This window comes from Burkholderia sp. SRS-25, from assembly GCF_004343765.1.
Taxonomy (GTDB): Bacteria; Pseudomonadota; Gammaproteobacteria; order Burkholderiales; family Burkholderiaceae; genus Burkholderia; species Burkholderia contaminans.
In genome coordinates, this window is sequence record NZ_PTXM01000006.1 from 166,371 (window position 1) to 221,324 (window position 54,954).

The 54,954-nt window shown below is 67.0% G+C and carries 52 protein-coding genes, 2 tRNA genes and 1 pseudogene (2 of these 55 running past the window's edge); 26 read left to right on the plus strand and 29 right to left on the minus strand.

What is annotated here, in order from left to right:
• Positions 1-426 carry the 3' portion of a class I SAM-dependent methyltransferase gene (locus C5O79_RS09270; protein WP_122474236.1) on the plus strand. Its footprint begins 327 nt before the window's first position, so 426 of the gene's 753 nt are visible here — the last part of the coding sequence; its start codon lies beyond the left edge, outside the window; it ends in the stop codon at positions 424-426.
• Positions 427-544: 118 nt separating this feature from the next.
• Here the strand turns inward: C5O79_RS09270 and ppc are convergent, their stop codons facing one another.
• A complete protein-coding gene (gene ppc, locus C5O79_RS09275) occupies positions 545-3,571 on the minus strand; it encodes a phosphoenolpyruvate carboxylase (protein ID WP_122474235.1) in 3,027 nt (1,008 codons plus the stop codon).
• A 207-nt stretch (positions 3,572-3,778) separates the two neighbouring features.
• On the opposite strand from ppc, the gene hemC reads away from it, so the two are divergent.
• Genes hemC through C5O79_RS09295 form a run of 3 tightly spaced genes read left to right on the plus strand, consistent with a single transcriptional unit; the run spans position 3,779 to position 7,943 of the window.
• A complete protein-coding gene (gene hemC / locus C5O79_RS09285) occupies positions 3,779-4,783 on the plus strand; it encodes a hydroxymethylbilane synthase (RefSeq protein WP_122474234.1) in 1,005 nt (334 codons plus the stop codon).
• Positions 4,783-6,753: a fused uroporphyrinogen-III synthase HemD/membrane protein HemX gene (gene hemDX, locus C5O79_RS09290; protein WP_122474233.1), complete on the plus strand. Its 1,971-nt coding sequence runs from the start codon at positions 4,783-4,785 to the stop codon at positions 6,751-6,753. Before hemC ends, hemDX begins: the two co-directional genes overlap by 1 nt.
• 2 nt (positions 6,754-6,755) lie before the next feature.
• Positions 6,756-7,943 (plus strand): heme biosynthesis protein HemY, encoded by a 1,188-nt coding sequence (locus C5O79_RS09295; RefSeq protein ID WP_046544651.1) that lies wholly within the window; start codon positions 6,756-6,758, stop codon positions 7,941-7,943.
• Between the two features lie 110 nt (positions 7,944-8,053).
• Here C5O79_RS09295 and C5O79_RS09300 read toward each other — a convergent pair whose 3' ends face one another.
• The 3 genes from C5O79_RS09300 to C5O79_RS09310 all read right to left on the minus strand — a co-directional run bounded on the left by C5O79_RS09300 (position 8,054) and on the right by C5O79_RS09310 (position 11,825).
• The gene (locus C5O79_RS09300) at positions 8,054-9,358 is read right to left on the minus strand and encodes an MFS transporter (RefSeq protein WP_046544652.1); all 1,305 of its coding nucleotides are present in this window, start codon (positions 9,356-9,358) and stop codon (positions 8,054-8,056) included.
• A gap of 176 nt (positions 9,359-9,534) precedes the next feature.
• Positions 9,535-10,293, minus strand: coding sequence for an SDR family oxidoreductase (locus C5O79_RS09305; protein WP_039368558.1), 759 nt, complete (start codon positions 10,291-10,293; stop codon positions 9,535-9,537).
• A gap of 92 nt (positions 10,294-10,385) precedes the next feature.
• Positions 10,386-11,825: an aldehyde dehydrogenase family protein gene (locus C5O79_RS09310; RefSeq protein ID WP_046544653.1), complete on the minus strand. Its 1,440-nt coding sequence runs from the start codon at positions 11,823-11,825 to the stop codon at positions 10,386-10,388.
• A gap of 323 nt (positions 11,826-12,148) precedes the next feature.
• Between C5O79_RS09310 and ppa the strand changes: the two genes are divergently transcribed.
• On the plus strand, positions 12,149-12,676 hold the full coding sequence (gene ppa / locus C5O79_RS09320) for an inorganic diphosphatase (RefSeq protein ID WP_011352863.1): 528 nt from the start codon (positions 12,149-12,151) through the stop codon (positions 12,674-12,676).
• Positions 12,677-12,730: 54 nt separating this feature from the next.
• Here the strand turns inward: ppa and C5O79_RS09325 are convergent, their stop codons facing one another.
• The 3 genes from C5O79_RS09325 to C5O79_RS09335 form a co-directional block, all read right to left on the minus strand.
• Complete coding sequence (locus C5O79_RS09325; RefSeq protein ID WP_122474232.1) at positions 12,731-13,540, minus strand: GIY-YIG nuclease family protein; 810 nt, start codon at positions 13,538-13,540, stop codon at positions 12,731-12,733.
• A 49-nt stretch (positions 13,541-13,589) separates the two neighbouring features.
• Complete coding sequence (locus tag C5O79_RS09330; protein ID WP_122474231.1) at positions 13,590-14,624, minus strand: AraC family transcriptional regulator; 1,035 nt, start codon at positions 14,622-14,624, stop codon at positions 13,590-13,592.
• 302 nt (positions 14,625-14,926) lie between these two features.
• A complete protein-coding gene (locus tag C5O79_RS09335) occupies positions 14,927-16,105 on the minus strand; it encodes a GNAT family N-acetyltransferase (RefSeq protein WP_046544656.1) in 1,179 nt (392 codons plus the stop codon).
• Positions 16,106-16,215: 110 nt separating this feature from the next.
• Here C5O79_RS09335 and C5O79_RS09340 point away from each other — a divergent pair, with 110 nt between their 5' ends.
• A complete protein-coding gene (locus C5O79_RS09340; protein WP_046546259.1) occupies positions 16,216-17,922 on the plus strand; it encodes an NAD+ synthase in 1,707 nt (568 codons plus the stop codon).
• A gap of 83 nt (positions 17,923-18,005) precedes the next feature.
• The gene (locus C5O79_RS09345; RefSeq protein ID WP_006398637.1) at positions 18,006-18,344 is read left to right on the plus strand and encodes a P-II family nitrogen regulator; all 339 of its coding nucleotides are present in this window, start codon (positions 18,006-18,008) and stop codon (positions 18,342-18,344) included.
• 143 nt (positions 18,345-18,487) lie between these two features.
• Here C5O79_RS09345 and C5O79_RS09350 read toward each other — a convergent pair whose 3' ends face one another.
• Positions 18,488-19,573, minus strand: a complete 1,086-nt coding sequence (locus tag C5O79_RS09350) for a porin (protein WP_046544657.1) — start codon at positions 19,571-19,573, stop codon at positions 18,488-18,490.
• Positions 19,574-20,136: 563 nt separating this feature from the next.
• Entirely contained in the window at positions 20,137-21,063 is a 927-nt protein-coding gene (locus C5O79_RS09355; RefSeq protein ID WP_046546260.1) for a LysR family transcriptional regulator, read from the minus strand.
• 134 nt (positions 21,064-21,197) lie between these two features.
• Here C5O79_RS09355 and C5O79_RS09360 point away from each other — a divergent pair, with 134 nt between their 5' ends.
• Entirely contained in the window at positions 21,198-21,695 is a 498-nt protein-coding gene (locus tag C5O79_RS09360) for a GNAT family N-acetyltransferase (RefSeq protein ID WP_046544658.1), read from the plus strand.
• 54 nt (positions 21,696-21,749) lie between these two features.
• Here C5O79_RS09360 and C5O79_RS09365 read toward each other — a convergent pair whose 3' ends face one another.
• From C5O79_RS09365 to C5O79_RS09380, 4 genes are all read right to left on the minus strand, one after another.
• Positions 21,750-22,529 (minus strand): ABC transporter ATP-binding protein, encoded by a 780-nt coding sequence (locus C5O79_RS09365; protein WP_039368539.1) that lies wholly within the window; start codon positions 22,527-22,529, stop codon positions 21,750-21,752.
• Positions 22,530-22,547: 18 nt separating this feature from the next.
• The gene (locus C5O79_RS09370; RefSeq protein ID WP_046544659.1) at positions 22,548-23,261 is read right to left on the minus strand and encodes an ABC transporter permease; all 714 of its coding nucleotides are present in this window, start codon (positions 23,259-23,261) and stop codon (positions 22,548-22,550) included.
• Positions 23,258-23,947 carry a histidine ABC transporter permease HisQ gene (hisQ, locus tag C5O79_RS09375; protein ID WP_021158491.1) on the minus strand — a complete coding sequence of 230 codons (690 nt, stop codon included), beginning with the start codon at positions 23,945-23,947 and terminating at the stop codon, positions 23,258-23,260. Before hisQ ends, C5O79_RS09370 begins: the two co-directional genes overlap by 4 nt.
• A gap of 230 nt (positions 23,948-24,177) precedes the next feature.
• Complete coding sequence (locus C5O79_RS09380) at positions 24,178-24,960, minus strand: ABC transporter substrate-binding protein (RefSeq protein ID WP_047852500.1); 783 nt, start codon at positions 24,958-24,960, stop codon at positions 24,178-24,180.
• Between the two features lie 369 nt (positions 24,961-25,329).
• Between C5O79_RS09380 and C5O79_RS09385 the strand changes: the two genes are divergently transcribed.
• Positions 25,330-26,025 carry a pirin family protein gene (locus tag C5O79_RS09385; protein WP_047852499.1) on the plus strand — a complete coding sequence of 232 codons (696 nt, stop codon included), beginning with the start codon at positions 25,330-25,332 and terminating at the stop codon, positions 26,023-26,025.
• 70 nt (positions 26,026-26,095) lie between these two features.
• Here the strand turns inward: C5O79_RS09385 and C5O79_RS09390 are convergent, their stop codons facing one another.
• Positions 26,096-26,647 carry a periplasmic heavy metal sensor gene (locus tag C5O79_RS09390; protein ID WP_122474230.1) on the minus strand — a complete coding sequence of 184 codons (552 nt, stop codon included), beginning with the start codon at positions 26,645-26,647 and terminating at the stop codon, positions 26,096-26,098.
• A 224-nt stretch (positions 26,648-26,871) separates the two neighbouring features.
• Here C5O79_RS09390 and C5O79_RS09395 point away from each other — a divergent pair, with 224 nt between their 5' ends.
• Positions 26,872-27,597, plus strand: a complete 726-nt coding sequence (locus tag C5O79_RS09395; RefSeq protein ID WP_009693256.1) for a response regulator — start codon at positions 26,872-26,874, stop codon at positions 27,595-27,597.
• Positions 27,581-28,897, plus strand: a complete 1,317-nt coding sequence (locus C5O79_RS09400; protein ID WP_046544662.1) for an ATP-binding protein — start codon at positions 27,581-27,583, stop codon at positions 28,895-28,897. The genes C5O79_RS09395 and C5O79_RS09400 overlap by 17 nt, the downstream gene beginning before the upstream one ends.
• A gap of 42 nt (positions 28,898-28,939) precedes the next feature.
• Here C5O79_RS09400 and C5O79_RS09405 read toward each other — a convergent pair whose 3' ends face one another.
• A complete protein-coding gene (locus C5O79_RS09405) occupies positions 28,940-29,206 on the minus strand; it encodes a hypothetical protein (protein WP_011545926.1) in 267 nt (88 codons plus the stop codon).
• A gap of 508 nt (positions 29,207-29,714) precedes the next feature.
• Between C5O79_RS09405 and C5O79_RS09410 the strand changes: the two genes are divergently transcribed.
• Positions 29,715-31,472: an ABC transporter permease subunit gene (locus tag C5O79_RS09410; RefSeq protein WP_046544664.1), complete on the plus strand. Its 1,758-nt coding sequence runs from the start codon at positions 29,715-29,717 to the stop codon at positions 31,470-31,472.
• Between the two features lie 22 nt (positions 31,473-31,494).
• The gene (locus C5O79_RS09415; RefSeq protein ID WP_011352844.1) at positions 31,495-32,832 is read left to right on the plus strand and encodes a nitrate/sulfonate/bicarbonate ABC transporter ATP-binding protein; all 1,338 of its coding nucleotides are present in this window, start codon (positions 31,495-31,497) and stop codon (positions 32,830-32,832) included.
• 68 nt (positions 32,833-32,900) lie between these two features.
• Here the strand turns inward: C5O79_RS09415 and C5O79_RS09420 are convergent, their stop codons facing one another.
• Both C5O79_RS09420 and C5O79_RS09425 read right to left on the minus strand, forming a co-directional pair.
• Complete coding sequence (locus C5O79_RS09420) at positions 32,901-33,395, minus strand: hypothetical protein (protein WP_046544665.1); 495 nt, start codon at positions 33,393-33,395, stop codon at positions 32,901-32,903.
• On the minus strand, positions 33,392-33,943 hold the full coding sequence (locus C5O79_RS09425; protein WP_122474228.1) for a hypothetical protein: 552 nt from the start codon (positions 33,941-33,943) through the stop codon (positions 33,392-33,394). Before C5O79_RS09425 ends, C5O79_RS09420 begins: the two co-directional genes overlap by 4 nt.
• A 288-nt stretch (positions 33,944-34,231) precedes the next feature.
• Here C5O79_RS09425 and C5O79_RS09430 point away from each other — a divergent pair, with 288 nt between their 5' ends.
• The 3 genes from C5O79_RS09430 to C5O79_RS09440 all read left to right on the plus strand — a co-directional run bounded on the left by C5O79_RS09430 (position 34,232) and on the right by C5O79_RS09440 (position 36,575).
• Complete coding sequence (locus C5O79_RS09430; protein WP_046544666.1) at positions 34,232-34,441, plus strand: hypothetical protein; 210 nt, start codon at positions 34,232-34,234, stop codon at positions 34,439-34,441.
• A gap of 138 nt (positions 34,442-34,579) precedes the next feature.
• Positions 34,580-36,001 carry an alpha,alpha-trehalose-phosphate synthase (UDP-forming) gene (gene otsA / locus C5O79_RS09435; protein ID WP_122474227.1) on the plus strand — a complete coding sequence of 474 codons (1,422 nt, stop codon included), beginning with the start codon at positions 34,580-34,582 and terminating at the stop codon, positions 35,999-36,001.
• A complete protein-coding gene (locus tag C5O79_RS09440; RefSeq protein WP_046546262.1) occupies positions 35,994-36,575 on the plus strand; it encodes an AAA family ATPase in 582 nt (193 codons plus the stop codon). The genes otsA and C5O79_RS09440 overlap by 8 nt, the downstream gene beginning before the upstream one ends.
• 31 nt (positions 36,576-36,606) lie before the next feature.
• Here the strand turns inward: C5O79_RS09440 and C5O79_RS09445 are convergent, their stop codons facing one another.
• Positions 36,607-37,974 (minus strand): MFS transporter, encoded by a 1,368-nt coding sequence (locus C5O79_RS09445; protein WP_046544668.1) that lies wholly within the window; start codon positions 37,972-37,974, stop codon positions 36,607-36,609.
• A gap of 159 nt (positions 37,975-38,133) precedes the next feature.
• Positions 38,134-38,514 carry a DUF5594 family protein gene (locus tag C5O79_RS09450; protein ID WP_039368496.1) on the minus strand — a complete coding sequence of 127 codons (381 nt, stop codon included), beginning with the start codon at positions 38,512-38,514 and terminating at the stop codon, positions 38,134-38,136.
• 156 nt (positions 38,515-38,670) lie between these two features.
• Between C5O79_RS09450 and C5O79_RS09455 the strand changes: the two genes are divergently transcribed.
• Positions 38,671-39,033: a hypothetical protein gene (locus C5O79_RS09455; RefSeq protein WP_131931341.1), complete on the plus strand. Its 363-nt coding sequence runs from the start codon at positions 38,671-38,673 to the stop codon at positions 39,031-39,033.
• A 180-nt stretch (positions 39,034-39,213) separates the two neighbouring features.
• Here C5O79_RS09455 and C5O79_RS09460 read toward each other — a convergent pair whose 3' ends face one another.
• Positions 39,214-39,522, minus strand: coding sequence for a hypothetical protein (locus C5O79_RS09460; protein ID WP_046544669.1), 309 nt, complete (start codon positions 39,520-39,522; stop codon positions 39,214-39,216).
• A gap of 143 nt (positions 39,523-39,665) precedes the next feature.
• Here C5O79_RS09460 and eco point away from each other — a divergent pair, with 143 nt between their 5' ends.
• Positions 39,666-40,166: a serine protease inhibitor ecotin gene (gene eco, locus C5O79_RS09465; RefSeq protein ID WP_131931343.1), complete on the plus strand. Its 501-nt coding sequence runs from the start codon at positions 39,666-39,668 to the stop codon at positions 40,164-40,166.
• Positions 40,167-40,202: 36 nt separating this feature from the next.
• Here the strand turns inward: eco and C5O79_RS09470 are convergent, their stop codons facing one another.
• Complete coding sequence (locus C5O79_RS09470; protein ID WP_131931345.1) at positions 40,203-40,826, minus strand: TetR/AcrR family transcriptional regulator; 624 nt, start codon at positions 40,824-40,826, stop codon at positions 40,203-40,205.
• Positions 40,827-40,941: 115 nt separating this feature from the next.
• Here C5O79_RS09470 and C5O79_RS09475 point away from each other — a divergent pair, with 115 nt between their 5' ends.
• Positions 40,942-41,682 carry an SDR family NAD(P)-dependent oxidoreductase gene (locus C5O79_RS09475; protein WP_131931346.1) on the plus strand — a complete coding sequence of 247 codons (741 nt, stop codon included), beginning with the start codon at positions 40,942-40,944 and terminating at the stop codon, positions 41,680-41,682.
• Between the two features lie 54 nt (positions 41,683-41,736).
• Here the strand turns inward: C5O79_RS09475 and C5O79_RS09480 are convergent, their stop codons facing one another.
• Both C5O79_RS09480 and C5O79_RS09485 read right to left on the minus strand, forming a co-directional pair.
• A complete protein-coding gene (locus tag C5O79_RS09480; protein WP_082138521.1) occupies positions 41,737-42,030 on the minus strand; it encodes a hypothetical protein in 294 nt (97 codons plus the stop codon).
• Between the two features lie 251 nt (positions 42,031-42,281).
• Positions 42,282-42,358 (minus strand) — tRNA-Met (locus C5O79_RS09485).
• A gap of 240 nt (positions 42,359-42,598) precedes the next feature.
• Here C5O79_RS09485 and C5O79_RS09490 point away from each other — a divergent pair.
• Positions 42,599-42,934, plus strand: a complete 336-nt coding sequence (locus tag C5O79_RS09490) for a hypothetical protein (protein WP_163008979.1) — start codon at positions 42,599-42,601, stop codon at positions 42,932-42,934.
• Positions 42,935-43,077: 143 nt separating this feature from the next.
• Here C5O79_RS09490 and C5O79_RS38920 read toward each other — a convergent pair.
• The 3 genes and pseudogenes from C5O79_RS38920 to C5O79_RS09505 all read right to left on the minus strand — a co-directional run.
• A pseudogene (locus tag C5O79_RS38920) lies at positions 43,078-43,236 on the minus strand (Arm DNA-binding domain-containing protein); the annotation flags it as partial.
• A 133-nt stretch (positions 43,237-43,369) separates the two neighbouring features.
• Positions 43,370-43,444, minus strand: a tRNA-Arg gene (locus tag C5O79_RS09500).
• 159 nt (positions 43,445-43,603) lie between these two features.
• Entirely contained in the window at positions 43,604-43,786 is a 183-nt protein-coding gene (locus C5O79_RS09505; RefSeq protein ID WP_006398668.1) for a rubredoxin, read from the minus strand.
• A 199-nt stretch (positions 43,787-43,985) separates the two neighbouring features.
• Here C5O79_RS09505 and C5O79_RS09510 point away from each other — a divergent pair, with 199 nt between their 5' ends.
• The 5 genes from C5O79_RS09510 (at position 43,986) to C5O79_RS09535 (ending at position 51,969) form a co-directional block, all read left to right on the plus strand.
• A complete protein-coding gene (locus tag C5O79_RS09510) occupies positions 43,986-44,390 on the plus strand; it encodes a DUF4399 domain-containing protein (RefSeq protein ID WP_047852442.1) in 405 nt (134 codons plus the stop codon).
• Positions 44,391-44,702: 312 nt separating this feature from the next.
• Positions 44,703-46,652, plus strand: coding sequence for an ATP-binding cassette domain-containing protein (locus C5O79_RS09520; RefSeq protein ID WP_122474223.1), 1,950 nt, complete (start codon positions 44,703-44,705; stop codon positions 46,650-46,652).
• Between the two features lie 234 nt (positions 46,653-46,886).
• Positions 46,887-48,869, plus strand: coding sequence for a DNA topoisomerase IV subunit B (locus C5O79_RS09525; protein WP_046544680.1), 1,983 nt, complete (start codon positions 46,887-46,889; stop codon positions 48,867-48,869).
• A gap of 69 nt (positions 48,870-48,938) precedes the next feature.
• Positions 48,939-51,260: a DNA topoisomerase IV subunit A gene (gene parC, locus C5O79_RS09530; RefSeq protein WP_046544681.1), complete on the plus strand. Its 2,322-nt coding sequence runs from the start codon at positions 48,939-48,941 to the stop codon at positions 51,258-51,260.
• A 250-nt stretch (positions 51,261-51,510) separates the two neighbouring features.
• Positions 51,511-51,969, plus strand: a complete 459-nt coding sequence (locus tag C5O79_RS09535; RefSeq protein WP_039370342.1) for a CopD family protein — start codon at positions 51,511-51,513, stop codon at positions 51,967-51,969.
• 53 nt (positions 51,970-52,022) lie between these two features.
• Here the strand turns inward: C5O79_RS09535 and C5O79_RS09540 are convergent, their stop codons facing one another.
• Positions 52,023-52,907 carry a LysR family transcriptional regulator gene (locus C5O79_RS09540; RefSeq protein ID WP_122474222.1) on the minus strand — a complete coding sequence of 295 codons (885 nt, stop codon included), beginning with the start codon at positions 52,905-52,907 and terminating at the stop codon, positions 52,023-52,025.
• Positions 52,908-53,020: 113 nt separating this feature from the next.
• On the opposite strand from C5O79_RS09540, the gene C5O79_RS09545 reads away from it, so the two are divergent.
• Positions 53,021-53,467: a multidrug/biocide efflux PACE transporter gene (locus C5O79_RS09545; RefSeq protein WP_046546266.1), complete on the plus strand. Its 447-nt coding sequence runs from the start codon at positions 53,021-53,023 to the stop codon at positions 53,465-53,467.
• Positions 53,468-53,524: 57 nt separating this feature from the next.
• On the opposite strand, the gene C5O79_RS09550 is transcribed toward C5O79_RS09545, so the two are convergent.
• Positions 53,525-54,733 carry a chromate transporter gene (locus tag C5O79_RS09550; protein WP_047852439.1) on the minus strand — a complete coding sequence of 403 codons (1,209 nt, stop codon included), beginning with the start codon at positions 54,731-54,733 and terminating at the stop codon, positions 53,525-53,527.
• 202 nt (positions 54,734-54,935) lie between these two features.
• Positions 54,936-54,954, minus strand: partial view of an EAL domain-containing protein gene (locus tag C5O79_RS09555; RefSeq protein ID WP_046544684.1) — the 3' portion only. 2,321 nt of this gene lie beyond the right edge of the window; only the last 19 of its 2,340 coding nucleotides appear in the window; the start codon falls outside the window, past its right edge; its stop codon occupies positions 54,936-54,938.

Genomic DNA, 54,954 nt, shown 5'->3' on the forward strand with positions numbered 1-54,954 from the left:
TGGGTCGTGAGCCGGATGAGCGCGCACCACTGGCACGACATGCGCGCGGCGCTCGCCGAGGTGCGCCGCGTGCTGAAACCGGGCGGCCGCGTGTTGATGATCGATATCGCCGGCAACGACCATCCGCTTCTCGATACGTACCTGCAGGCCGCGGAAGTGCTGCGCGACGCGTCGCACGTGCGCGACTACCGGGCGGACGAATGGCTCGCGATGTTCCGCGAAGCCGGCTTCGACGCGCATGTGCACAGCCGCTGGCGGCTGCCGATCGATTTCGATACGTGGGTCGCGCGCATCCGCACGCCGGCCGACAGCGTCACCGGCGTCCGCGCGCTGTGGACACATGCGCCGGACGAGGTGCGCGGCTACTACGCGGTGCAGCCGGACGGTTCGTTCGAACACGACGCGTTGCTGATCGACGCGCACTGAGCGTGAGGTGCACCGGCACGGTTTCGCCGGCGCATGAAAAAAGCCGCGATACGCACCATCGCGTGTCGCGGCTTCTACGATGGCAGTCGGCGCGGAATCACACCGCGCCGCACGCGGATCAGCCCGTGTTGCGCAGGCCGGCCGCGATCCCGTTGATCGTCAGGTGAATCCCGCGGCGCAGCCGCGCGTTCGTGTCGCCCGCGCGGTGGCGCTTGATCAGCTCGACCTGCAGGTGGTTCAACGGATCGAGATACGGGAAGCGGTTCTTGATCGAGCGCGCGAGCAGCGGGTTGGTCGCGAGGCGGCCTTCGTGCCCGGTGATTTCCGCCAGCGCCTGCGACGTGCGCTCCCATTCCGCGACGATCCGCTCGAACACGTGCTTGCGCAGCTTGCGGTCGGAAACCAGCTGCGCGTAGCGCGACGCCACCGCGAGGTCGGTCTTCGCGAGCACCATGTCCATGTTCGACAGCAGGTTCGAGAAGAACGGCCAGGTCTTGTTCATCTTCTTCAGCAGCGCGACGCGCTTCGTGCGTTCGGCGTCGTCCTGCGCGCCGTCGAGATACGCACTCACTGCGCTGCCGAAGCCGTACCAGCCCGTCAGCAGCAGCCGGCACTGGCCCCACGAGAAGCCCCACGGAATCGCGCGCAGGTCCTCGATCTTGCGCTGCTTCGGATCCTGCAGCTTGCGCGAGGCCGGGCGGCTGCCGATGTTCAGCTCGGCGATCTCGGTGATCGGCGTCGACGAGAAGAAGTAGTCGGTGAAGCCCGGCGTTTCATAGACGAGCGCGCGGTACGCGGCCATCGCCGAGTCGGACAGCGTCTGCATCGCGGCCTCGAACGCGGGCAGTTGCGCGGGCGCGTTGTTCTGCGGCAGGAGCGTTGCTTCGAGCGTTGCGGCGACGACCGTCTCGAGGTTCCGGCGGCCGATCTCCGGGTTCGCGAACTTGCTCGCGATCACCTCGCCCTGTTCGGTCAGGCGGATCTGGCCGTTCACGGTGCCCGGCGGCTGCGACAGAATTGCCTGGTAGGTCGGGCCGCCGCCGCGGCCGACCGTGCCGCCGCGGCCGTGGAACAGGCGCAGCGTGATCTTGCGGTCGCGGAACAGGTCGACGAGCGCGAGTTCCGCGCGATACAGCTCCCAGTTCGACGTGAGGAAGCCGCCGTCCTTGTTGCTGTCCGAGTAGCCGAGCATCACTTCCTGCTCGGCGCCCTGGTGCGCGATCAGCGCGTCGATGCCCGGCAGTGCGAAGTACTCGCGCATGATGCGCGCGGCGTCGCGCAGGTCGGGAATCGTCTCGAACAGCGGGATCACCATCAGGCTGTTCTTCGCATCGCCGCCCGGGACGCCGATTGCGCCTTCGAGCAGGCCCGTCTCTTTCTGAAGCAGCAGCACCTCGACGAGGTCGCTGACGGTTTCCGTATGCGAAATGATGTAGTTGCGTACCGCACGTGCGCCGAATTGCGCGCGGACTTCGCGCGCCTTCTCGAACACGCCGAGCTCGCTCTGTGCGAGCGCCGAGTATTCGAAATACGGCGAGCGCAGCGGACGCGGGTCGGCCAGGGCGGCGAGCAGCACGCGCAGCTTGTCTTCCTCGGCGAGCGCCGCGTAGTCGGCCTCGACGCCTGCGCGGGCGAACAGTTCGGCAACCACGGCTTCGTGGATGTCGGAGCTCTGGCGCAGGTCGATGCTCGCGAGATGGAAGCCGAACACTTCGGCCGCGCGTACCAGAGGCGCGAGGCGCGGCGCGGCGAGCGACGTGCCGTGGTGTTCGTCAAGCGACGCGGTCAGCACCTTCAGGTCGGCGACGAACGCTTCGGAATCCGCGTACGGGACCGCGCGCACGGGCGGCGCGCCGCGGCCTGCGCTGCGCACCGGCACCGTGCCTTCGCCGAGACGCACGCGCGCGCTTGCGGCGAGGCGCGTGTAGATGCCGATCAGCGCGCGGCGATACGGCTCGTCGACGCGGTGCGGCGACTGGTCGGGCGAGGCTGCCGCGAGCGCCTTCACGGCGTCGTTTGCACCGACGAGCAGGTTCGACACCGACAGCTCGGCGCCGAGCTTGTGCACCTGTTCCAGGTAGTGCTCGAGGATCACCGCGGCCTGGCGGTTGATCGCTTCGTCGAGCGTCGGCGCGGTCACGTTCGGGTTGCCGTCGCGGTCGCCGCCGATCCAGCTGCCCATCTGGAAGAACGCGGGTACGCGCGCGGACAGGCCGTGCTCGGCGAGCGCGGCCTCGATGTCGCCGTACAGCGCGGGCAGTTCGTCGAGGAACGTCGCGCGGTAGTACGACAGCGCGTTCTCGATCTCGTCGCCGACCGTCAGGCGCGAGTCGCGCAGCATGCGGGTCTGCCACAGCGCGGTGACGCGCGCGCGCAGCATCGATTCGTTGTGCTGGCGCTCGCGGCTCGTCAGTTCCTGGTCGCGTTCGGCGAGCAGGCGCGCGATGTCGTGCTGGGCGTCGAGAATGCTCTTGCGCTGCACTTCGGTCGGGTGCGCGGTCAGCACCGGCACGATCAGCGCATCGTCGAAGAAGCGCTGCAGCAGGCGCTTCGACGCGTTGCCGGTCGTCTTCAACTGTTCGAGCGCGTACGCGACCGTGCCGGGCTGCGACGCCGAGCCGGCCAGCGCGTGGATGCGGCGGCGGCGGTTGTGGTGGCGGTCTTCCGCGATGTTCGCGAGGTGCGAGAAATAGCTGAACGCGCGCACGACGCTCACCGTCTGCTCCGGCGTCAGCTTGCGCAGCTTCTTCTCGAGTGTCTGCGCGGCTTCGCTGTCGTCCTCGCGGCGGAACTTGACCGCGGTCTGGCGAATCGTCTCGACGACGTCGAACACGGTGTCGCCTTCCTGCTCGCGCACCACGTCGCCGAGCAGGCGGCCGAGGAAGCGGATGTCGTCGAACAGCGGGCCGTCCTTGTCCTCGCGCGTGCGCGTGCCGGACTTCGGCGCGCCGGGCGTGCGGGCCGCGGTGCGGGCAGCCGGGCCGGCGGCTTTCGTCGTGCGTTTTGTCTGACGTATCGGGTCTTTCGGTTTCGTTGCCGTTTTCGCACGGCCGTTCGCGGCGGTGGCGACGATGTCCGTCGAGGCGTCGGGGGAGGACAGGGCAGCATTGCGGCGCGCCGTACGCGCCGATCCGGAAGACTTCACGATGGGTTTCCTTGGGAAAGCTCGAGTCAAAAGGAACTGCGGAAACTGCGAAACTGCGGTCAAGCAACCAGCTACGTGCGGCACATCCGCGCATCGGCGCCGCGACCCGCTCGGCGGCAGGCCGGGCGCAGGCTACGGGCCCGGGCGGGCAGGGGCGTGCGTGCTACCATTGTTCGATCCTCAATCCCGTCCTTCGATGTTCCAGCAATGAATTCCGAGACCCCTGCGGCCGGGCCGCAACAGGCACAGTCGCCCGCGACGTTGACGATTGCTTCGCGCGAGAGCCGCCTGGCGCTGTGGCAAGCCGAACATGTGCGTGATGCGCTGCGCAAATTATATCCAGCTTGTGACGTGAAAATCCTCGGGATGACGACGCGCGGCGACCAGATTCTCGACCGTACGCTGTCGAAGGTCGGCGGCAAGGGCCTGTTCGTGAAGGAGCTGGAGGCCGCGCTGGCCGACGGCCGTGCCGATCTCGCCGTGCATTCGCTGAAGGACGTGCCGATGGCGCTGCCCGACGGCTTCTCGCTCGCCGCGATCATGGAGCGCGAAGATCCTCGCGATGCATTCGTGTCGAACGACTACGCGTCGCTCGACGCGCTGCCGGCCGGCGCCGTGGTCGGCACGTCGAGCCTGCGCCGCGAGGCGATGCTGCGCTCGCGCTACCCGCACCTCGAAGTGCTGCCGCTGCGCGGCAATCTCGACACGCGCCTGTCGAAGCTCGATCGCGGCGACTACGCGGCGATCATCCTCGCGGCCGCCGGCCTGAAGCGCCTCGGCCTCGAAGCGCGGATCCGCGCGCTGCTCGACGTCGAGGCGAGCCCGCCCGCCGCGGGCCAGGGCGCGCTCGGCATCGAGATCGCATCGCACCGCAACGACGTCGCCGCATGGCTCGCGCCGCTGCACGACCCGCAGACCGCGCTCGCGGTCGAGGCCGAGCGGATGGTATCGCGTGCGCTCGGCGGCAGCTGCGAGGTGCCGCTCGCCGCGCACGCGGTGTGGCGCGCAGGCGAGCTGTACCTGACGGGCCGCGTGTCGACGACCGACGGCAAGCGCGTGCTGACGGCCGAGGAGTGCGGGGCCGTCGTGACCGTCGCCGATGCGCTCGCGCTCGGCCGCGCGGTGTCCGACGAGCTCGAGGCACAAGGCGCACTCGACATCGTCCAGGCGTTGCTCGCGGGCTCGTCGGCCGCCGGCAAGGGCGACGCCTGATGGCGGGCGGCGCGCGCACGTTCACCGCTGTCCTGACGCGCCCGGACGGCCAGTCCGGCGCGCTTGCGTCGCAACTGGCCGAGGCCGGCTGCGACGTACTTGAATTCCCGTTGATCGACATCGCACCGGTCGACGATCCGGCGCCGCTCGACGCGGCATTCGCGACGCTCGCCGACTACGCTCTGGTGATTTTCGTGTCGCCGAACGCGATCGACCGCGCGCTCGCACAGTACGGCGCGATCTGGCCGAACGCGCTGCCGGTCGGCGTGGTCGGGCCCGGCAGCGTCGCGGCGCTCGAGCGTCACGGCATCGCGGCGCCCGCGCATCGCGTGATCGCGCCGCAGGCGCCGGCCGACGGTGGCGTACCTCATTACGATTCGGAAAGCCTGTTCGCCTGTATCGAGGCCGAGTTCGGCGGCGCGCAGGCTCTGACGGGCAAGCGCGTGCTGATCGTGCGCGGCGACGGCGGGCGCGAATGGCTCGCCGAGCGATTGCGCGAGGCCGGCGCGGATGTCTCGCTCGTCGCCGCGTACCGGCGCGTCGTGCCCGAGCCGCGCGTCGGCGCGTGGGAGCGCGTGCATGCGCTGCTCCACGGCGAACCGCATGCGTGGCTCGTCACGAGTTCGGAGGGCGTGCGCAACCTGCACGAACTCGCGCGGGGGCATCTGAACGATGCCGAGATCGACGCACTGAAGCATGCGCGGCTCGTGACACCGCATCCGCGGATCGAGCAGACCGCGCGTTCATTGGGTTTTGATAGGATTACGCTGACCGGCGCGGGCGATGAGCGCATCGTCCGCGCGTTTCGAACGATGGCCGACGAGGCCGTCCAACCGGCGACAGCCGCACCGGTGACTAAACGCATGACAGATACCAACGATTCCAAAAGCGTCGCTTCCCAGCCGGCCGCTGCATCCGCACCGCCGTCCCGCCCCGCCTACATGGGCGCCGAACCGCCCGCGCGCCGCGGCGGCAGCGCGGTGCTGTGGTTCGTCGTCGTCGTGCTCGGCTGCGCGGCGGGTGTCGGCGGCTACGCGCTGAACCGCAAGATCGACCGGCTCGACGGCTCGTTCGTCGCGCGCCAGAAGGCACTCGACGCGCAAGCGGCTGAAACGCGCATGAAGACCGAGCAGGCGCTCGCCAGCACGCACCAGGTCGACACGCAGCTCGCGCAGCTCGACGGCAAGCTCGCCGACGCGCAGAGCGCACAGCAGGCGCTGCAGCAGCAATACCAGGACCTGTCGCGCAACCGCGATGCGTGGATGCTCGAGGAAGTCGACCAGATGCTGTCGAGCGCGAGCCAGCAGCTTCAACTGACCGGCAACACGCAGCTCGCGCTGATCGCGCTGCAGAATGCCGACGCGCGTCTCGCGACGTCGCAGAGCGCGCAGGCGGTCACGGTGCGCAAGGCGCTCGCGCTGGACATCGAGAAGCTGAAGGCCGCACCGGCGGCCGATCTCACGGGCCTCGCGATCAAGCTCGACGATGCGATCGCGAAGATCGACGCGCTCCCGCTGTCCGGCGAGGCGATCGTCCCGCACGAGGCGCCGAAGGCCGCGCCGGCCGACGCCGCATCGTCGGCCGTGGCCGGCGAGCCGCGCTGGAAGGTGTGGTGGCACGACTTCTCGGCCGGCCTCGGCCAGCAGTTGAAGGGGCTCGTGCAGGTACGCCGCATCGACAACGCGGACGCGATGCTCGCGTCGCCCGACCAGGGCTACTTCGTGCGCGAGAACGTGAAGCTGCGCTTGCTGACTGCCCGCCTGTCGCTGCTCGCGCGCAACGACAGCGCAATGAAGGCCGATCTGCACGCTGCGCAGGCGTCGCTCGGGAAGTATTTCGACCAGGCCTCGAAGGACACGCAGACCGTCGAGGATCTGCTCAAGCAGGTTGACGGTGCATCGCTGACGGTTGCGGTGCCGAACCTGAACACGAGCCTGAACGCCGTTCAGCAGTTCAAGAGCCGGGGGTAACGATGACGCTTCGAGGAATCGTCTGGCTCGCGGTCCTGTTCGCGATCGCCGCAGCGCTCGCCACTGTCGGCCGTTTCGACGCGGGGCAGGTACTGCTCGTCTATCCGCCGTACCGGATCGACGTGTCGCTGAACCTGTTCGTGATCGCCATCGTCGTGCTGTTCATCGTCGTGTATGCGCTGCTGCGCATCGTGCGCAACATCTGGCGCATGCCGCAGCGGGTCGCCGCGTATCGGGCGCGCTCGCGCAACGAGAAGGCGCAGGCATCGCTGCGCGACGCGATCGCGAACCTGTACGCGGGCCGCTTCTCGCGCGCGGAGAAGGCCGCGCGTGAAGCACTGTCGGTCGATGCGAACCAGGGCGCGGCGAGTCTCGTCGCGGCCACCGCCGCGCACCGGATGCACGAGTACACGCGCCGCGACGACTGGCTGTCGAAGGTCGACGCGCCCGAATGGCAGGACGCGCGGCTGCTCGCCGCGGCCGACATGCGCGCGGATGCACGCGACGCCGACGGTGCGCTTGCCGCGCTGGCCGACCTGCAGGCGGGCGGCAAGCGCATCCATGCGCAGCAGGTCGCGCTCCGTGCGCAGCAGCAGTTGAAGAACTGGGCCGAGGTGCTGAAGCTTGCGAAGGCGCTCGAGAAGCGCGAGGCGCTGCATCCGGCTGCGGCCGTGCGGCTGCGCCAGCAGGCCGCGGAAAACCTGCTGCGCGAACGCCGGCACGACCCGGACGCGCTGCTCGAAGTGTGGCAGTCGCTGTCGCCGGTCGAGCGCCAGTCGCCGCGTCTGGCCGATCTCGCCGCGGAGCTGCTCGTGCCGCTCGAGCGCCGCAACGAAGCGCGCCGCATCGTCGAGGACGCGCTCGCGCACAACTGGGATGCCCGCCTGCTGCGCCGTTACCCGGATACGGCCGGCGCCGATGCGCTGCCGCTGATCCAGAAGGCCGAAGGCTGGAAGAAGGATCACCCGGAAGATGCCGACCTGCTGTTCGCGCTCGGTCGCCTCTGCCAGCAGCAGCAACTGTGGGGCAAGGCGCAGTCGTTCCTCGAATCGGCGCTGAAGCTGGCCGACAACGAGGCGCTGAAGGTGCGTGCGCATCGCGCGCTCGCGCGGCTGTTCGAGCATCTCGGCGAAACCGACAAGGCCGCGAAGCATTACCGCGAAAGCGCGCTCGCGATCACCGTGGTCTGACGCGCTGCGGCGACTGCTTGCCGTGCGTAAAAATGCCCCGAACGTCGTCAGGCATTCGGGGCATTTTTTGTTCCATGTGCGGGGCGGCCGCACGCGGTCACGGCTGTGCGTTACTTGTCGACCAGCCGCTTCGGCACCGACAGCGCCAGCAGCCCGCCGAGCACGAGGAACCCGGCGAGCATGTACATGCCCGAATCGTTGGCGCCTGTCGCCTGCTTGAGCCAGCCCATCATGTACGGGCTGAGGAAGCCGGCGAGGTTGCCGATCGAGTTGATCATCGCGATACCGGCCGCGGCCGCCGTGCCGCCGAGGAACGCGGTCGGCAGGCTCCAGAACAGCGGCAGCGTCGTCAGGATGCCGATCGTCGCGAGCGTGAGGCCAAGCATCGCGAGCGCGGTCTGGTGCGCCCAGATCACCGACAGCACGAGCCCGAGCGCGCCGATCGCGGCCGGAATCGCGACGTGCCAGCGGCGTTCGCGGTGCCGGTCCGCGCTGCGCGCGATCAGGATCATCGCGACCACCGCGGCCGCATACGGAATCGCCGACAGCAGGCCGATCATGAACGTGTCGGTCACACCGGTGGCCTTGATGATGGTCGGCAGCCAGAAGCCGACGCCGTAGAGCCCCATCACGAACGAGAAGTAAATCAGCGCCATCAGCCACACGCGCGGGCTCGACATCACGGCGCCGAGCGGCGGGTCTTCCTTGGTGGCTTCTTCAGCATCGACGTTGCGCGTGAGCAGTGCCTTTTCGTCGTCGGTCAGCCAGTTCGCCTTCTCGATTCGCTCGTCCAGCTTGAGGAACACGACCACGCCGACCAGCACTGACGGGATACCCTCGAGCAGGAACAGCCATTGCCAGCCGTGCCATCCGCTGATGCCGTCGAACGCCTTCAGGATGAAGCCCGAGAGCGGCCCGCCGATCACGCCGGACAGTGCGACGGCCGTCATGAAGAACGTCGTCATCCGGCCGCGGCGGTGTGCGGGATACCAGTAGGTGAGATAGAGGATCACGCCGGGGAAGAAGCCCGCTTCGGCGACGCCGAGCAGGAAGCGCATCACGTAGAACATCGTGGGCGTGGTGACGAACATCGTCAGGATCGAGATCACGCCCCACGTGGCCATGATCCGCGCGATCCACACGCGTGCGCCGACCCGGTGCAGGATGATGTTGCTCGGCACTTCGAAGAGGAAATAGCCGAAGAAGAAGATCCCGGCGCCGAGCCCGTAGACGGTGTCGCTGAGGTTCAGGTCGCTCGCCATCTGCAGCTTCGCGAACCCGACGTTCACGCGGTCGAGATACGCGACGACGTAGCACAGCAGCAGGAGCGGCACGAGCCGCCACGACACCTTGCGGTAGGTTGCTTCCTCGAATGCGCCGGACGAGCCCGGCAGCGACTGCGTCGATGTTGCCATGTTGTCTCCTGTCGATCAAAGTTAGCGCTTTAGCGGTTACTTGGATCCCATGCACCGCTGTCCTTATAGTTGGCCGGGGAAGGCGCAGCGGCACCCGATCCGGTTTCGTGCGAAGCGTGCGTGGATGTCGTGCCGGCTGGTGGAAGCCGGCTCGGCACGCGAACAGCGCGATGCGGCTAGATGCAGCGTCCGCCGTCGACTTCGAGACAGACGCCCGTGATGAATTCAGCTTCGTCGGAGGCAAGATAAAGCGCGGCGTTCGCGATGTCCTGCGGCGTCGAGAAGCGGCCGAGCGGGATCGTCGCGAGGAACCGGCTGCGGTTCTCGGGGGTATCCTCGCAGCCCATGAATTCGGTCATCAGCGCCGTTTCGCCAAGGACGGGGTTGATGCAGTTCACGCGGATGCGGTCGGCGCCGAGTTCGGCCGCGAGCGACTTGCTTGCGGTGATCATCGCGCCCTTCGTGCTGTTGTACCAGACGAGGCCGGGCCGCGGCCGTACGCCGGCCGTCGACGCGACGTTCACGAACACGCCGCCGCCCTGTTCGCGGAAGTACGGCACGAAGGTCTGCACGCACCAGAACAGGCTTTTCATGTTGACCGCATACACGCGGTCGAATTCGGCTTCCGTTACGTCGAGCACCGGCTTGTTGCGGTGCGTGGTGCCTGCGTTGTTCACGACGATCTGCACCGCATGGAAATCGTCGAGCGAGGCCTGCAGCAGTGCGTGCCAGTCGTCCTGCTTCGACACGTCGCCGGCCACCGCGATGGCCTTGCCGCCCGCGAGCGCGATCTCGCTCGCGACGCGCTCGGCTGCCGCCCCGTTCAGGTCGTTGACGACGACGTTCGCGCCTTCGCGCGCATACGTCTTCGCGATGCCTTCGCCGAACCCCGAGCCGCCGCCCGTGACGATTGCCGTCTTGCCGCTCAACCGCATGGTGTGTCTCCTGTGCTGGATATGAGTGTCGTCGTGCTTCGGCACGCGGCCGGACGCTGCCGGCCGTGTGCCAGGTGCTGCTTGCGGCGCGGTCAGCCGTGCCGGATCGCGATCGTTTTCAGTGCGGTGAAGCCGTACAGTGCCTCGAAGCCTTTCTCGCGGCCATGCCCCGAGTGGCCGACACCGCCGAACGGCAGTTCGACGCCTCCGCCCGCGCCATAGTTGTTGATGAACACCTGGCCCGCCCGCAGGCGCCGTGCGAGCCGCATCTGGCGTGCGCCGTCACGCGTCCAGATGCCCGCGACGAGGCCGTACGGTGTGCCGTTCGCCAGCGCGACGGCTTCGTCCTCGTCGACGAAACGCATCGCGGCGAGCACGGGGCCGAACACTTCCTCCTGCGCGAGCCGGTGCGACGGCGGCACGTCGCGCAACAGCGCGGGCGCCTGGTAGAAGCCGCTTTCGGGCGCGTCGGCGACGACCTGCCCGTGCGCGGCCATCGGAATGCCGTCGTGCTGTGCGTCGGACAGGAAATCCCACACGCGCTGCTGCTGCTTCGCGTTGATCAGCGGGCCGCAGTCGAGGTCGGCGCGGCTCGGGCCGACGCGCAGCTCGTTGAACGCGGTGGCGAGGCGCTCGACGAGCGGCTCGTATACCGCGCGCTCGATCAGCACGCGGCTGCCGGCCGAGCAGGTCTGCCCGCCGTTCTGCACGATCGCGGACACGAGCACGGGCAGCGCCGCTTCGAGATCGGCGTCGGCGAACACGATCTGCGGCGACTTGCCGCCGAGTTCGAGCGTGACGGGGACGTGGTTCTCGGCCGCCATCTGCGTGACCAGCTTGCCGGTGGCCGGCGAACCCGTGAACGAGATGTGGTCGATGCCGGGGTGGCGTGCGAGCGCGGCGCCGGCTTCATGGCCGTAGCCGGTGACGATGTTGAGCGCACCGGCCGGCAACCCGGCCTCGACGGCCAGCTCGGCGACGCGCAGCAACGACAGGCACGCATCCTCGGCCGGCTTGACGACACAGGCGTTGCCGGCCGCGAGCGCGGCGCCGACGCTGCGCCCGAAGATCTGCATCGGGTAGTTCCACGGCACGATGTGGCCCGTGACGCCGTGCGGCTCGCGCACCGTCAGCACCGTGTAGCCGGCTTGATAGGGGAGGGTTTCGCCGTGCAGCTTGTCGGCGGCGCCTGCATAGAACTCGAAGTAGCGCGCGAGCGCGGCTGCGTCGGCGCGTGCCTGTTTCAGCGGCTTGCCGGTATCGCGCGCTTCGATCGCGGCGAGCTCCTCGATCGAGGCGGCGACACGCGCTGACAGGCGCATCAGCACGCGGCCGCGCTCGGCGGCGCTGGCGGCGCCCCACGGGCCCGCGAATGCGTCGCGGGCCGCGGCGACTGCGCGCTCGATGTCGGGCGCCGTGCCGCGGGCGATCGATGCGAATGGCTGGCCGTCGGATGGATCGACGACCGCGATGGTTTCCAGTTGCGCGGGCAACGTCCATTCGCCCGCGATGAAGTGCTTCGCCTCTTCCATGCCAGCTCCTGTCGACCCGAGTTAGCGCTTTAGCGCTTACTCGGGTCCCATGCTTCGCGGTCGACCCGAGTTGGCGCTTCAGCGCTCACCCGGGCCCCATGTTTTGCGGTCGGCCGGCGACAGCGCGTCAACCGCCGACACCGATTCCATGTAACGCGGCCGGTGGTTCGACGGCCGGGCATCCGGAACGATTATCGGCCGATCGTCATCCAGACGCCACCGGTCGATTGGCTATAATGGCGCATTCCCTTGCGGGACGCCTGCGGCGATGCATCGGCCGCGGCGCCCTGTCCCGAATTCCCATCGACCTACAGAGAGTGCTCATGAGCTTCAATCATGTTCCGGCCGGCAAGGACCTGCCGCAAGATTTCAACGTGATCATCGAGATTCCCGCGCAAAGCGATCCGGTGAAGTACGAGGCGGACAAGGAACTGGGCCTTCTCGTCGTCGACCGCTTCATCGGCACGGGCATGCGCTATCCGGTGAACTACGGCTACATCCCGCAGACGCTGTCGGGCGACGGCGATCCGGTCGACGTGCTCGTGATCACGCCGTTCCCGCTGCTGGCAGGCTCGATCGTGCGCTCGCGCGTGCTCGGCATGCTTCAGATGACCGACGAGTCGGGTGTCGACGCGAAGCTGGTCGCCGTGCCGCACGACAAGGTCTGCCCGATGACGGCAAACCTGAAGTCGATCGACGACGTGCCCGAGTACCTGAAGGACCAGATCAAGCACTTCTTCGAGCAGTACAAGGCGCTCGAGAAGGGCAAGTGGGTGAAGGTCGAAGGCTGGGCAGGCATCGAAGCCGCGCACAAGGAAATCACCGACGGCGCAGCGAACTACAAGAAGTAAGCGGCGTACCGGCCGACGGCCGGTTCGTGCGAAACGCAAACCGCGCGTGTCTCCTCAGGAGGCCGCGCGGTTTTGTTTTGTGCGTTGGGGGCGCTTGCGTACGGCGGCGGGTACGGCCGCGGGCGACGTGGCGGTGATCGGCGCGTCCTTCGTGCGCTTCGCGCGGCGAGGGGCGGCGGGAGCCGCAGGCGCTTCGGCGGCCTGGGTAGCAGGCGGGCGTCGGCGCGCCGATGCGGGCGTCGTGTTTTCGCGTCCGTTCGTAACGGGTTTGCCGCTGGTTGCCCGAGCGTTTCCTTTCGACGAAGCGGGCGCGGCTGGTTTGTCCTTTTTTAGCGGTGTGTCGAGCGACGAAGTCTTTCTTGCGACCGCATCGCTGTCGGGCTTCTTGCGCGTTGCGACCGGGGCAGCTTTTGTCGCCTTGGGAGACTTGGCGGCTTTTGCAGGCTTGTCGACCTTTTCGGCTTTCCCGGCCTTCTTCGGGTTTTTGCCCGTCTCGACCGTCTTCTCCGCGCTATCGACGCTCTTCGCCTTCTTCCGCCCGCGCGCACCGGCCTTCAACCCGGCCACATCTCCACTCGTATCGACGGCCGCCACGGCCGGCAGCACCGACTCCAGCGTCCGCAACCCGGCCGCCAGTTCCCGCTTCTGCACCGCCGTGAGCCGCTTCACCCAGTACTCGGCGCGCGACGCGCTCGACCGGTCGGGCAGCGGAAACGACGCGAGCACCGCACGGGGCTTGCGCGAGCGTGTATAGCGCGCGCCCTTGCCGGATGCGTGCTCGTCGAAGCGCGCGGCAACGTCGGTCGTGATGCCCGTATAGACGCTGTCGTCGGCGCATTCGATCAGATACAGAAACCAGGACATGGCAGGGCGGCAGGATGCGAAGCCGCCAGTGTCTCAGAAAAAGCGCCCGTCAACGCCAGCGCTCGGCGTGCCCGTCGCGGAAGCGGCTCGGCGCCGCGCCGAGTTCGCGCGTGAAGAAGCGCGTGAACGCGCTCGTCGAACGGAAGCCGACCCGCGCGCCGATTTCGCCGATCGGCAGTTGCGTATTCAGCAGCAGGTCGCGTGCTTCACCGAGCCGCGCCTGCGCGACGAGCGCGTGAAACCCGACCGCTTCGCGATGCAGCCGCCGGCGCAGCGTCCAGCGCGACATCGCAAAGCGCGCGCAGACGTGTTCCATCAGCGTGTCGGACGGCACGTCGGCGTCGTCGGACGTGCGCAGCCAGTCGCGCACGCATTGCTCGACCGACGCGCCGAACGTCGAGCGGGCGCGCACGCGCTCGCGCGCGGCGTCGGCCGCGTGACGCTGGATGTCCGCGAGCGGCGCGTTGTAGCGCTCGAACGGCGTGTCGAAGCGCGCTGAGCGCAGCACGACACGGTTGCATGCGGCATCGAACGACACCGTCGCGCCGAGGAGGTCGCGCAACGCGGCCGTCGGCGCGAATGCGCGGCCCGCGAACGCGGCTTCGTCGATCCGCACGTGCGGATCGTACAGGCGCGCAAGCGCGACGAGGATCGCGAAATTCGCGAACGCGCTGCTGGCGGGCCGGCCGTCACCCTCGTTCACGTACTCGAGTGCGATCGCGCTGCCCGCGTCATGCGCGAAAAGCCAGTCGACGTTGCCGATCAGTTCGCGGTAGCGCAGGTAGCCGTGCAGCGCGTCGCGCAGCGTCGCGGCGTTGCAGATGATGCCCGCGAGCTCCGGGAACGGTGCGAGCCACGGCACGACCTGCGGCGGCGGCCGATGCCAGGACAATGGCCACTCGCTCATCAGCCGCATGGCGGCGACGTGCCGATCGCCGGGGATGCGCCGTGCATCGTCGGCGAGATCGGCCGCGCCGATGCCGAGCGTCTCATACAGCGGCGCGACGTCGAAGCCGTTGCGGCGCATGTCGTCGAGCGCCTGTCGGTAGAGCCGGACGGATACCGATTTCTGTCGTAACTCCATGTCTCTCTCCATGACCTTCGGGTTGCCCCCGCTGCGAGAGGTCAGGTATGGCTCCTGCCGGTCAAGCATGGTGACCGGTCGATTTTTTTAAACTGGGACGCTGGAGTGTGGTGACAAGTACAACAGATCGATTCAGGCGGATCAATGAAAACTTCGCTGTTCCGGCGTTCGTCGATTGCGTCCGCGTGGGCGATCAACGCGTTGCCGACGACGGTGACGCTCGCCGCGCACCGAGCCGAAGGGGGATGCGGCATGCAGCGAAGCCGGCCGCGACTTCATCGCATGCCGGACCCTTGATGACGTTACTCGTGGCCGCGCCGGAACGGATCGTGTTCGCGCAGTTCGTCGACGTACGCGTGGATATGCTCGGTCTCTCGTTCGAGAAAGCGCGCGACTGCGTCCGAGAACGCCGGGTGCGCGAGCCAGTGCGCGGAGTGCGTGACGGTCGGCAGGAAGCCGCGCGCGAGCTTGTGTTCGCCTTGTGCGCCGCCTTCGAACGTATCGAGCCCGGCCTCGATGCAGAATTCGAGCAACTGGTAGTAGGCCGTTTCGAAATGCAGGCAGGGCACGTGTTCGAGCGCGCCCCAATAGCGGCCATACAGCGTGCCGCCGCCGTTTTCGCCGCGCCGGTAGACGGCGAGCGCACTCGCGATCGGTTGGCCGTCGGCTTCCGCGATCACGAGCAGCAGGTTCTCGGGCATCGTCGCGCCGATCGTTCGGAAGAAGTCGAGGTTCAGGTACGGGCTCGAATAGTGTTCGCGATAGGTCTGCCGGTAGCAGCGCGAGAAGAAACGCCAGTCGGCGTCGGTGATCCGGTCGCCGGTGAGCCGCCGGAACGTCACGCCCGCGTCATGCACCTTGCGCCGCTCGGCACGGATGTTCTTGCGCTTCTTCTGTTCGAGCGTGCCGAGGAAATCGTCGAAGTGGCGGTAGCCGTCGTTGATCCAGTGGAACTGCACACCTTCGCGCAGCATCATCCCCATCGATTCGAGGAGCGCCGCTTCGTCGGCGGTCGGGAACAGCACGTGCAACGACGACACGTCGCTCTGCTCGGCGAACGCGAGCAGCGTGGCCGCGAGCCGGCGGCGCGCATCGTCGTCGGCCGCGAGCAGGCGGGTGCCCTGCACGGGCGTGAACGGCACCGCGCACAGCAGCTTCGGGTAGTAGGGCAGGTCGTTGCGCTGGTACGCGTCGGCCCAGGCCCAGTCGAACACGTATTCGCCGTACGAATGCTGTTTCGCATAGACGGGCGCGGCGGCCGCGAGGCGGCCGGTGCGTTCGTCGGTCAGCGTGACGAAGTGCGGCGACCAGCCGGTATCGTCGACCGCGCAGCGCGCGACGTGCAGCGCGTCGAGGAATTCGTGGCGCAGAAAGGGTGTCGGCTGCGCGTCGCGGGCGAGCAGCGCGTTCCATTCGTCGGCCGGCACTTCCGCTGGGGACGACAGGATGCCCGTGCGATAATCGATGCGTTCGTGTTTCAAGCGTGAATCCGTACCGTTCTGTGTCGCCGGATGCGCGGGCCTGCGCGGCCCGCACCGGGACGATTTCGTCAGCCGTTCAGGGCGCGCCGCCGGGCTGCGCCGATCCCGCCATGAAGACCCGACTCGCTCTCGCCCAGATCAACGTCACCGTCGGCGACTTCGCCGGCAACGTCGCGCGGATCGTCGCGGCCGCACGCGCCGCGCACAACGATGGTGCGCAGCTGATGGTCGCGCCGGAACTCGCGCTGTCCGGCTATCCGCCGGAAGACCTGCTGCTGCGGCCCGCGTTCTACGCGGCGGCCGCCTCGGCACTCGACGCACTCGCCGACGCCCTGAAGGCGTTCGACGGGCTCGCGGTGCTGGTCGGCCATCCGCTGCGTGGCGCGCACGAAGGCGCGCACGCGCCAGCCGTCGATGGTAATGCAAACCGCCCGATCGAGCGCGGCGTACCACCCACCGATACCTATAACGCGGTTTCGCTGATCGTCGGCGGCGAGATCGTCGGCACTTACCGCAAGCAGGATCTGCCGAACGCCGAAGTGTTCGACGAGAAGCGCTATTTCGCGACGGACGCCGAGCCGCTCGTGTTCGAGCTGAACGGCGTGAAATACGGCGTGATCATCTGCGAGGATGCGTGGCATGCATCGGCCGCGCAGATCGCGAAGGCGGCCGGCGCGCAGGTGCTGCTGATCCCGAACGGTTCGCCGTACCACATGAACAAGGAAGCGGTGCGCATCGACATCCTGCGTGCGCGGATCCGCGAAACCGGGTTGCCGATGGTGTACGTGAATCTCGTCGGCGGTCAGGACGAGCTCGTGTTCGACGGCGGCTCGTTCGTGCTCGACGCCCAGGGCGCGCTCGTCGCGAAGATGCCGCAGTTCGTCGAAGGGCACGCGATCGTCGAATTCGACGGCGCACGGCCGCTGCCGGGCGCGATCGAGCCCGAGCTGCCGACGGACGCGCAGGTGTATCGCGCGCTCGTGCTCGGCGTGCGCGACTACATCGGCAAGAACGGCTTTCCGGGCGTGCTGATCGGGCTGTCGGGCGGCGTCGATTCGGCGCTGGTGCTGGCCGTCGCCTGCGATGCACTCGGGCCGGAGCGCGTGCGCGCGGTGATGATGCCGTCGCGCTTCACGGCCGACATCTCGACCACCGACGCGGCGGAGATGGCGCGGCGCGTCGGCGTGCGCTACGACGAGATCGCGATCGCGCCGATGTTCGATGCGTTCCGCGCATCGCTCGCGGGCGAGTTCGCGGGGCGTGCGGAAGACGCGACGGAGGAAAACATCCAGGCGCGCATCCGCGGCACGTTGCTGATGGCGCTGTCGAACAAGTTCGGCTCGATCGTGCTGACGACCGGCAACAAGAGCGAGATGGCGGTCGGCTACTGCACGCTGTACGGCGACATGGCGGGCGGGTTCGCGGTGATCAAGGACATCGCGAAGACGCTCGTGTACCGGCTCTGCCGCTATCGCAACGCAACGGCCGACTACCCGCTGCGCGACGTGATCCCCGAGCGGATCCTCACGCGCGCGCCGTCGGCCGAGCTGCGCGAGAACCAGACCGACCAGGACAGCCTGCCGCCGTACGACGTGCTCGACGCGATCATGCGGATGTACATGGAAGAGGACCGGCCGCTCTCCGAGATCGTCGCGGCCGGTTATGCGCAGGCCGACGTCGAACGCGTGACGCGGCTCATCAAGATCAACGAATACAAGCGCCGCCAGGCGCCGATCGGCATTCGCGTCACGCATCGCGCATTCGGGCGCGACTGGCGCTACCCGATCACGTCACGGTTTACCGAACGCCTCGATTGAGCCGTGCTGGGCCGCATGCGGCTCGCAGGCTTACAATCGGGGTCGCGATTTTTCATCCAAACGAGCATTGGGGGACAACCACCATGAAACGCATCACTGCCATCATCAAGCCGTTCAAGCTGGACGAAGTCCGCGAAGCGCTCGCCGAAGTGGGTCTCACGGGCCTGACCGTGACGGAAGTGAAGGGCTTCGGCCGCCAGAAGGGCCACACCGAGCTGTATCGCGGCGCCGAATACGTCGTCGACTTCCTGCCGAAGATGAAGATCGAGGTGGTCGTCGCGGAAGCGCAGGTCGACCAGGTGATCGATGCGGTGATCGGCGCGGCGCGCACCGGCAAGATCGGCGACGGCAAGATCTTCGTGTCGGACGTCGAGCGCGTGATCCGCATCCGCACCGGCGAAGAGAACGAAGCGGCCGTCTGAGCGCCGTATTCGCGAACGGGTCGCACAAAGCCGGCCCGCCAATAAAAAACGGTGCGATACCCGGTTGGGTACCGCACCGATACGCGCCTCTCGCAGCAGCGTGGAAAACGTCGTTGAATCGATTCTTTGAGAACGGCGCCTGATCAGAACAGGTGCTGGATACCGGCGTAGACGCCGGTCTGGCTGCCGCCCGGATGCGGGTTGCCGGTCGACACGGCGGTGCCTGCACCGTTCGCGTTCAGACCGAAGTTGGCCGACGAGCTGTTGCGCACCGTCGCGGCCTGCAGGTCGAACAGCGTGCGCTTGGAGATGTTGTACGAACCGCCGATCGTGTAGATGTTCGCGTTGCCGCCGCCGTGGTTCGCGTTCACGTGATACACGGCCGCGATCAGCGCCGCTGCCGGCGTTGCCTGCCACGTCACGCCGCCCCAGACCTGCTGGGTGCCCGTCACGCCGGCGTTCACTGCCGGGCCGCCGCTGCCGTCGGCGCGCGATGCCTGGTAGGCTGCTTGCACCTTGAACTGGCCGAGGAACACGTTCACGCCCGCGAAGTATTCACGCGAGTAGTTGAACACGTCCGAGAAGCGGCCGTTGCTGTCGCGCGTTTCGTCGTAGATGCCGCGCAACTGGAACAGCGAGTTCGTGTAGGTGACCTGACCGCCCATTGCACGGCCCGGTTGGCCGGCCGTCGTGTTGCCGTTGAAGCTGGTCGAGTTCGAGAACGAGAACTGGCCATAGAAGTCGAGGCCGTAGAGCGACGGCGACTGGTACGACACGTTGTTGCTGGTCTTGTTCCAGTTGCGGCCGCGCACCAGCGAGGCCGTCGACCAGGCCGACTGGCCGAACGGGTCGAAGTCCCACACGCCGTTGGCGATCGCGAGCTCGCGACCCAACAGCAGCGTACCGTAGCGGTCGTTCGAGATACCGACGGTCGCGAAACGATCCCAGATCGAGCCGCTCGTGCCGAGCCCGCCCGTCATCGTGTTGAACGCGCCTTCGAGGTGGAACAGGACCTTGTTGCCGCCACCGATGTCCTCGGTGCCCTTCAAGCCCCAGAGGCTCGTGCCCCAGTCGCCGCTTTCCGCGCGCACTTGGTGGCCGTTTTGCAGGCCGTTCAGGTACTCGATGCCGGCATCCAGGCGGCCGTACAGCGTGACGCTGCTCTGCGCGTGCGCCGTCACCACCCCAGCAGCCATCAGCGCGGCCGCGACCAAAGCTTTCTTCATCATCTCCTCCATACCCTGTCAAAAAGTCAACCCAGACTGCACGAGATGCCCGGAGCGCGAGCGCCGGGCAAAAGCGGGATAACCAGGGAGACCTCGTGCAGGGCCGGTAAGCGCAGCACGCGGGCAAGCGGACGGAAAACCGTTGAGCGTTCCCGCGCAGCCGGGTCGGCCTGCGGGGTCTCCTTGTAGTGTCGTGAAGCTAAACTACATTTCACGAACTTCGTTTTGCTACTTTGGTTACTAATTTAGCAAAAATACAATTTTGTGGCGATGGAAATCGTTGTTTGACTAACACGTGTCGCCAAATTGCCATGCAACACGGTGGTCAACAGGGGTGCCAAGGGTTTGCAATTAACGGAAAACCCTTGTCTGGCAAGGGAGACGCGAGTTTTACAAACGGGGGTCAAGGATTGCCACTATTGACGCTGCGGGGCGCGCAGGCGTAGGCGTCAATGACGAAAAATCGGTAAGTATTTCGTAATGAAAAGGTGGCCGCCGGAGATGGCCGTACGCTGCCTGGAACGCTTGTCCGGCAACGCCCGGCGCGATGTGCCAACGTGTGTCGGTCAGGCAGCGGCGGGCCTTGCGTCGAGCAACTGCGCACGAATCCAGCGATGCGCATCGGTGCGCGCATGCTTCGCATGCGAGTAGACCTTCACGGTGTAGCGCGGGATCTCGAACGGCGCCGGAAAGATGCGGATCGGCGCCGCGTGCCGCAGCGCCTGCGCGGCGCGGTTCGGCACGGTCATCAGCAGCGCGGATTCCGCGATCACGAACGGCGCGGCCAGCACGGTCGGCAACTGCACGGCAACTTGGCGTGCGAGCCCGAGCCGGTCGAGCACGTGGTCGACGACGCCGCGCGACTCGTTCCAAGGCGTGACGACCACGTGGCGTGCCGCCAGGTACTGGTCGAGCGTCAGCCGCCGGCGAATCTCCGGGTGCGTGGCGCTCGCGATCACGACGTAGTCGTCGGAGAACCAGTCGAAGTCCTCGATGCCCGGCGCGTCGGCCGCCGATTCCTCGTGGTAGCCGAGCGCGAAATCGATGCGGCCGGCCGCGAGTTCGTCGACGGAAATCTTCCGGTCGGAATGCACGACGCGGATCCGCAACCGCGGCGCGACATGCTGGATGCGGGCGAGAAACGCCGGCAGCACGGCGAATGCCGTGTAGTCGGTCGCCGCGAACACGAACGTGCGGTCGCTTTGTGCGGGATCGAAGCGGCGTGCGCGGGCGAGCCCCTTCGACATCGTGTCGAGCGCGTCGCCCGCCCAGGTGGCGATGTCGTCGGCGCGCACGGTCGGCTGCATCTCGTTGCCGAGGCGCACGAACAGCGCGTCGCCGATCGCGTCGCGCAGCCGCGCGAGCGCGTGGCTCAATGCGGACGGGCTCAACGCGAGCTCGTGCGCGGCCGCGGCGACGGACCGGTGGCGGTACAGCGCATCGAACACGAGCAGCAGGTTCAGGTCGAGGCGGCGCAGATCGGGATGCATCATGTTCAGGTCCGGATGAAGAAACTGCACTTCCTGCAGGAGCTGCATGAACGTAGCATGATGCTCTGACGGGTGCCAGCGCGGCTGCGCGGCGCCGTTTCCCGTTTCAAGTCCGGGCCGGAGGAGGGCCCCCACCCGTGCAAATCGATATCCGTTCCGCCACCGTCGCCGACGTGCCCCAGATCCTGCGTTTCATCACCGAGCTGGCCATCTACGAGAAGGCGGAACACGAAGTGGTCGCAACGCCCGCGTCGCTGGAGCGCAGCCTGTTCGGCGACGGATCGCCGGCGCGCGCGCTGATGTGCGAGGTAGACGGCGAGCCGGCCGGCTTCGCCGTGTATTTCTTCTCGTATTCGACGTGGCTTGCCCGGCAGGGGCTGTATCTCGAGGATCTGTACGTGTCGCCGCGCTTTCGCGGCGCGGGTGCCGGGCTGCGGCTCCTGAAGGCGCTCGCGCGGATCGCGGTCGAGTCGGGCTGCGGGCGCTTCGAGTGGAGCGTGCTCGACTGGAACGAGCCGGCGATCCGCTTCTACGAGAGCGTCGGCGCGGCGCCGCAGAGCGAATGGGTGCGCTACCGGCTCGCGGGCGACGAACTGCGTGCGTTTGCCGACGGCGCGCCGGTGAGCGCCGCGTAAACGCAAAACGGGTGCCGCGCGGCGAACCGCGGGCGCCCGCTCGTACGGCGTGCGTTACTTGAGGCTGCCCGACAGGAACCCGCGCAGGCGTTCGCTCTTCGGGTTGGCGAACACCTCGGACGGCACGCCTTCTTCCTCGACGCGGCCCTGGTGCAGGAACATCACGTGGTTCGACACGTTGCGCGCAAAGCCCATCTCGTGCGTGACGACGATCATCGTGCGGCCTTCCTCGGCCAGCTTCTGCATCACCTTCAGCACTTCGCCCACCAGCTCTGGGTCGAGCGCCGACGTCGGCTCGTCGAACAGCATCACGTCCGGATGCATCGCGAGCGCCCGTGCAATCGCCACGCGCTGTTGCTGGCCGCCCGACAGGTGCGACGGATACTGCTTCTCGACGCGCGGTGCGAGGCCGACTTTCTCGAGATATTCGCGCGCGCGCTCCTCGGCTTCCTTCTTCGGGATGCCGAGCACGTTCACCGGCGCTTCCATCACGTTCTCGATCACGTTCATGTGCGACCAGAGATTGAAGTGCTGGAACACCATCGACAGCTTGGTGCGCACGCGCTGCAGCTGCTTCGAATCGGCCGCGCGCAGCGCGCCCGTCTTGTCGAGCGCGGTGCGCACTTCCTCGCCGTCGACGAAGATGCGGCCCGCGTTCGGCTGCTCTAGGAAGTTGATGCAGCGGAGCATCGTGCTCTTGCCGGAGCCGGACGAGCCGATCACGCTGATCACGTCGCCCGAGTTCGCCTTCAGCGACACGCCCTTGAGCACCTCGTTGTCGCCGTACCGCTTGTGCAGATCGTCGACGAAAAGCTTCTGAGTCTGGGAGTTCATCAATAGTCCTGCGAAAACTTACTTGCCTTGCGGGCGCAGATACGCGAGCCAACGGCGCTCGGCCTGGCGGAACAGCCAGACGAGCGTGAACGAGATCACGAGGTAGAGCAGGGCGGCGATGCCGAACGCATGGAACGACATGTAGGTCGCCGAGTTCACGTCGCGGGCGATCTTCAGTATGTCCGGCACGGTCGCGGTGAACGCGACGGTGGTCGCGTGCAGCATCAGGATCACTTCGTTGCTGTACAGCGGCAGCGCGCGGCGCAGCGCCGACGGCAGGATCACGCGGCGATACATCGTGAACGTCGACATCCCGTACGCGCGCGCGGCTTCGATCTCGCCGTACGACGTCGCCTTGATCGCGCCCGCGAAGATCTCGGTGGTGTACGCGCAGGTGTTCAGCGTGAACGCGAGCAGCGTGCAGTGCATCCCGTCGCGGAAGAACGCGTCGAGCATCGGCGTGCCGCGCACGGCCTGCAGGCTGTAAAGGCCCGTGTAGCAGAGCAGCAGCTGCACGTAGAGCGGCGTGCCGCGGAACACGTACGTGTAGAGCCACACGGCGCCCGACAGCCACTTCTTCTTCGACACGCGCCCGACCGCGAGCGGTATCGACAGGCAGAAGCCGAGGCCGATCGACACGACCAGCAGCCACAACGTGATCGCGACACCGGTGATGCGATAGCCGTCGGTGTAGAGATAGTTGCGCCAGTATTCTTGGATGAGTTCGATCATAGGTCAGCCTTGCGGACGCCGGTCGAGTAGCGCTTTTCGAGCCACATCAGCACGAAGTTCGAGATCGTCGTGATCGCGAGGTAGACGGCACCTGCGATCAGCGTGAAGAAGAAGAACCGCAGCGTGCCCTTGCCGGCGTCCTGCGACGCCTTCACGACGTCGGCCAGGCCGATGATCGACACGAGCGCGGTCGACTTCACGAGCACCTGCCAGTTATTGCCGATGCCCGGCAGCGCGAAGCGCATCATCTGCGGGAACATGATCCGCGTGAACACCTGCCAGTTCGTCATCCCGTACGCGCTGCCGGCCTCGAGCTGGCCGCGCGGCACCGACAGGAACGCGCCGCGGAACGTCTCGGTGAAGTACGCGCCGTAGATGAAGCCGAGCACGAGCACGCCGGCGAGGAACGGGTCGATGTCGATCTGGTCCCAGCCGAGTGCGTCGGTCGCCATGTTCAGCCAGATCTGCAGGCTGTAGAACAGCAGCAGCATCAGCACGAGGTCGGGCACGCCGCGGATCAGCGTCGTATAGACGGTGCCGACGCCGTTCGTGAAGCGGTTGCGCGACAGCTTCGCGCCCGCGCCGAGCAGGCCCAGCAGGAACGACAGCGCAAGCGAAAGCACCGCCAGTTTGACGGTTTGCCAGGTGCCAGCGAGGATCAGCGGGCCGTAACCTTGTAGAAACATTGAGTGGTCCCTGGTGTGGTCCCTTAGGGCGCACGCGGTGCGCCGCGAAAGACGCGTTCCGCCCAAGCTGCGCGGAACGCCCCGTGCGTATCATGACCGTCCGCCCCGGCATCGGTGCCGGCCCGCCCGTCGCGCGAACGGCGGGCAGGAGGCGGGCGGCGCGTGGTTCACTGCCTGTACTGACCGGATGCGGGGCCGCCCCCGCATCCGTCGTCTCTTCTTTTCGTCGCTCAGCGGGCCGAAGCCGAATAGACGCTGAACGCGAAATACTTGTGCGACAGCCGGTCGTACGTGCCGTCCTTATGCATGTCGGCCAGCGCCTGGTTGATCTTGAGCTTCAGGTCCGTGTCTTCCTTGCGCAGGCCGATCGCGGTGCCGTCGCCGATCGTCTTCGGATCCTTCACTTCCGGCCCGGCAAACGCGAAACCCTTGCCGCGCGGCGTGCGCAGGAAGCCGTAGTCGGCCTGCAACTCGTCCTGCAGCGTCGCGTCGAGACGTCCCGAGCCGAGATCGGCATAGACCTGGTCCTGGTTCTGGTAAGGAATGATCGTCACGCCCTGCGGCTCCCAGTACGCCTTCGCGTAGGTCTCCTGCGTCGAGCCCTGCTCGACGCCCACGTGCTTGCCCTTCAGCGACGCGACGGTCGGCAGCAGCGGCGAGCCGGTCTTCGCGATCATCCGCGCCGGCGCGTCATATACCTTGTCGGAGAAGTCGATCTGTTCGCGGCGCTTGTCCGTGACGGTCAGCGACGACACGATGACGTCGTACTTCTTCGCCTTCAGCGCCGGGATGATCCCGTCGAGATCCTGCGCCACCCACACGCATTTCACGTTGATTCGCTTGCAGATTTCCTTGGTGAGATCGACGTCGAAACCGACGATCTCGCCGCTCGGCGCGGTCGACTCGAACGGCGGGTAGCTGGCGTCGACGCCGATCCGCACGGTCTTCCACTCCTTCGCGAAGGCGCTGCCCGCCACGAGGGCGAGGGCGGCGCACAGGGCGGCCTTCTTCATTTCCATCCTTCTGTTGCTGACTTTCCGGGAGCGCTCGCGGCCGGTTGGACCGGGCGCCGCGGCGTATTCTAGACGGCCAAAAATCGCCGATCGGCGCGTTGGCAATGGCGGCCGCCGGAACGGCGAACGCCAAAAGGCCGGTATTTTACCCGAACGCGATACCCGGAAACCGGCAATACGGGCCGACCGATCGATTCTTCGACGCATTGATCCGGCTGTTGCGATAATCGCCGTATTCACAATGGACATTGCATCAATTGCATCCGCAAGTGCAACGATGCGGTGCGCAGGCGGCGGATTGTGGCGCGATTGGCACACTCATACAGTGACGGCATGCCAGAACCACGCATCTCACGGAGTGTCCGTCTCATGTTCCAGATCCGCCGCGCCGCCGATCGCGACCAGCGCAGCCAAGGCTGGCACGAATTCCTTCACAGCTTTCCTCGGGCGTCCGGCCGGAGCGGGCCGCCGGCGTTCGGCGCGTTGCGCGAACTGAACGAGGAATGCATCGCGCCGACCCGCGGCTACGGGATGCGGCCGTACCGCGACGCGGAAATCGTCACCTATGTGATCCACGGCGCGCTCGCGCATCGCGACAGCCTCGGCAACGGGGCGATCGTGCGCGCGGGCGGCGTGCAGTGCATGAGCGCCGGCACCGGCGTCATGCTGAGCGAAACCAACGCATCGCGTGACGAGCCGTTGCGCCTGCTGCGGATCTGGCTCGCGCCGGCCGGGGCGGGCGGCCGGCCCGGCTACGGGCAGACGCGCTTTGCCGACGACGAAAGACGCGGGCGGCTGAGGCTGGTGGCGGCGCCGAACGGTGGCGACGGTGCACTGCCGATCGGCGCGGACGCCCGCATCTTCTCGGGGCTGATCGACGGCGACGAGGCTGCGGCGTTCGACGTGCCGGCCGGCCGCCGCGCGTACGTGCACGTGGTGCGCGGCGACCTCGAGGTGAACGGCAGCGCGCTGGCCGCGGGCGACGGCGTGCGGATCGGCGGCGTGGACGCGGTGGCGTTCGCGCGCGGCCGGGCGGCCGAGGTGCTGCTGTTCGACGTCGCCTGAAACGCAAAAAGGGGACGCGGGCTGGTGCCCGCGTCCCCTTCGATGCCGCTCCGCGGAGCGGCCCGCCGGCTTACTGCGCCGGCGCCGACGCGGCCTTGGCCGCGCGATGCTGCTCCCAGCGCTCCTTCATCTTCTCGTGGCGCTGTTCCATCTTCGCGAACTGCTGCTTGAGCGCCGTGCTGACCATCGTCTTCTGCTGGTCGTTCAGCCCGTTGTAGAACGTGAGCCATGCGGCGGACGTCTGCTCGCGCAGTTGCGCGTTCTGCGCCTCGGCCTGCTGGCGTGCCGAGTGCAGTGCGCTCAGGTCGAGGATCGGCTGGTTCTGCTGCGCCTTGAACTGGTTGCGCATCTGCTCGTGGCTCTTGCGCATCGCGTCACGGTTCTGCTTCATCGTGTTGACGGCCGCCTGCCATTGCTGCTCCTGCGACGCATTGAGCTTGAGCTGGTCGTGCAGTTTCATGATCGCGCCGAACGGGCCGCCTTCATGCCCGCCGTGCATCTGGTGCATGCCGGGGCCGCCCGGAGGCGGCATGTCGTTGGGCTGCGCGGCATGCGCGGTGCCGAATGCGAGAGCGAGCACGGTGGCGGCCGCGATGGCCACGCGGGAAGTCTTCTTATACATTTCAGAAACTCCTTGTATCCAAAGGGTCCGGCGATGCGGTACCGGGAAAACCGGGTGCCGCATCCGGTAAGACGCAGGTTAGCGATGCGGCCCGCGGCCGGTGTTACGTGGGGCGGTGGCCGGGTTACCGCGCATTACAGTTCCCTTGCGCGGTAACCCGCAGTAACCCTTTCGTCCCTTTGTTTCGTTCTTCGACTCCGCCCTCGCGCGGTAAACTTCGAGCCATGACTACCCAGATCCTCATCGTCGACGACGACCAAGAACTTCGAGACCTGCTGCGCGACTACCTCGTGCGCCAGGGGATGGAAGTGTCCGTGCTGCACGACGCGGCGACGCTCGAGAAGCGCCTCGAGCGCGAGCGGCCCGACCTGATCGTGCTGGACCTGATGATGCCGGGCGTCGACGGCCTGACCGCGCTGCGCCAGTTGCGCGCGGCCGGCGACGACATCCCCGTGATCATGCTGACCGCGCGTGCGGACGACGTCGACCGCATCGTCGGGCTCGAACTCGGCGCGGACGACTACCTCGGCAAGCCGTTCAACCCGCGCGAGCTGCTCGCGCGCGTGCAGGCCGTGCTGCGCCGCCGCCGCGCGACGCCGTCGGCCGCGGCGCCCGAACAGCGCGAGCCGTTCGCGTTCGGCCGCTTCGTGCTCGATTTCCAGGCGCGCACGCTGTCGGTCGACGGCAAGCCGGCCACGCTGTCGAGCAGTGAATTCGCGCTGCTGAAGATCTTCGTGAACCATGCGCTGCGCACGCTCACGCGCGAGCGGCTGCTCGAGCTGCTGCACGGGCCCGAGTACGACGGCACCGACCGCGGCATCGACGTCCAGGTGTGGCGCCTGCGCCGCATCCTCGAAACGGATCCGTCGACGCCGCGCTTCATCCAGACGGTTCGCGGGCGCGGCTACGTGTTCGTGCCCGACGGCGAGGCCCATGCGCAAACCCATTGATTCACTGTTCGGGCGGCTGGCGCTACTCGTCATCGGTGTCCTGCTCCTGTCGCACTTCGCGTGGTTTTTCGCGATGCGGCTCGAGCGCAGCCAGATGCAGACGCGTTACGCGGTCGAAGAGGCCGCGTTTCTGGTCGACGCCGTGCGCCAGCACGTCGAGCGCACGCCCGACCAGCCATTGCCGTCGCGCGTGCGGCTCGTGGCGCCGGACAACTCCGACGTGCCGAATGGCGATCCGTCGAGCCTGCCGGCGCCGCTCAAGCGGTTCCGCGACGACGTGAGCGAGCGGATGCCGCCCGGCACGCGTGTCGAGATCGGCGCGCCCGGCCATCCGCCGGTGCTGTGGGTGAAGGAGCCGACCGACCGCAACTGGATCGTGGTGCCGGTGCAGCCGCTGCGGCCGCCGCGCTCGCTCGACCGGATGCTGTTGTGGCTCGGCACGATCTTCTCGGCCGGCGTGATCGCCGCGCTGTTCGCGGCCTGGCAGCTGCAGCAGCCGTTGCGTTCGTTGGCACGCGCGGTCGCGCGCTTCGGCCGCGGCCAGCCGGTGCCGCCGCTGCGTGAGCGCGGCCCGCGCGAGCTGCGCCAGCTCACGCATGGCTTCAACCAGATGGTGGAACAGGTGTCGCAGGCCGAGAGCGACCGGGCGGTGATGCTGGCGGGCGTGGCGCACGACCTGCGCACGCCGCTTGCGCGGATGCGGCTGCGGGCCGAAATGATGGACGACGCCCGGTTGCGCGACGGCGTCGTGCGCGACGTCGATTCGATGTCTCACATCGTCGATCAATTCCTGGTGTTTGCGCACGGCGGGTCCGATCGCAGCGAGCCGGTGCCGGTCGATCAGGCGTGCGAGCGGATCGCGCGCAGCTATCGCGCGGTCGCGCCGAACGCACCGACGGTCCAGACGCGGCTCGACGCCGATCCGGGCTTCCGGCTGCCGACGGCGACGCTCGACCGGATCCTGTCGAACCTGCTGGACAACGCGCATGCGTACGGTGCGCCGCCCGTGCTCGTCGAGACGGCGCGCACGCCGGCCGGCTACGTGCTGTCGGTCAGCGACAGCGGCGGCGGGATCGCGCCGCGCGACCTCGCGGCCGCCACGCGGCCGTTCGTGCGGCTCGACCCGGCGCGCGGCGGCAACGGCCACAGCGGGCTCGGGCTCGCGATCGTCGAGCGGCTCGTACTCAGGCTGGGCGGGGCGTGCGACATCGGCAACCGTCCCGAAGGCGGCCTGCGCGTCGCGATGACGTTCCCGTTCGAGGTCGTGCCGAAGGACGAACCCCACGCACAGGCCGCATGAGCGGCTGCGGCGCCAACCCGGCCGGGCTGGCGCCGCGCGGCATCATTCGCCGAACAGCGTGCCGAGCGTCTCGGCCGCGTTGCTGTCGATGGTGTTGTAGGTCACGGTGGTGGCCTCGAAGATGTAGACGGTCGTATACCGGCCGAGGCGCTCCAGGATTTCCTCCTGCAGCGATTCCGGCACGACGTTCATATTCAGGTACCATGCCGTCGACGACAGCCGCGTCTGGAACGACCCGTACTCCTGCATCAGTTCGTAGAACGCGTCGGCATCCTGATCGCGACAGACGATCACCAAGTTTCCTGCCATTCCCTTTCCTCCCGCTCGTCGATCGATCCCCAGGGCTTGCTGACAGAGGGCACACGCATGCGTGGCCATCAAAACGGTCGCCACAGACCCCAAGGGCCAGCCCTGATCATACCCGCATAGTCGTATCCGGCTGGTGACGCCCGACATGGTTTGCGCGCGCGTGCGGCTGGCGGGTTCCCGGGCGGGCCGGATCACGGCATAATTCGGGCCTGCATGCCGGCCGAAAGATTGCGGCCGGGCTGCTCGACCCGCGCACCCGCCAGCCGCCCGCGCGCCAGGCACGAACCGTGCGCCGCCTGCGCCGTTCCCGGACGGTTGTACCTGAAATACAGGTTGGTGTAGTGTCGTGCCGTCGCGGCCGGCTCATCCGGCGCGCGGCAGCGCATGCACGCACGGCGCACCGCGCTCGCGCGCGATCGTCAGTCAATCGAATTACCGCACCCGTGCGCTTTGCCATGAATCAACATCGACTGCCGGCTTCGTCCGGCCTTACCGGGGAGGGCGCCTGATGGACGTCGGATTCTTCAATCCGAACCGGACCGCCAACGCGTCCGCGTGGCGCGTCCTGCCGAACCGGTGGGATTTCATCGCGTTTCCGCTGATCATCTGCCTGATCGCGATGGCGGTCGTCGGCTTCCACGAAACGATGGCGCCGATCGGCACCCTGCAGACGCAGAAGATCTCGCTCGACCCGGCGAACCTGCCCGAATACGCGTTGCGCACCACGCTGCGGATGCTCGCCGCGATGGTCGCGTCGCTCACGTTCACGCTCGTCTACGGCACGCTCGCCGCGAAAAGCCGGCGTGCCGGGATGGTGCTGATCCCGATCCTCGACATCCTGCAGTCGGTGCCGGTGCTCGGCTTCATCTCGTTTACGGTCACGTTCTTCCTCGCGCTGTTCCCGAGCCGCGTGCTCGGCGCCGAGCTCGCGGCGATCTTCGCGATCTTCACGAGCCAGGCGTGGAACATGACGTTCAGCTTCTACCAGTCGCTGCGCACGGTTCCGCGCGACCTCGACGAAGTGTCGCGGGGCTTCCACCTGACGTCGTGGCAGCGCTTCTGGAAGCTCGAAGTGCCGTTCTCGATGCCGGGCCTGATCTGGAACATGATGATGTCGATGTCGGGCGGCTGGTTCTTCGTCGTCGCGTCGGAGGCCATCACGGTCGGCAACCAGACCATCACGCTGCCGGGCATCGGTGCGTATCTCGCGCAGGCTATCTCGGACAAGAACCTCGGTGCGATCGGCTGGGTGATCCTCACGATGACGGTGGTGATCCTCGCGTACGACCAGCTCCTGTTCCGCCCGCTCATCGCGTGGGCCGACAAGTTCCGGATGGAAAACACCGCGTCGGGCGACGCGCCGCAATCCTGGCTGCTCGACCTCGTGCGTCGCACGCGCCTGATTCATCAGCTGCTCGTGCCGGCCGGCTGGTTCTTCGCGAAGGCCGCGCGGATTCCGCTGCGCCTGCCGCTGTCGGGGGCGATGCGCTTCTCGCTGCCGAAAGTCGAGAAGAAGGCGTCGCGCACGGTCGACGTCACGTGGGCGACGCTCGTGCTGCTCGGCACGGCGTATATCGTGTGGCGTGTCGTCAGCTTCGTGTCGACCGGCGTGACGATGGCCGAGGTCGGCCATGTGCTCGTGCTCGGGCTCATCACGCTGCTGCGCGTGGTCGTGCTGATCGCGATCGCGTCGGTGATCTGGGTGCCGATCGGCGTGTGGGTGGGGCTGCGCCCGAAGCTCGCCGAAAAGCTGCAGCCGCTCGCGCAGTTCCTCGCGGCGTTCCCGGCGAACCTGCTGTTCCCGGCGTTCGTGATCGTGATCGCGCGCTTCCACCTGAACGCCGACATCTGGCTGTCGCCGCTGATCGTGCTCGGTACGCAGTGGTATATCCTGTTCAACGTGATTGCCGGCGCGACGTCCTACCCGAACGACTATCGCGAAGCGGCGACGAACTTCCGGATCCGTGGCTGGCAGTGGTGGCGGCAGGCGATCCTGCCCGGCATCTTCCCGTACTACGTGACCGGCGCGATCACCGCATCGGGCGGCGCGTGGAACGCGAGCATCGTGTCGGAAGCCGTGCAGTGGGGCAATACCAAGATCGAGGCGCACGGCCTCGGTGCCTATATCGCGCAGACCACCGCCGCCGGCGATTTTCCGAAGATCATCCTGGGCATCGCCGTGATGTCCCTGTTCGTCACCCTGTTCAACCGCCTGCTGTGGCGGCCGCTGTATGCCTTCGCCGAAGCGAAGCTGCGGCTCGACTGAGACCGATTGAGAGCGAAACGCGATGCACAATCCGAATGCTGTAAACGCCCCCGTCCAGACGAACCAGCCGCCGCGCCTCGGTGAGGAAATCCTGCGCGTCGATCACGTCTGTCGCGGCTTCAACAAGACGCAGGGCGAACTGCTCGTGCTCGACGATGCGAACCTGTCGCTGCGCGAAGGCGAGATCGTCGGGCTGCTTGGCCGTTCCGGCTCCGGCAAGTCGACGCTGCTGCGTATCATCGCCGGGCTGATCGAGCCGACCGGCGGCGAGGTGACCTATCTCGGCCAGCCGCTGCGCGGGCCGGCCGAAGGCGTCGCGATGGTGTTCCAGACCTTCGCGCTGTTCCCGTGGCTCACCGTGCTGCAGAACGTGGAAGCGGGCCTCGAGGCGCTCGGCGTCGGCGCGCGCGAGCGGCGCGAACGCGCGCTGGCCGCGATCGACCTGATCGGCCTCGACGGTTTCGAGAACGCGTACCCGCGCGAGCTGTCGGGCGGCATGCGCCAGCGCGTCGGCTTCGCACGTGCGCTCGTCGTCGACCCGACGATCCTGCTGATGGACGAGCCGTTCTCCGCGCTCGACGTGCTGACGGCCGAGACGCTGCGTACCGACCTGCTCGATCTCTGGACGCAAGGCCGGATGCCGATCAAGTCGGTGCTGATCGTCACGCACAACATCGAGGAAGCCGTGTTCATGTGCGACCGGATCCTCGTGCTGTCGTCGAACCCGGGCCGCGTGATCGCCGAGATCAAGGTGCCGTTCAAGCATCCGCGCAACCGGCTCGACCCGGCGTTCCGCAAGCTCGTTGACGACATCTACGCGAAGATGACGGCCCGCCAGACCGGCGAGGCGACGAAGAAGGGGCTGGAGCTCGGCAGCTGGCTGCCGCAGGTGTCGACCAACCTGATGGCCGGCCTAATCGAAACGCTCGCGATGGCGCCGTACCATGGCCGCGCGGACATGCCGGAAATCGCGCGCACGCTGCATCTGGAAGTCGACGATCTGTTCCCGATCGCCGAAGTGCTGCAGTACCTCGGCTTCGCCGACGTGCGGGAAGGGGACGTGTTCCTGACGCCGCCGGGGCGCGTGTTCGCGGAATTCGGCACGCAGGAGCGCAAGCTGATGTTCGCGGATCACCTGCTGAAGCACGTGCCGCTCGCCGCGCGGATCAAGAAGGTGCTGAACGAGCGCCCGGGCCATCGTGCGCCGCGCGTGCGGTTCGAGCAGGAGCTGGAGGATTTCCTGTCGGACGGCGCGGCCGAGGAGACGCTCGACGCGGTGATCGACTGGGGCCGTTACGGCGAGATCTTCTCGTACAACGACCAGACCGAGATTTTCAGTCTCGAGGACGTCGAGTCCTGATCGACATGCCGGGCTGACAGCCCGGCTTGTGCGTATGCGCCGCGCGTCATGCGCGGCGTATCGTACCGCTACTGCAGATTCCCCCACCGGTCGACCGCCGGTTCTGCCGACGCCCACTTCCAGTGCGCGCCCTGCTGGCACGCATTCGCGAAATACCAGTCGGCCTTGTCGCCGTCCTTCACCGAGAACGCGAATTCCTTGCAGATCGCGAGCGCCGACGCATATGCGCGCGTGACGCGGACTTCGCCTTCGCCGTTTTCGAGCGGCAGCGTGTTCTTCACCTTCCACGGCTTCACTTCGCCGACGGCCAGGCTGCCGGCCGTTTTTGCGATCGCGTCCTGCTGGTTCTGATGGAGCTGCTTCATCGTGCGGTTGACGGCTTCGTCGGTCGCGGCCTGCACGGCAATCCCGACGCCGACGCCGACCGCCGGGTTCGCGGTGACGAGGCCCGTCGCCGCACCGGCGAGCGCGCCGCTCGCCGCGCCGACCGACCCGCAGCCCGACAGCACGGCCGTCGCCGCGCACAGCGCGCCGATGGCCGCGATACGGAGCGCGACGCTCATTGCAATGCGCCCCAGCGTTCGGTCGCCGGCTCGGCCGACGCCCATTTCCACACCGGGCCGTCGCGGCAGATCGTGGCCACGTAGAACGCCGATTGCGCAGGCTTGTCGGGCTTCGCGGCCGTATCGACCGCGAACACGATTTCCTTGCAGTCGAGCGGGCCGATGCTGATCATCCGGCTGACCGTCACGCGACCCTGCTCATCGTCCTCGATCGGGAACGAGTGGTGCGTCGACCACGGCGCGACGCCGCCCACGTCGAGCGGGCCCGCCGCCTTCGCGATCTGTTCCTGGGTGTAACGGTGCGCGACGCGCTGCGAGTACTGGACGCCCGCCCGCGCGCCGGCGACGGCGCCGAGACCGATGCCCGTCGCAACCGCAGCGTTGCTGGTGACCTTGGAGGCGATCGCGGCGCCCGCGATACCGGCGCCGGCTGTCGCGCCCTCGCTGTACAGCGAGTTGCAGCCGGACAGCAGTGCGGCCGTGGCGATCACGGCCAGCACGACGCGCGCCGGCGTGGCCCGGCGCGGCGATTCGAAACGAATGTTCATCCCTGAGTGCAAGTCCTGTCTGGGTGAGCGGCGTCGCATGCACGCCGTCATGCCGCGTCATTGTTTCGCAATTGTCATAGGAAAATTGCAAAGCTTTGACAAATCGCCGTGCGTGAGGCCGCGTGCGCGCGGGCGGCGTTATTGTCGGATGGATGAACGCCGAGGGGTCGAAACGTTACAAATTGAAGGTAATTGTTACCTTCGGATGCGATCAGGCGACCTAGACTGTTTTGCTATGGAATGTTTCTACGACGGCCTCGAGCCGCGCCGCATATGAGACACCCAGCCATGCGCCGTTCGAAACAGTTGTTACACCGGCCGCCTGACGCGGCGGCCGACCATCCGGAAAACCGGCCGCGTCCGCAGGCCGACGCGCCATCGGCACCGCCTGCGGGCGCGCCGGACGAGACGCCGTCGGACGGCGATCACAACCAGGGTGGCGCCCGCCCGGAAGGGCTCGACTATCAACGCGACCTCGGTCAGGAGCAGGACGCCTGATGCGGTCGTCGCCGCATTCCATCGCCGTATTTCATTGCAATTCTCGGAACTGAGTCGCCGCGCGGCCGCCTTCGGGCCGCCGCGCCTGCTTGGGCGCGCGTCGCGCGCCCGCCAATCGAATCGAGGAGGGGAAATCGCATGAGCAGATTGATCGTGGTATCGAATCGTGTCGCCGCCGGCGAGGACACGCGCCCGAGCGCGGGCGGCCTGGCCGTCGGCGTGATGGACGCGCTGAAGGAAACGGGCGGCGTCTGGTTCGGCTGGAACGGCGAGATCGTCGACGCACCCGACACCGAGCCCGCGATCCAGCGGGACGGCAACGTCACCTATGCGACGGTCGGGCTGACCTGGCGCGACTACGACCAGTACTACCGCGGCTTCTCGAATGCGACGCTGTGGCCGGTGTTCCATTACCGCGGCGATCTCGCGCGCTTCGACCGCCAGGAGTACGCGGGCTATCTGCGCGTGAACGCAATGCTCGCGAAGCAGCTCGCCGCATTGCTGCGCCCTGACGACCTGATCTGGGTGCACGACTATCACCTGTTGCCGTTCGCGCATTACCTGCGCGAACTCGGCGTGAAGAACCCGATCGGCTTCTTCCTGCACATTCCGTTTCCGTCGCCCGACATGCTGCGTCTCGTGCCGCCGCACGAGGAACTCGTGAAGTTCATGTGCGCGTACGACGTCGCGGGTTTCCAGACCGAATCCGACAAGCAGGCGTTTACCGACTACATCGAGCGGCGAGGGATCGGCGCGGCGAGCGACGACGGGATGCTGCACGCGCATGGCCGCGTCGTGAAGGTCGCCGCCTATCCGATCGGCGTGCATCCCGACGCGATCGCGCAGGCGGCCGTCCAGTACGGCACGCGCAAGCCGGTGAAGATGCTGCGCGAGGCGCTCGACGACCGCAAGCTGGTGATGAGCGTCGACCGCCTCGATTATTCGAAGGGGCTCGTCGAGCGCTTCCAGTCGTTCGAGCGGATGCTCGCGAACGCGCCGGGCTGGCAGGGGCGCGTGTCGCTCCTGCAGATCGCACCGCCGACGCGTTCCGACGTGAAGACCTATCAGGACATTCGCGAAACGCTCGAGGGCGAGGCCGGCCGCATCAACGGCCGCTTCTCGCAGCTCGACTGGACGCCGATCCAGTACCTGAACCGCAAGTACGAGCGCAACCTGCTGATGGCGTTCTTCCGGATGTCGCAGGTGGGCTACGTGACGCCGCTGCGCGACGGGATGAATCTCGTCGCGAAGGAGTACGTCGCGTCGCAGGATCCGGCCGATCCGGGCGTGCTCGTGCTGTCGGAGTTCGCGGGCGCGGCAGCCGAGCTGACCGGCGCGCTCCTCGTCAATCCGTACGACCTGTCGCAGATGGCCGAGGCGCTCGAGCGCGCGCTGTCGATGCCGCTCGCCGAGCGGCGGGCGCGCCACGAGGAAAACCTCGCACGGCTGCGCGCGAACGACCTGTCGGTCTGGCGCGATACGTTCGTCGCCGATTTGCGCAGTGTCGCGGCGGCCGCATCGGTCACGCGGCGCGCGGGCCGGCGGGTTGCGCATGCGTGAGTTTGGACCGGCGCCCGGCGTGGAGGACGACGCTACCCGCCGCTTCTTCGTCGTGACCGGTGGCCCGGGGTCGGGCAAGAGCACGTTGCTCGACGCGCTCGAGCGCGCCGGTTTCGCGCGTTCGCAGGAAGCAGGGCGCGGGGTGATCCGCGACCAGATGGCGATCGACGGCCAGGCGTTGCCGTGGCGTGACCCGGCGGCGTTCGCCGAGCTGATGCTGAGCTGGGAGATGCGTTCATACGATCTCGCACGCCGTGCGCGCGGGCCCGTGTTCTTCGATCGAGGCGTGCCGGACGTGATCGGCTATCTGCGGCTGACAGGGCTCGCGGTGCCCGCGCATGCGGAAGCCTCGGCTCGCCGTTTCCGCTACCACCGGCGCGTGTTCATCGCGCCGCCGTGGCCGGACATCTATGCGCAGGACACCGAGCGTCGGCAGGATTTCGCGGAAGCCGTGCGCACCTACGACGCGATGGTCGAGTGCTACACGTCATATGGCTATCGGCTGATCGAATTGCCGCGCGAGAGTGTGAAGACGCGCGTGCGCTTCGTGCTGGACGCGCTCGACGCGGCATGATGCCCGGCCACGCACGCGGTGCGCGGCGGCGTCAGGTCGCCGTGTCCGGCCGCGGCGACGTGATGCGCAGCATGCTGACGACCGCGGCCACCGCCGCGAATGCTGCGGCGACATAGAGCGCAATCGTCGGCCCGCGATCGGGCACGAGCCCGAAAATCAATGCGACGAGCGCGGCGCCGAGCGTCTGCCCGGTCAGCCGCGCGGTGCTCAGCATGCCGCCCGCACCGCCGCTGCGTTCGCGCGGCGCCGACGACAGCATCGCGCGGTTGTTCGGCGACTGGAACAACCCGAAGCCCGCCCCGCACAGCGCCATCCGCCACACGATGTCGACGGTGCCTGGATGCGCGCCGATCGTCGCGAGCGACAGCAGCCCGGCCGCGAACAGCGCGAGCCCGATCCCGCCGAGGATGCCGGCCGAATAGCGATCCGACAGCACGCCCGCGAGCGGCGCGGCGAACACGATCACGAGCGGCCACGGCGTCATGTACAGGCCCGTCTCGACCTGCGAGAAGCCGAGCGAGTTCTGTAGCCAGAACGGCAGCGCGACGAATGCGAGCATCTGCGATGTGAACGACGCCGTCGACGTATAGACCGACAGCGCGAACATCGGGATGCGCATCAGGTCGACCGGCAAGAGCGGCGCCGGCTGCGACAGCTGGCGCTTCACGAAGAAGTAGCCGACGACGAACGCGACGGCCAGCTCGGCCGCGACGTACGCATGGGCCTCGCCGTGGCCGAGCCCGTCCACGGCCGTGATCAGCAGCCCGAACACGCATGCGTTCATCAGCGCGCTCGCGAAATCGTACGGCGCATCGTGTAGCGGGTTGGCCGGCAGCGCACGCAGGCTGCCGAATACTGCGGCGATGCCGATCGGCACGTTGACCGCGAACAGCCACGGCCACGAGGCGAACGACAGGATCGCGGACGCGACCGTCGGCCCGATCGCCGACGACAGCGCCACCACCATCGCATTGATCGACAGCCCGCGCCCGAGCATCGACGACGGGTAGATCATCCGCACGAGCGCCGCGTTGACGCTCATGATGCCGGCCGCGCCGAAGCCCTGGATCACGCGCATCACGGCCAGCATCGGCAGCGAGCCGGCGAGCGCGCAGCCGAGCGACGCCGCGGTGAACAGCGCGAGCCCGGCAATGTAGATGCGGCGATAGCCGATGCGCTCGCCGAGCGACGCGAGCGGCAGCAGCGTGATCGTGACCGCGAGCTGGTACGCGTTGACGATCCAGATCGACGCGGCGTCGGATGCGTGCAGGTCGCGTGCGATCGTCGGCAGCGCGACGTTCGCGATGGCGCCGTCGAGCACGGCGAGCGTGATGCCCAGTGCGACGCAGACGATCGCCCAGTAGCGTTGCGGAAGCGGCAGGCCGGTATCGGCGTTCATGGCGGGAGCAGAGGCTTGGTTGTCCGCGCGCCCGGTTGCCGGTTGCGTGCGCAACCATGCGGAAGGGTGGAGGCGGCGATGAGCGGCCCGGCCGGCGCAACTGCACCGGAGCGGGGCCGATCGAGTGTATCACCGGGCCGCATCGCGCGACGCCGGCACTCAGCCTTCGAAGTCGAGGCCGCCGAGCCGCACGAGCGGGTCGGCCTGCGTGCGCGACAGGAGATCGATGTCGCGCGCGCTCTGCCATGCCCCCAGCTTTTTCGGCAGCGCGGCCAGGTAGTGCTCGAAGCGCTGCGGGCCGTCCGGCTCCATCAGCCGCTCGATTTCGTCGGTGTCCCAGGTGAGCTCGAGGTTCAGCGGATGGTCGAAGCCGCTGACGTGCTCGTGCGGCGCGCTGCGGATCTGCACGCGCGTCGGGTGCCCGTGGCCGCCATACGGGACGACGTCGGTCAGCACGTGTTCGGCGAAGAAGGCGGCGATTGCCTGAGCGATGCGCGGGGCGAATTCGGTATCGAAACGGCGGGCGGTTTCGGGCTGCATGACGGCGTCTCCTGTATGCCGAAAATCGTAGCACGGCGACGGCGCATTTCGACGGGCGTGATGCCGGTAATCGCGCGTTACCACTTGCTGCATCTATTACGGCCGCAAGTCGCCACAATGCATCGCATCCAGTACCACTTCGCGTGGGAGTCCATCATGAAAAAAATTGCCGCAGTGTGTGTCCTCGCCGGTTCGCTTGCCGTGGCAGGCCCGGCGTCCGCGCATGGCCGCGACGGTGGTGCCGTCATCGGCGCCTTGATCGGCGGCGCGGTGCTGGGCGCGATCGTGACGTCCGCGATGAATCCGCCCGTCGCGTATCAGGCGCCCGCGTACCAGGCACCGGCCTATCAGCCGCCGACGTACTACCAGGCGCCCGCGTACCAGCAGCCTGCGTATCCGACCTACCAGCAGGCGCAGTACCAGGATGACGGCCCGAGGTATTGCTACGACCGCTACCAGCGCGCGTATGTGTGCGGCGCGCCCGTGTCGGGTGGCTACGCACAGCTGGCCGGCTGGTGAGCAGGCGGATGCGCGCAGCGTGAACGGGCGGCGGTGGCGCCGTTCGCTTCAGCGCACCGAACGACAAAAGGCCCTCGCTTCGTGCGAGGGCCTTCGTCTTTTGTGCGGCCATCCGTTTGTTTGCATGACGCGTCGGCCGTCGGTGGGCACTACGCGGATACAAACGGTTGCAAATGCGCGTCAGTGGCGATGGCCGCCGCCTCCGCCACCATCGTTCCAGTCACCACCTCGGTGTCCGCCGCCGCGCCCCCAGCCGTTGCCGCGGTTGCCACGATCGCCGTCCCAGCGATGGTAGTCGCGCCGGCCGCGATCCCAGTCGCGTCCGCCGCCACCGCCCCAGATGTTGACCGTGCCGTACACCGGCGACGGCGCGTACGCGTAGCCGGGATCGGAATAGTAGGGCTGCCCGTAGCCGTATCCGGCGTCCGGGGCGACGACGCAGCCGGCCAGCAAGGTCGCGACGCCGGCGGCAGCAATGAGCTTCAGCATGATGTTCTCCTTGGTTCCCCTATAAGTACCGCGCAAGGGGATTGCCAGCTGTTTGCAATTGTGTCGTCAAATTACAGCGCCGTAAGGTCGTGCGACGGAAGTGTTAGCATCCGGAGCTCATTTTGTTTTCCAGGAGTACATCGATGAAATTCGCGATCCGGGCCGCGCTGGCCGCCTTCTGCGTGACGACAGCCGCCGCCTGCGTGGCGGGGCCCGCTTCCGCGCCCGCCGTGACGGCCGAGTCGATCAAGATGTTTCCGCAGGCAGCGGCCGGCCAGCAGCGCGTCGTGATCGCGCTGCCCGCGCTCGAGAACGAAGGCGATGCGCGCGTCGAGTTGATGATCGGCAAGACGCTGCAGACCGACTGCAACCAGCAATGGTTCGGCGGCGAGCTGACTGCCGAGGACGTGAAGGGCTGGGGCTATACGTACTACCGGCTCACCGACGTGAAGGGGCCGGCATCGACGCTGATGGCATGCCCGGGCCAGGCGCCGCAGCAGCGGTTCGTGCAGGTGCGCGGCGACGGCCAGATGCTGCGCTACAACAGCCGCCTGCCGCTCGTCGTCTATGTACCGGACGGCTTCGAGGTGCGCTATCGCGTGTGGCATGCGTCGAAGGACGTGCAGCACGCTGCGAAGCAGTAACGTTGCGGCGCGGCCGCGCTTGGCTGCGTCCTGCCTTTACGCGCCGCTCGCGCCATCCTTGCCGACGAGCGCTGGCCACGCGGCCAGCGCGGCTTGCGCGACGGCCTCCAGATCGCGACGGCTCGCACCGTCGCGTGCCTGGATCGACATCCCCTGCTGGACCGTGACGTAGTACCGCGCGATTGCATCGAGGTTCGCTTGCGCGGCGATCTCGCCGGTCGCGACTCCCTGCCTGAGGCGCGCGCGCAGGTTCTCCACCGTGCGCTCGCGCATCGCGATCAGCGTTTGCCGGACCGTATCGGAACGCTCGGCCGGGTGCAGTGCCGACAGCACGATCAGGCAGCCGGCCGGCTTCGACCGCCGCGTGAACACGCGGGCGGTATCCATCAGGTAGTTCCGTACGGCGTCGTGCGCGCTGCCGGCCTGTTCGACGCCCCCCCAGATTTCCCGTCCTTCCGTTGCGCTGTAATGCTCGAGCGCCAGCCGGAACAATGCTTCCTTGCTGCCGAACGCCGCATACAGGCTCGGCGACGCGATGCCCATCGCGGCCGTCAGGTCGGCCATCGACGCGCCTTCGTAGCCGAGGCGCCAGAACACCTCCATTGCGCGATCCAGCGCCGCTTCCTTGTCGAAGCTTCTCGGTCGGCCCCTTTCAGCCATTGCGTTCGTCCCTTCGTCGATTTCTGTATCGATCGATAAATTAAATCAATTGACTGTGTCGCGCAACTTGCCACATTCTGTGTCGGTCGTTACATAAATGAGGAAAGGAACCGACATGAACCGACTTCAGGGCAAGCGTGCACTCATCACGGGCGGCAGCCGCGGCATCGGGGCGGCGATCGCGAAACGGCTGGCGGCCGATGGCGTGGACGTCGCGATTACTTATGAGAAATCGGCGGAGCGGGCGCAGGCCGTCGTCGCCGGCATCGAGGCGCTGGGCCGTCGCGCCGTTGCGATCCAGGCCGACAGCGCCGATCCGGTGGCAGTGCGCGACGCGGTCGATCGTGCGGCGGAGGCGTTCGGCGGCCTCGACATTCTCGTCAACAACGCGGGGATTTTCCGGGCCGGCGCGCTGGACGACCTCACGCTCGACGATATCGACGCGACGCTGAACGTGAACGTGCGCGCGGTGATCGTCGCGTCGCAGGCGGCGGCGCGGCATCTCGGAGAGGGCGGGCGCATCGTGTCGACCGGGAGTTGCCTTGCCACGCGCGTGCCCGATGCCGGTATGAGTCTCTATGCGGCGAGCAAGGCCGCGCTGATCGGCTGGACACAGGGGCTCGCGCGCGATCTCGGTTCGCGCGGCATCACGGTCAATATCGTGCATCCGGGGTCGACGGATACCGATATGAACCCGGCCGACGGCGAACACGCCGGTGCGCAGCGTTCGCGGATGGCGATCCCGCAGTACGGCAAGGCCGAGGACGTCGCGGCGCTCGTCGCGTTCGTCGTCGGGCCGGAAGGGCGGTCGATCAATGGCACCGGGTTGACGATCGATGGTGGTGCGAACGCGTGAGTGCGTGAATGCCGACGCCCGGCGTGATTTTTCGCCCGGGCGGTGTTGCGTTCGTTATCGACAGCCGAGCCGGTGATGCTCGGTTTCGAGATCGGCGCGCTTGTCGTAAGCGCGCAGCTCGTTGCGTGGCTTGCCGTCCGGGCCCATCCCGCGGACGATCTTCTGGCCGCGGTCGGGGGCGTGCTTGACGGCGTCGATCCCGGCGGTCAGTTCACGGCAGCGTGAGTCGGGCGAGGGGGTTTCCGCGTGCGGCGCTGCTGCGTTCGTGATGTTGGCGATGCCGGGGCTGACGTAGCGCTGCTTCGCGGGTGCGGTGAGGGTGTCGGCGGCGTTTGCCGAGCCGGTCATGGCTGAAAGCGCGGCGAGTGCCGCGATTGCTCGAATCATTGCGGGAGTCCCGATGCTGAAGAAGGTTCGGAATTCTACGCAATGTGTGGCGCAGGGCCGCGGCGATCGAGCGGGATGCGATGGTGTGTCGCAGGGGGCGTCGGAGGCTGAATGTTCGTCGATCCGGATGTGATGCTGGCAGCCTTCGAGCACTCAGCAGTGCATGCGCAAAGCAAGAAGCCCGCTTGCTTTCGCAGAGCGGGCTTCGGTATTGGTTGCGGGGGTAGGATTTGAACCTACGACCTTCGGGTTATGAGCCCGACGAGCTGCCAGACTGCTCCACCCCGCGGCGCGAAGTGTACTAGGGCTGATGTGGAGAGTCAATCGATTGGTGACTTGCGTTGAACGGAAGCGGCGGTTCACCGGCAGAATCGGCACTCTTCGTGAAGGCCCACCGAAGGGAGAGCTGCCCGCGAAAGGCCACGCTTGACCGATCGACAACGGTCGGTAGATCGTCAACAATCACGATTCGCTCCGCACGCCGCGAAGAGCCAGCGTGTGAATGAGAAAAATAACGGAGTAAGTTCGAATGAGTTTTCACACCCAAGTTTGGGTTCATCCGTTCGATGGCGAGCCGTTGAATGTTGCCAGTGTCCGCGAGGAACTCTTGAAGTTTCTTGACGAATATTCACTAAGCAACGACGTATTGACCAACCTCACCGAAGCATGTGCTTCGGCTCTCCCAACTTCAACTCTGTTCTATCTGAACAGCATGGCGATCATCATGCTGTTCGACAAATTGGCTTCATGTCTACCGAATGCGTCGTTCGCAGTAAAGGGTTCTGGCGAGGATCACCGCGATATATGGGTGCGAGAGTATGCCGACGGAGTGGTCACTTTTGAAGCCGGACCGTTCGACGAGTAGGCCGGCGGCAGTCCAACGTCATCGCGCCCCGCCCGTCGCCGGCGGTATGGCGGAAAGGGCGAGTTGGCGCGGCCAATGTTGATGAGTTGTCGAGCTGAAGCGATATCTGTACGTCAGTGAGAGGCAGTGTTGGTATCGGCTGATAAGGCGAGCGTCTTCTGCTTGCCAAGGAAGCAGTATGAGAAGCGGCAGTACTTCGGGCCGTTTGATTGGACGAGCAGGAACATTCCGTTGCCGTCCGTGAGTTTGTACGGGGCCGCGCTGGCTTTCGCGTTCCGTACCTGCCCGTCAGTGAGAGGCATCGTTGGTTTCTGCGGATACCAACACTTTCTCTGGCTGTCGCTGAGCAACCTTGGGTAACGATAGGAGCTAGAGCGCCGCCAGAGGGGCTTGAGCGGGGGGCTTGGTGATCTTGGGGATGGTTTGGGGCTTGGCTGGTCCCCCCGACAGGAATCGAACCTGTATCTAGCGCTTAGGAGGCGCTTGTTCTATCCATTGAACTACGGGGAGAGCCATGTCCGGGCGACACGCGCGAAAAAACGCGAACCGGACGGCAGTGTGGACAGCGCGCAGAGTATAGCAAACGCGCGGCGCGTCGGCGGGGCGGAATACGCGCCGACGCGCGTGATCGCGCAATCAGCCGCGATCGGAAATCAGCGCGTCAGCGAATCAGAAATCGACGACGACGAAATCTTCCTTGCCCACGTCGCACAGCGGGCAGCGCCAGTCGGCGGGAATGTCGGCGAAACGGGTGCCGGGCGCGATGCCTTCGTCGGGCAGCCCTTCCGCTTCGTTGTAGACCCACCCGCAAATCAGGCAGACCCAGCTCTGGTATTCGGTTACTTCGCTCATGTAGCGCTCGGGAAAGTGGAAATTCGGCGATACCGTCCGCGGCCTGGCCGGCGGACGAAAGGCGCAATGGTACCGGAATTTCGTCGAACGGCTGTGCAACGTCGTTTTAAACGTACGCATCGCGAACAACGCAACCGAAACGCGTATGCCGTTCGTGCGGTGTATCCTTCCGAGGCTGTCCAATCATAAGGAGAATGCGATGCTGAACAGAAAGTGGATCGCAGGTGCGATGTGTGTGGCGGCGATGGCCGTGTCGACGATGGCGCGGGCCGAGGCGCGCGTTTATTTCGAAGCGCCGAGCGAGGGCGCGACGGTGTCGAACCCGGTGCACGTGAAGTTCGGGCTCGAGGGGATGGAGCTTCGACCGGCCGGCGACATGACGCCGAACACCGGCCATCATCACCTGCTGATCGACGGCCGGCCGATTCCGAAGGGCGACGTGATCCCCGCGAGCGAACGTTCGCTGCACTTCGGCAAGGCCCAGACCGAAACCGACATCAAGCTGCCACCCGGCCAGCACACGCTGACGCTGCAGTTCGGCGACGGCATGCACCGCTCGTACGGCCCCGAATTGAGCTCGACGATCTCGGTCAACGTGAAGTAATCGCATAGGCCGCGTACGGACGCCCGAGGCGTCCGGCGCGGAATGGTCGATGGGCCGGCCGCAGGCATTCGGCCGACGTCGTCTTTTTTGCACGAAACTCGCGGCCGGCGTTTGTAACCGGAAGACGGGCGCCTCCGTTGTGCCATCGCATCGCGCCGATGCGCTTCGATGAACACCGCCTGCCTGCCGTCAAAAGCGCGTTCCAACCCGCCTTCCAACCCGTTTGCCGGCCTTGTCCGTCCGGCCATGCCGGTAACGCCGCCCGCGACCGGTACAATGGGCGCTTCCGATTCCTCTCTTCGCCGTCTCCCCATGTCGCTCTATTCCATTTCCGGCGCGCAGCTCGCGTTCGGTCACGTCGCGTTGCTCGATCACGCGGATTTCTCGCTGGAAGCCGGCGAGCGCGTCGGCCTGATCGGCCGAAACGGCGCGGGCAAGTCGTCGCTGCTGAAGATCGTCGCCGGGCTCGCGAAGCCCGACGACGGGCTCGTCACGCGCCAGCAGGAACTGGTGACCGTCTACGTGCCGCAGGAGCCCGAATTCGAGCCGGGCGCGACGGTGTTCGATGCCGTTGCATCGGGGCTTGCGCACACGCGCGAACTGCTCGAAGAGTACGACTCGATCGCGCATCGCCTCGCGGATATCCCCGAAGGCGCCGAACACGATGCGCTGCTCGCGCGGATGAACGCGCTGCAGTCGTCGCTCGATGCGCACGACGCGTGGAGCTGGCGCACGCGCGTGTCGATGACGCTCGCGCAGATCGGCCTGGCGGACGTCGATGCACCCGTCGATGCGTTGTCGGGCGGGATGCAGAAGCGCGTCGCGCTGGCGCGCGCGCTGGTGCTGCAGCCCGACGTGCTGCTGCTCGACGAACCGACCAACCACCTCGACTTCGACGGCATCCGCTGGCTGGAAGAGCTGCTCGTCGCGCAGCGCGCGGGCCTGCTGTTCATCACGCACGATCGCGCGTTCCTCGACCGCGTCGCGACGCGCATCGTCGATCTCGATCGCGGCCGGCTGCTGTCGTACCCGGGCAATTTTTCCGCGTACCAGACGCGCAAGGCCCAGCAGCTCGAAATCGAGCGCGTGGAAAACGAGAAGTTCGACAAGCTGCTCGCGCAGGAAGAAGTGTGGATCCGCAAGGGCGTCGAAGCACGCCGCACGCGCAGCGTCGGCCGCATCGCGCGGCTCGAGCAGATGCGCAACGAACGCGCGGAGCGCCGCAACACGCTGGGCAACGTGAAGCTGGATGTCGCGCAGGGCGAGAAGTCCGGCAAGATCGTCGCGGAACTGACCGACGTGACGAAGCGCTACGGCGGCCGCGCGGTCGTCGATCGTTTCTCGACGACGGTGATGCGTGGCGACAAGATCGGCTTCATCGGCCCGAACGGCGCCGGCAAGACGACGCTGCTCAAGCTGATTCTCGGCGAATTGAAGCCCGACGAAGGCGCGGTGCGCATCGGCACCAACCTGCAGGTCGCGTATTTCGACCAGATGCGTGCGCAGCTCGACCAGGAAAAGAGCCTCGCGGATACCATCAGCCCCGGCAGCGAATGGGTCGAGATCGGCGGCGTGCGCAAGCACGTGATGAGCTACCTCGGCGATTTCCTGTTCGCGCCGGAACGCGCGCGTTCGCCGGTGAAGTCGCTGTCGGGCGGCGAACGCAACCGGCTGCTGCTCGCGCGCCTGTTCGCGCGTCCGGCCAACGTGCTGGTGCTCGACGAACCGACCAACGACCTCGACATCCAGACGCTCGAACTGCTCGAGGAACTGCTGGCCGACTACGACGGCACGGTGCTGCTCGTCAGCCACGATCGCGCGTTCCTCGACAACGTCGTGACGTCGGTGATCGCGGCCGAGGGTGACGGCAAGTGGCGCGAATACGTCGGCGGCTTCACCGACTGGCAGATCCAGAGTGCACGCGCCGATCAGCTCGCGCAGCAGGAAGCCGCGAAGCGCGCGGTCAAGGAAGCCGCGCCCGTCAAGGAAGATTCGGCGAAAAGCGCCGCGGGCCGCAACGCGCAACGCACGGTCAAGCTGTCGTTCAACGAGCAGCGCGAGCTCGATTCGCTGCCGGAGAAGATCGCCGCGCTCGAAGAGGAGCAGAAGACGATCAACGCGCGGCTCGAAGACGGTTCGATTTTCGCGAAGGATCCGCAGGAAGGCACACGCCTGACCGAGCGGTTCGCGGCGATCGACGACGAATTGCTCGAAGCGCTCGAACGGTGGGAAACGCTCGAGGCGAAGCGCAAGCCTGCGTAAAACGCAGACACGTCGCGCGGCCGGCGCGCGCGATTCCGCGATTGGCGTGCCACGCGGAACCAGTAAAATACCGCGCGTCCCGGGCAGCGCAGCGCACGCCGCGCGCCCGCTTTCGGAGCAGTCCAAGCACACCGTTGTTTCGATTCGCTTTTTTACGGAACTCAACGTTTTGTCCACGACGTTATCCACACGAGGTGTGGACAACGTCCCGATGAATGACGAAATTCAGCGCCTATGTCAACGAAGAAACCCAGCGCGGCCTATAGCGAAGCATCGATCAAGGTGCTCAAGGGTCTCGAGCCGGTCAAGCAGCGGCCCGGCATGTACACCCGCACCGAGAATCCGCTGCACATCATCCAGGAAGTCATCGACAACGCGTCCGACGAGGCGCTCGGCGGCTACGGCAAGCAGATCACGGTCACGCTGCACGCCGACCAGTCGGTCTCGGTCGAGGACGACGGTCGCGGCATCCCGTTCGGCATGCACCCGGAAGAGGGCGTGCCGGTCGTCGAGATCGTATTCACGCGCCTGCACGCGGGCGGCAAGTTCGACAAGGCCGCGGGCGGCGCCTACACGTTCTCGGGCGGCCTGCACGGCGTCGGCGTGTCGGTGACGAATGCGCTCGCGACGCGCCTCGACGTGACGGTCTGGCGCGACGGCAAGATCGCGGAGCTCGGCTTCGCCGAAGGCGATGTCGTCAAACCGCTCGCGACGCAGGGCGCGGGCCGCGGCGAGAAGAAATCCGGCACGCGCGTGCAGGTGTGGCCGAATCCGAAGTATTTCGATTCGCCGAACCTGCCGCTCGGCGAACTGCAGCGCCTGTTGCGCTCGAAGGCCGTGCTGCTGCCGGGCGTCGAGGTCGTGCTCGTCAACGAGAAGTCGGGCGAGCGCCAGACGTGGAAATATGAAGACGGCCTGCGCGGCTACCTGCTCGACGAAATGAACGGCAGCGAGCTGCTGATCCCGCTGTTCGAAGGCGAGCGCTTCGCCGATTCGCGTTCGGGCGACGACACCTTCGCCGAAGGCGAGGGCGCGTCGTGGGTCGTCGCATGGAGCGAGGAAGGCTCGCTCGTGCGCGAGTCGTACGTGAACCTGATCCCGACGCCGGCCGGCGGCACGCACGAATCCGGCCTGCGCGACGGTCTCTACCAGGCGGTGAAAAGCTTCGTCGAACTGCACAACCTGCAGCCGAAGGGCGTGAAGCTGCTCGCGGAAGACGTGTTCGCGCGCGTGTCGTTCGTACTGTCCGCGAAGGTGCTCGATCCGCAGTTCCAGGGGCAGATCAAGGAACGCCTGAACAGCCGCGACGCGGTGAAGCTCGTGTCGTCGTTCTCGCGCCCTGCGCTCGAGCTGTGGCTGAACCAGCACGTCGAGCACGGCAAGAAGCTCGCCGAGCTCGTGATCAAGCAGGCGCAGGCGCGCACACGAGCGGGCCAGAAGGTCGAGAAGCGCAAGAGCTCGGGCGTCGCGGTGCTGCCTGGCAAGCTGACCGACTGCGAGACGGAAGATATCGCGCGCAACGAGCTGTTCCTGGTCGAGGGCGATTCGGCAGGCGGCTCCGCGAAGATGGGGCGCGACAAGGAGTACCAGGCGATCCTGCCGCTGCGCGGCAAGGTGCTGAACACGTGGGAAACCGAGCGCGACCGCCTGTTCGCGAACAACGAGGTGCACGACATCTCGGTCGCGATCGGCGTCGATCCGCACAGCCCGGATGAAAGCGTCGACCTGTCGAACCTGCGCTACGGCAAGATCTGCATCCTGTCGGATGCGGACGTCGACGGCTCGCACATCCAGGTGCTGCTGCTCACGCTGTTCTTCAAACACTTCCCGCAACTGATCGAGCGCGGCCATGTGTGCGTCGCGCGCCCGCCGCTGTTCCGTGTCGACGCGCCCGCGCGCGGCAAGAAGGCCGCGCAGAAGCTCTATGCGCTCGACGACGGCGAGCTCGAGGCGATCCTCGACAAGCTGCGCAAGGAAGGCGTGCGCGAGACGCAATGGAGCATCAGCCGCTTCAAGGGTCTCGGCGAAATGAGCGCCGAGCAGCTGTGGGACACGACGATGAACCCCGACACGCGCCGCCTGATGCCGGTGAAGCTCGGTGAGCTCGACTACGAGGCGACCGTCGCACGGATGACGATGCTGATGGGCAAGGGCGAGGCAGCCGCGCGGCGCGGCTGGCTCGAGGAAAAGGGCAACGACGTCGAAGCGGACATCTAAGCCGAACACCTGCGCGGCCGGGCATGGCGCCCGGCCCGGCCTCACGCCACTTACGAATACGGAATTCAGATGGACGACAACACTTCCGATCTCTTCGCCAGCTCCGATGCACCGGACGCCGAAGCGCTGACGCTCGGCAACTACGCGGAGCAGGCGTATCTCAGCTACGCGGTCAGCGTCGTGAAGAGCCGCGCGCTGCCCGACGTGTGCGACGGCCAGAAGCCGGTGCAGCGCCGGATTCTCTACGCGATGAACGAAATGGGCCTCGGCCCGGACGCCAAGCCGGTGAAGTCGGCGCGCGTGGTCGGCGACGTGCTGGGTAAATACCACCCGCACGGCGACCAGTCGGCGTACGACGCGCTGGTGCGTCTCGCGCAGGATTTCTCGCTGCGCTACCCGTTGATCGACGGGCAGGGCAACTTCGGCTCGCGCGACGGCGACGGCGCGGCGGCGATGCGATACACCGAAGCCCGCCTCACGCCGATCGCGAAGCTGCTGCTCGACGAGATCGACCAGGGCACGGTCGACTTCATGCCGAACTATGACGGCTCGTTCGAGGAGCCGAAGACGCTGCCGAGCCGCATGCCGTTCGTGCTGCTGAACGGCGCGTCGGGCATCGCGGTCGGCCTCGCGACCGAAATCCCGTCGCACAACCTGCGTGAAGTCGCGGCGGCGGCGGTCGCGCTGATCCGCAATCCGAAGCTCTCGCACGCGGAGCTGATGAACCTGATTCCCGGCCCGGATTTCCCGGGCGGCGGGCAGATCATCTCGAGCGACACCGAAATCGCGGCGGCCTATGAAACCGGCCGCGGCAGCCTGAAGGTGCGCGCGCGCTGGAAGATCGAGGATCTCGCGCGCGGCCAGTGGCAGCTCGTCGTGACCGAACTGCCGCCGAGCACGTCGGGCCAGAAGGTGCTCGAGGAAATCGAGGAACTGACGAACCCGAAACTCAAGCTCGGCAAGAAGACACTGACGCCCGAGCAGCTCAACACGAAGAAGGCGATGCTCGACCTGCTCGACGCTGTGCGAGACGAGTCGGGCAAGGAGGCGGCGGTGCGGCTCGTGTTCGAGCCGAAGTCGCGCACGATCGACCAGACGGAATTCGTGAACACGCTGCTCGCGTACACGAGCCTCGAATCGAACGCGACGCTGAACCTCGTGATGATCGGCGCCGACGGCCGGCCGGGCCAGAAGGGCCTGCTGACGATCCTCGACGAATGGGTGAAGTTCCGCCAGCTGACGATGACGCGCCGCTGCCGCCATCGTCTCGCGAAGGTCGACGACCGTATCCACATCCTCGAAGGGCGGATGATCGTCTTCCTGAACATCGACGAGGTGATCCGCATCATCCGCGAGTCGGACGAGCCGAAGGCCGCGCTGATGAGCGCGTTCGGCCTCAGTGAACGGCAGGCGGAAGACATCCTCGAAATCCGGCTGCGCCAGCTCGCGCGTCTCGAGAAGATCAAGATCGAGAAGGAACTCGAAGCGCTGCGCGACGAGAAGGCGAAGCTCGAGGAACTGCTCGCGAACGAAAGCGCGATGAAGCGGCTGATGATCAAGGAGATCGAGGCCGATGCGAAGCAGTACGGCGACGATCGCCGCACGCTGATCCAGCAGGAAAAGCGCGCGACGTTCGAGGCGAAGGTGGTCGACGAACCGGTCACGGTCGTCGTGTCGCAGAAGGGCTGGGTGCGTGCGCTGAAGGGCCACGGGCTCGACCCGGCCAGCTTCTCGTTCAAGGCCGGCGACAGCCTGTACGCGGCGTTCCAGTGCCGCACGCCGGACCGCCTGATCGCGTGGGGCAGCAGCGGCCGCGTGTACTCGGTCGACGTGTCGGTGCTGCCGGGCGGGCGCGGTGACGGCGTGCCCGTCACGTCGCTGATCGAGCTCGAATCGGGCTCTCACCTGATGCATTACTTCGCGGCGCCGGCCGACCAGCAACTGCTGCTCGCGTCGAGCAACGGCTTCGGCTTCCTCGCGAAGGTCGGCGACATGGTGAGCCGCGTGAAGGCCGGCAAGGCGTTCATGACGATCGATGCCGGCGCGGTGCCGCTCGCGCCGATGCCCGTGCTGCCGAACGCGACGCAGGTCGCGTGCCTGTCGAGCGGCGGCCGCCTGCTCGTGTTCGGGATGGACGAGATGAAGACGCTCTCCGGCGGCGGTCGCGGCGTGATCCTGATGGCGCTCGACGACAAGGAAACGCTCGTTCAGGCGCTCGCGATCGATCCGGCCGGCGTCGTGCTGATCGGCACCGGCCGCGGCGGCAAGGCGATGGACGAGACGCTGTCGTATGCGGGGCTGGCGCCGCACGTCGGCAAGCGCGCACGCAAGGGCCGCGCGCCGGAGACGAAGCTCAAGGTCGTCAGCGAACTGCGTCCGCTGCTCGGCTGACGCTGCGCACGATCGATCGTCCGGTTCGGCCGCGATCGAAGGCCGCACCTCCGCTTCGGCGGACGTGCGGCCTTTTCTTTTGGAGGGGGGATTCGGGTAAGCAAGCGTGGCGTTGTCACGCGGAACTTGCAAAATAGTGTGAAATCGCGCCTGGGGTCCGAACCGCTCGGCGACAATCCGGTCGAACGTCGCTCGATGCCGCGTGCGACGCGGCCGTTCGCCGTACCCCACTCCTCACAGGATTGCCGTCATGTCCCATGCTGTCTCCGTCGCGCTGTTTCTTCATCTGCTGGCCGTCGCCGTGTGGGTGGGCGGGATGGTCTTCGCCAACTTCTGCCTGCGTCCGGCGCTGTCCGACCTGTCGCCGCAGCTGCGGTTGCCGCTGATCGAAGGCGTGTTCGGCCGCTTCTTCAACTGGGTCTCGGGTTCCGTGATCGTGATCCTGCTGACCGGCGGCTTCCTGCTGGTGGAATTCGGCGGCGCGCACGCAACGTGGTCGCTGCACGCGATGGCGGGGCTCGGCGTCGTGATGATGCTGATCTTCGGGCATATCCGGTTCGCGCTGTTCCCGCGCATCCGCCGTGCGGTGCAGGCGCAGAAGTGGCCGGACGGCGCGCGCGCGGTGAATACGGTGCGCCTGCTCGTCCTCGTGAACCTGGTACTCGGCGTCGTCACGATCGGCGCGGCGGTGCTGTCGCGCGGCTTCTGATTGACCGCGGCCGGCCGGCCCGCGCGCAGCCGCAGGTGCGCCGGCAAGCGCCGCTACGCGGCCAGCATTGCATCGAGCAGCCATGAGCCGACCGGGCCCAGCGGCCGGTTGCGCGACCAGACCGCATCGACCCGCACGCGGCGCGGCCAGCCGCGCGCACGCAGTTCGTACAGGCGATCGCGCGCGAAGTGGTCGACCATCCAGCGCGGCAGTTCCGCCCAGCCGAACCCCAGCACGGCCATCTCCAGCAGCATCAGGTAGCTCGGCGCCAGCCAGTGCTGCGTGCCGACGACGATCCGGTCATCGGCGCCGCGGCCTTCCGTTTTCACATAGGTATTGAGGCGCAGTTCGCGCACGTCGCGCAGCGCGGCGTGCGGCACGTCGGCGTCGCCGTATTCGGCGAGCGTGTGCGTGCGGCCGACGAACAGCCCGATTTCCGACTCCTCCGCGATCGTCGCCGCGCCGATATCGGCCGGGTAGGCCGCGCGCGCGGCCATCAGCCCGAGCTGCGCGCGCCCCTGCTGGATCAGGTCGAGCACGTCTTCGTGCTCGGCGATCTGGCATTCGAGCTCGAGCGCCGGGAAGCGCCGTTCGAGCGCCATCAACGTTTCCTCGTAGCGCTTCGACTGGTACGTATCGGACACGACGAGCGTCAGCCGCGCTTCCTCGCCACGCGCGAGCCGCGCGGCCGTGCGGTCGATCGCCGCGCCGGCTTCGAGCGCGCGCTGCACCTGCGGCAGCAGCGCGCGCCCGGCGTCGGTCAGCGTCGGTGCGCGCGTCGAGCGGTCGAACAACTGCACGCCGAGATCGATCTCGAGATTCGCGATCGCCTCCGACACGGTCGACTGGCGTTTGCCGAGCTTGCGCGCGGCGGCCGTGAACGAGCCGAGCAACGCGGCTTCGGCGAAGGCGAGCAGGGCTTCGGGGGCGTGGCGCATGCGGCGCTCCTGGTGGCGATGTATCGGTGAAACCGATGATATCAAACTGGATTCATACGGTTTCGCCGATCAAAATGGCGGCCATGAATGAAGTGGACGAATCGGAGGGAATCATGAAACAAGTCAACAAAACGGTGACGGAACGGCTGCTGCATGCACTGACGTTCGAGCTGGTCGCGATCGCGCTGTGCGCGCCGATCGGCGCGTGGCTGCTCGACATGCCGGTGTCGCACGTCGGCGTGCTGACGGTGATGGTGTCGCTGATCGCGATGGCATGGAACATGACGTTCAATACGCTGTTCGACCGCTTCGAGCGTCGTGCGGGGCTGACCCGCACGCTCGGGATGCGGATCGCGCATGCGGTCACGTTCGAGCTTGGCCTCGTCGCGATGGTGGTGCCGGTGGCCGCATGGTGGCTGAACGTGAGCCTCGTCGAGGCGCTGCTGCTCGACCTCGGCATCGTGCTGTTCTTCCTGCCTTACACGTTCTGCTTCAACCTCGCTTACGACGCGCTGCGCGCCCGCTGGATGGCGCGCCGGGTCGCGGTGCAGGCAGGTTGAGGACGGGCTGGACGGGAGAATGCCGGCAGAACCCGGCGGGGCGGCGGCCGCCGCCCGTCAGCGCGCGGCGGCCAGCAGCCACACGCCGCACGCAACCGCGACCGTGCCGTACACGGCATAGACGGGCACCTTGAAGCGCGCAAAGCACAGCGTCGCGAAGGCGCCCGTCAGCCAGTAAACGGGGTCGACCGGTTCCCGGTGCAGGATTCTCACGACGGCGACGACGAGAAAACCCGTGGTCGCCGCACGTAGCAGCCGCATCCCGTGCTCGAAGCGTGAATGGCGCTTGAGTCGGAACAGATGGTTCTGCGCAAACACGACGAGGCATCCCGACGGAATGAACAGTGCGGCGGTCGCGAGCAGCGCGCCGACCCAGCCGTCGGTCAGGTAGCCGAGAAACGGTACGACGTTCAGCAGCGGCCCTGGGGCGACCGGGGACAGCGCGAACGCAAGCGTGAAGTCGTGATCGGAGATGCCCGTTGCGGGCGTGACGAACAGCGTCTTGAGCACGGGCAGTGCGGAAAAGCCGCCGCCGAACAGCGTCATGCCGGCGCCGGCGAGACGCGGCCACAGCAGCGTCGCCTGGTAGTCGCCGGGCAGCGGCACCGCGAACAGCGTGACGAGCACGCCGAGCAGCACGAGCAGGTTGCGGTCGCGGGTCGACAGCGTGAAATCGACCGCGTCGCGTTGCGGCGGCCCCGTCAGCCAGCCGGCCGCGAACGCGGCGAACAGAATCCCGACGAAGGCGGCCGGATTATGCGCGAATCCGAGCAGAATCGTCGACAACGCGGCGATCAGCTGTTCGCGCCGCGTGCGCGCGAGCGAGCGCAACTGCTTGACCCACGTGACGCCGATCAGCGCGGCGAGCACCATCCCGAAGTGATTGATCAGCATCGGCGCGGCCAGCGAGCGCACGAGCGGCGTGCGATAGAAGATCGCGAACAGCGTCATCAGCAGGGAGAACGGCAGCACGCTCGCGATGCCGGCCACCCATGCGCCGACGCGGCCGTGCAGTATCTGGCCGACCTGTATCGCGACATTGCAGCCCACGGGGCCCGGCACGAGCCAGGCAAGTGCGACGAGGTCGCCGAAGACGTTGGGCTCGATGCGCTTCAGCCGTTCCACGTAGTGGCGTTCGAGCTGCGCCATCATCGACAGCCCGCCCCACGAGACCGCCGAAATGCTGGCGACGACCTTGAACAGGGCCCACAGGGAAGCCTGCGCCTGTTCGATATCAGCGGTCGCTTCGATTTCGACGGTAGTCATGTTGGTGGTGTGAGCGCGGGGCCGGATCTCTCGCGTGTAGCCATGCCGGCGGCCCGCCGACACGTTGGCCCTCCCAATTGTCCGCCGCGCATCGTGACACTGCCATGCGCGAAAACGCTAGTTCATGAACTAAACGATCGGATCGGAAAACGAAACAATGACGGTGCGCGCAATAGCCGCCAAGGCCACGGCCGCGGTGCGCTTACGCGCCCGTGCTGCCG

What these genes read in the sequence shown, in the direction of transcription:
- C5O79_RS09345 (WP_006398637.1), top strand. Translation starts at nt 18,006, where the DNA reads ATGAAACGCATCACTGCCATCATCAAGCCGTTCAAGCTGGACGAAGTC.
- otsA (WP_122474227.1), top strand. Translation starts at nt 34,580, where the DNA reads ATGAGCAGATTGATCGTGGTATCGAATCGTGTCGCCGCCGGCGAGGAC.
- C5O79_RS09340 (WP_046546259.1), top strand. Translation starts at nt 16,216, where the DNA reads ATGAAGACCCGACTCGCTCTCGCCCAGATCAACGTCACCGTCGGCGAC.
- C5O79_RS09430 (WP_046544666.1), top strand. Translation starts at nt 34,232, where the DNA reads ATGCGCCGTTCGAAACAGTTGTTACACCGGCCGCCTGACGCGGCGGCC.
- C5O79_RS09295 (WP_046544651.1), top strand. Translation starts at nt 6,756, where the DNA reads ATGACGCTTCGAGGAATCGTCTGGCTCGCGGTCCTGTTCGCGATCGCC.
- C5O79_RS09325 (WP_122474232.1), bottom strand. Translation starts at nt 13,540, where the DNA reads ATGTCCTGGTTTCTGTATCTGATCGAATGCGCCGACGACAGCGTCTAT.
- C5O79_RS09520 (WP_122474223.1), top strand. Translation starts at nt 44,703, where the DNA reads ATGTCGCTCTATTCCATTTCCGGCGCGCAGCTCGCGTTCGGTCACGTC.
- C5O79_RS09420 (WP_046544665.1), bottom strand. Translation starts at nt 33,395, where the DNA reads ATGAGCGTCGCGCTCCGTATCGCGGCCATCGGCGCGCTGTGCGCGGCG.
- C5O79_RS09355 (WP_046546260.1), bottom strand. Translation starts at nt 21,063, where the DNA reads ATGATGCATCCCGATCTGCGCCGCCTCGACCTGAACCTGCTGCTCGTG.
- C5O79_RS09405 (WP_011545926.1), bottom strand. Translation starts at nt 29,206, where the DNA reads ATGGCAGGAAACTTGGTGATCGTCTGTCGCGATCAGGATGCCGACGCG.
- C5O79_RS09365 (WP_039368539.1), bottom strand. Translation starts at nt 22,529, where the DNA reads ATGAACTCCCAGACTCAGAAGCTTTTCGTCGACGATCTGCACAAGCGG.
- C5O79_RS09410 (WP_046544664.1), top strand. Translation starts at nt 29,715, where the DNA reads ATGGACGTCGGATTCTTCAATCCGAACCGGACCGCCAACGCGTCCGCG.
- C5O79_RS09305 (WP_039368558.1), bottom strand. Translation starts at nt 10,293, where the DNA reads ATGCGGTTGAGCGGCAAGACGGCAATCGTCACGGGCGGCGGCTCGGGG.
- C5O79_RS09525 (WP_046544680.1), top strand. Translation starts at nt 46,887, where the DNA reads ATGTCAACGAAGAAACCCAGCGCGGCCTATAGCGAAGCATCGATCAAG.
- C5O79_RS09330 (WP_122474231.1), bottom strand. Translation starts at nt 14,624, where the DNA reads ATGGAGTTACGACAGAAATCGGTATCCGTCCGGCTCTACCGACAGGCG.
- C5O79_RS09415 (WP_011352844.1), top strand. Translation starts at nt 31,495, where the DNA reads ATGCACAATCCGAATGCTGTAAACGCCCCCGTCCAGACGAACCAGCCG.
- C5O79_RS09395 (WP_009693256.1), top strand. Translation starts at nt 26,872, where the DNA reads ATGACTACCCAGATCCTCATCGTCGACGACGACCAAGAACTTCGAGAC.
- hemC (WP_122474234.1), top strand. Translation starts at nt 3,779, where the DNA reads ATGAATTCCGAGACCCCTGCGGCCGGGCCGCAACAGGCACAGTCGCCC.
- eco (WP_131931343.1), top strand. Translation starts at nt 39,666, where the DNA reads ATGAAATTCGCGATCCGGGCCGCGCTGGCCGCCTTCTGCGTGACGACA.
- C5O79_RS09385 (WP_047852499.1), top strand. Translation starts at nt 25,330, where the DNA reads ATGTTCCAGATCCGCCGCGCCGCCGATCGCGACCAGCGCAGCCAAGGC.
- C5O79_RS09545 (WP_046546266.1), top strand. Translation starts at nt 53,021, where the DNA reads ATGAAACAAGTCAACAAAACGGTGACGGAACGGCTGCTGCATGCACTG.
- C5O79_RS09460 (WP_046544669.1), bottom strand. Translation starts at nt 39,522, where the DNA reads ATGCTGAAGCTCATTGCTGCCGCCGGCGTCGCGACCTTGCTGGCCGGC.
- C5O79_RS09390 (WP_122474230.1), bottom strand. Translation starts at nt 26,647, where the DNA reads ATGTATAAGAAGACTTCCCGCGTGGCCATCGCGGCCGCCACCGTGCTC.
- C5O79_RS09480 (WP_082138521.1), bottom strand. Translation starts at nt 42,030, where the DNA reads ATGACCGGCTCGGCAAACGCCGCCGACACCCTCACCGCACCCGCGAAG.
- C5O79_RS09510 (WP_047852442.1), top strand. Translation starts at nt 43,986, where the DNA reads ATGCTGAACAGAAAGTGGATCGCAGGTGCGATGTGTGTGGCGGCGATG.
- C5O79_RS09370 (WP_046544659.1), bottom strand. Translation starts at nt 23,261, where the DNA reads ATGATCGAACTCATCCAAGAATACTGGCGCAACTATCTCTACACCGAC.
- C5O79_RS09350 (WP_046544657.1), bottom strand. Translation starts at nt 19,573, where the DNA reads ATGATGAAGAAAGCTTTGGTCGCGGCCGCGCTGATGGCTGCTGGGGTG.
- C5O79_RS09475 (WP_131931346.1), top strand. Translation starts at nt 40,942, where the DNA reads ATGAACCGACTTCAGGGCAAGCGTGCACTCATCACGGGCGGCAGCCGC.
- C5O79_RS09440 (WP_046546262.1), top strand. Translation starts at nt 35,994, where the DNA reads ATGCGTGAGTTTGGACCGGCGCCCGGCGTGGAGGACGACGCTACCCGC.
- hemDX (WP_122474233.1), top strand. Translation starts at nt 4,783, where the DNA reads ATGGCGGGCGGCGCGCGCACGTTCACCGCTGTCCTGACGCGCCCGGAC.
- C5O79_RS09380 (WP_047852500.1), bottom strand. Translation starts at nt 24,960, where the DNA reads ATGAAGAAGGCCGCCCTGTGCGCCGCCCTCGCCCTCGTGGCGGGCAGC.
- C5O79_RS09490 (WP_163008979.1), top strand. Translation starts at nt 42,599, where the DNA reads ATGAGTTTTCACACCCAAGTTTGGGTTCATCCGTTCGATGGCGAGCCG.
- C5O79_RS09310 (WP_046544653.1), bottom strand. Translation starts at nt 11,825, where the DNA reads ATGGAAGAGGCGAAGCACTTCATCGCGGGCGAATGGACGTTGCCCGCG.
- C5O79_RS09300 (WP_046544652.1), bottom strand. Translation starts at nt 9,358, where the DNA reads ATGGCAACATCGACGCAGTCGCTGCCGGGCTCGTCCGGCGCATTCGAG.
- ppa (WP_011352863.1), top strand. Translation starts at nt 12,149, where the DNA reads ATGAGCTTCAATCATGTTCCGGCCGGCAAGGACCTGCCGCAAGATTTC.
- C5O79_RS09470 (WP_131931345.1), bottom strand. Translation starts at nt 40,826, where the DNA reads ATGGCTGAAAGGGGCCGACCGAGAAGCTTCGACAAGGAAGCGGCGCTG.
- C5O79_RS09445 (WP_046544668.1), bottom strand. Translation starts at nt 37,974, where the DNA reads ATGAACGCCGATACCGGCCTGCCGCTTCCGCAACGCTACTGGGCGATC.
- C5O79_RS09450 (WP_039368496.1), bottom strand. Translation starts at nt 38,514, where the DNA reads ATGCAGCCCGAAACCGCCCGCCGTTTCGATACCGAATTCGCCCCGCGC.
- C5O79_RS09455 (WP_131931341.1), top strand. Translation starts at nt 38,671, where the DNA reads ATGAAAAAAATTGCCGCAGTGTGTGTCCTCGCCGGTTCGCTTGCCGTG.
- C5O79_RS09400 (WP_046544662.1), top strand. Translation starts at nt 27,581, where the DNA reads ATGCGCAAACCCATTGATTCACTGTTCGGGCGGCTGGCGCTACTCGTC.
- C5O79_RS09505 (WP_006398668.1), bottom strand. Translation starts at nt 43,786, where the DNA reads ATGAGCGAAGTAACCGAATACCAGAGCTGGGTCTGCCTGATTTGCGGG.
- parC (WP_046544681.1), top strand. Translation starts at nt 48,939, where the DNA reads ATGGACGACAACACTTCCGATCTCTTCGCCAGCTCCGATGCACCGGAC.
- C5O79_RS09425 (WP_122474228.1), bottom strand. Translation starts at nt 33,943, where the DNA reads ATGAACATTCGTTTCGAATCGCCGCGCCGGGCCACGCCGGCGCGCGTC.
- C5O79_RS09550 (WP_047852439.1), bottom strand. Translation starts at nt 54,733, where the DNA reads ATGACTACCGTCGAAATCGAAGCGACCGCTGATATCGAACAGGCGCAG.
- C5O79_RS09540 (WP_122474222.1), bottom strand. Translation starts at nt 52,907, where the DNA reads ATGCGCCACGCCCCCGAAGCCCTGCTCGCCTTCGCCGAAGCCGCGTTG.
- C5O79_RS09535 (WP_039370342.1), top strand. Translation starts at nt 51,511, where the DNA reads ATGTCCCATGCTGTCTCCGTCGCGCTGTTTCTTCATCTGCTGGCCGTC.
- hisQ (WP_021158491.1), bottom strand. Translation starts at nt 23,947, where the DNA reads ATGTTTCTACAAGGTTACGGCCCGCTGATCCTCGCTGGCACCTGGCAA.